This is a genomic window from uncultured Proteiniphilum sp. (genome assembly GCF_937873925.1).
Taxonomy (GTDB): domain Bacteria; phylum Bacteroidota; class Bacteroidia; order Bacteroidales; family Dysgonomonadaceae; genus Proteiniphilum.
In genome coordinates, this window is sequence record NZ_CALNAT010000175.1 from 1 (window position 1) to 41654 (window position 41654).

Below are 41654 nucleotides of genomic sequence, written 5' to 3' on the forward strand. Positions count from 1 at the left end.
AACGAGGCAAGTGAACACAAGACAAAACCCATAAAAGAGGCTATCCAGTTCGATACGTTCGAAAAACTGGATATCCGTGTGGGAACAGTGCTGGAATGCGAAAAAGTACCCAAAACCGATAAATTGCTCCGCTTCCTTCTCGACGACGGCCTGAAGAAACGGACTATCCTCTCCGGTATTGCCGCTTATTACCCGGATCCCGAAGAACTGATCGGCAGGCAGGTATGCTTTATTGCCAATCTCGAACCGAGAAAAATGAGGGGTTTGCTCTCCGAAGGAATGATCCTCTCGGCCGAAAATGCCGACGGGTGTCTCACTCTGGTCTCTCCTTCGAAAGAAGTGCTGCCGGGAAGCCAGGTCGTTTAATCAAGCAACGAAGACTTGCCCTTAAAGAAGGGAAGAAAGCAAATGAATAGGTAAAAGAAAAATTTGGTTATTTTTAACATAGTTAAAGGTAACCTTTTTTCTTTTTTTCCATCTTGAGAATAGAGACATGGTTCTCATCACGTAATAAGGGACAAATAAGTTCCGGCTATTATGTAAAATGATGAATTTAATAAATCCTAAAAACTACTTTTATGAAGAAACAAGCTATTCTCGCTATCGCGTTGCTAGTCAGCTTTACTGCTTTTTCCCAAAAGACACATCAGGTGATGGGATGGAAAATATCAAAAGATATTCCACAAAACGAAGTGAAATTAAACCTGCTAAACACCATTTTCTATTCTTTTTCCGAGATTACTTATGAGCGTATCTTAAGTGCTGATTTCAGTGTGGGAGGATCGTTAGGTGTGGCATTAGAACCGGGTACATATCCTGTGGACTTTGCAGTGACTCCTTACGCCCGTTGGTTCTTCGGAGGAAATGCGAAGAATCTGCAAAAATATGGTGCCGGCTTTTTTATTGAAGCAAATGGGGCTATAGTATCGACAAATGAAAATAGCTATGATATGAAATCCGAGCTGCTGGCCGGACTGGGACTGGCCATAGGATGGAAATACCTCTCACTAAACAACTGGGTGGGAGAACTTTATTTGGGTGCCGGACGGTATTCTGACTCAGACTATGTTGGGTATCCCCGGCTTGGCATCTCCATCGGAAAGCGGTTTTAAAAAATAGTTTTAACATCCATCCAAGAGAGAGCCTAAAAGAGGTTCTCTCTTTTTTTATCCGCCGTATCCTATTTGATTCCTGCATATTCCAAAAGAATTGATCCAAAAACAAGGCTATCACGGAATAATCTGTTAATTTTGTGATTTAAACAGTAAACAACAGTCGATTTAATGATGTGCTGATGTACTGATGTGCTACTGTGGTATAGTGCTAAGGAACAAATATTTCATATGATTAAAATATTTATTTTCAAAGGTATCATATGGAACTCGCTTTTAATCATGCTCTTGTGTGAGAACAATTATCATACTCGTTTCATATGAAGAATTATTTCGATTTCAAAAAAATCCTACCCGATCTGATCGTGATCGTGGGATTCATCCTGGTCTCATTTGTCTATTTCGCTCCGGCGGTGATGGACGGGCGTATAATCGCCCAGAACGACTCACTGGCCGCTATCGGACAAGGGCAGGAACAGCGCGACTACATGGAGCGCCACGACGGGAAACGCACAAGGTGGAACCTCTCCATGTTCAGCGGAATGCCTTCCTACCAGATGAGCCCCACCTACGACTCATCCAAGCCGCAGGATGCGGTTAAAAAAGCCTATTCCCTTTTCCTGCCGAATTATGTCGGCCTGGTATTTATTATGCTGTTCGGGTTCTACATCCTGATGCGCGCCTTGAAGGCATCCCCCCTCCTTAGCGCCTTAGGAGCTGTTATCTGGGCTTTTTCCTCCTACTTCTTTATCCTTATCGCCGCGGGGCATATCTGGAAGTTCATCACCCTCGCCTATATCCCGCCTACCATAGCCGGTATGCTCTATATCTACCGGAAGAGATATCTTTTGGGCGGACTCCTCTTCATGATCTTTGTCGCCTTTCAGATATCGTCCAATCACCCGCAGATGACCTACTACTTTTTGTTCGTCATGCTTTTTATCGCGATTGCTTTTCTTGTGGAAGCCATTCGAAAAAAAGAGCTGCCCGGTTTCCTGAAATCGACCGCGGTATTGATTGTTGCCGGGATCATCGGTGTGGCGTCCAACGCGAGCAACCTCTACCACACTTATGAATACTCGAAAGAAACCATGCGGGGTAAATCGGAGTTGACCCACCACGGGGAAGAGAACAAAACCGGCGACGGGCTGGAACGCGATTATATCACCGCCTGGAGCTACGGCATCGGCGAGACATGGACATTGCTGGTGCCCAATGCCAAAGGGGGTACTTCTGCCGCCCGAATTGCCGAAAATGAAAGGGCGATGAGCAAAGCACGCCCGGAATATCAGCAACTTTATCAACAGATCGGGCAATACTGGGGGGAACAACCGTGGACATCGGGGCCGGTCTATGTAGGCGCCTTCGTACTGGCGCTCTTTGTCCTGGGGCTTTTTATCGTGAAGGGCCCGCTGAAATGGGCGTTGCTGGCCGGCACACTCTTTTCCATCCTGCTCTCGTGGGGGAAGAACTTTATGGGACTGACCGATCTCTTTATCGATTGGATGCCGATGTACAATAAATTCCGTGCTGTCTCCTCCATCCTGGTGGTAGCCGAATTCTGTATCCCCCTGCTGGCCGTACTGGCAGTGAAGGAACTGATCCAAAAACCGGACATACTGAAAAACAATATAAAATATCTCTATATCAGCCTGGGAGTGACCGGGGGAATAGCGCTGTTATTTGCCGTTGCACCCAAATTTTTCTTTTCTTCCTTTATCTCCGGCGCCGAAATGCAGGCATTACAATCACTACCGCCCGAACATATCCAGACAGTGGTCGCCAACCTGACCCAAATGCGGGTTTCCATGTTCACGGCGGATGCCTGGCGCAGCTTTTTTATCGTTGCCATCGGAGGTCTCCTGGTCTGGCTTTTCATTAACAAAAAGATAAAAGCGGAATGGACAGTGGCAGGAATCCTGTTGCTTTGTTTAGTGGATATGTGGGACGTAAACAAACGCTATCTGAACGATAACGACTTCGTACCCGAAAGCAATCAGCAACAGGTCTTCAGCCTATCACCCACCGATCAACACATCCTGCAGGATACCACCAAATACTATCGGGTGCTGAATATGGCTACCAATACTTTTGACGACGGTATTATGCCTTACCGGCATAAAGTGATCGGCGGATACCACGCGGCAAAACTGCGCCGTTACCAGGATCTGATAGACGTACATCTCAGATCCGAAATGATGGCCTTACAGCAAGATATCATTCAGTCACAAGGTGATATGGATTCGTTGAAGGCCGACCGGTTCAAGGTATTGAATATGCTCAATGCCAAATGGATCATCATGCCGGCACAGGACGGGACGACCATTCCGGTGGAAAACCCGTATGCCATGGGGAATGCATGGTTTGTAGACAATATCCGTTTTGTGGAAAATGCCGATGAAGAGATCGATGCACTGGGCGTTCTCGATCTCCGGAAAGAAGCGGTAGCCGATAAAAAATATGAGTCGATCCTCGCGGGATTCCAACCGACACCGGCCGATTCGGCCTCTACCATCCGACTGACCGGCTACGATTCTGATTTTGTAATCTATTCCGTAGATGCGAAAAAAGATGAGTTGGCCCTGTTCTCCGAAATTTATTATCCCAAAGGATGGCAAATCACTATCGACGGTCAACCGGCAAAGATGCTACGCGCCAACTACACCCTGCGTGCGCTCCCCATCCCGGCAGGACAACATACAGTGGAATTCCGTTTCGATCCGCAGAGTATCAGGGTAACGGACGGCATCGCCTATGCCGCACTACTGATCATGTTACTCACTCTCCTCTTTCTTGTTTATGATGCGGTAAGACATAGAAATAAAAACTAAAAATTGACTCCGCCGATTCTTCACGCTCGAACTTGTTCGCTCGTTTTGACGAGAATCCATATACCTTAACGTAAAAAATAAATTAATTGTATGAAAAAAAGTATCCTTTTATTGTGTATCGTAGTGGCAGCGCTCAGTGCATGTAACACAGGTAAACGCAGCAGCAATGCTCAAACAGATGGAACAGAAGTAGCCGACCCGGCCCACAACAGCCGCAATTCACTGGATTGGGCCGGAGTATACAAAGGAACATTGCCTTGTGCCGATTGTGAAGGTATAGAGGTGGAAATACGCCTGAACGACGACCTGTCGTATGAGAAGGTGATGATTTACATGGGGAAGGGCGACAACCGGTTTTCCGACAACGGCCGGTTCGAATGGGATGAAATCGGGAGCAGGATCAAACTGACCAGCGCCACATCTCCCAAAGCGGCGAACAATTGGTTTCTGGTAGGCGAAAACAGGCTGTTTGTCCTTGATACTGAAGGGAACCGGATTGAAAGCAATTTCCCGCCGGAAACCTATATCTTCGAGAAAATAGACCTGGACAACGTCATCACTGAAAAATACTGGAAACTGATAGAACTGAACGGAAAAGAGATCACTTTTGCTCCTGAAGGTCAAATCAGGGAAGCCCATTTTATCCTGAAAAACGAAGACAACAGGGTAATAGGAAATACGGGATGCAACAACATGAACGGAAGCTACTCCCTTTCAGAAGAAGAGAACAGCATCCATTTCACTCCTCCGGCAACCACCAGAATGGCCTGCATGGGCGTTGATTACGAGGCTGACTACCTCGACATGTTCCAGACATGCGACAACTATGCCGTTCAAAACGATACGCTCACGCTGCGTAAGGAAGAAGCGCCCCTGGCCAGGTTTGTGGCAGTCTATCTGCGATAAGGAGGAAATATCGGGGTACAGCTTCGTCAGTGGGTCTACTATGCCGGGAAAGGTGAAAGCAAATGAACAAATGGTCAGATTTATGGTTCAGCAATTATGCAGAAGATAAAGTTAAAGACTATTTTATTTGATATGGATGGCGTGGTAATTGATTCGGAAAAACTGCACCTCCGGGCTATGGGACTCACTTTGGAACAGCATGATATCGAATATACACAATCGTTTTTAAATGATTACGTGGGGAGATCGGATGAGTCTTTTTTTCGCTACGTACATGAAAACATAGATAGTAGCAACAGTATAGAAGACCTGATAAAAGAGAAAAATGCTTTTTTTGAAGATCTTTTGAAAGAGCTGCAGTATGTAGAGGGCTTTACTGATTTTATTCAAGAAGTAAAAACAATGAAGTTGCGAACCGCATTGGTTACCTCCTCCTCTCTTTTTACAGTTCGAAAAGTGAATAAACTGCTGAATCTGCTTCCTTTTTTCGATATTATTGTTACGGAAGAAGATACCCAAAAGCATAAACCCCATCCGGAGCCCTATCTTCTGGCACTGGAAAATTTAGGCGCCGGAAACAGATCGGTCCTTATTATCGAAGATTCCATCAATGGGATACTCTCCGGAAAAGCGGCAGGATGCAGGGTAGCAGGACTCACTACCTCCTTTGATGCTGAAACCTTACAAGATGCCGGAGCGGACTACGTAATTGACAGTTTTTCTGAACTACATATTGAGAAAGATTCTACTTGAAAAAATTTTAATAAGAAACCTCCAACCATTTTTAAGCTCATTAGCGAAAACTTTGCATTTATCTATTGCAAAGTTCCTTAAAGGTGCACCATTGACAGGTCTTAGTGTTCTTTGTTTGCGTAAACGGAATTACCGGATCGAAAATCTCCGCAAGGCAATCGTTGAATAAAGACAGGAATTCATCCATAAAAACAGAGAGGTCGGGGATGGGCCGTTTATTACAGGTGACAGCCGGTGAAGGATCGCCGAAAATGGAACGCAGGTAATAAATGGCCGGGGATAAACGGGCATCCGGATGTTCCTGAGCGTAAAACAGCGCGTATACAAATACCTGCAGGATCTGATACGGCCGGTTCGCTTTCGATCCGTCAAACAAATCGGGGATTTGTTTGAAGTCGGTTGTTCCTGTTCCGGTCTTATAGTCAATAATACGGCAACTATCCCCCACCCTGTCGATGCGGTCTATGATCCCCTTGAAGTTCACCGAGAGTTCGTCGTTCACACGGTACGGCGCCCGGAAACGGTATTCCGCCCCTACAAATTCAAAAGGAGTAAATTGCTTGTCCGTTTCCAGCGTTTGTTTTACATAACTCCGGAGAATCTCCCCGATCAGGTAATGCTGTCCCAGCAATGGACGAGGGTCATCTTTCTGTTTGAAATAATACTCGGCGAATGCCTGTTCGATCAGTTTCGTCAGCAAGGTATCATCCTTCGCAATCGATGTCAGCACGTCGGGCGTAACTGTTTTCCCTTTATAACGATTATAAATCGTCTCCATCAGTTTATGAAAGATCGATCCAAACAGATCCGACTCTACCGACTCCCGGACTTCATCTTCTTCATAGAGACCTTCCACCGCCGTAAAGTAAAAATGCAGGGGACAATCAATGTAGTTGTTGATCAGCGATGCCGACAGGAATGACTCCCCTCCTTGTCTGAATGCGTTTAATTTCCGCAATACTTCCGGCGTTTTGGTGACCGCTACAGGCGAAATTTCAGGTGCCGCCACATCGTAAGCCACCACATGTTCCGAAATATCGAAATAATCGGCATAGAGATATTTCAACTGGTAGAAATAGCGGCTCACTTCACCCGTCTGCATTTCTTCCGTACGTGTATCATACAGCATAAACACCCGCTTTGCCCGGCTGATCATCCGGTAAAAATGGTATGCATAAGTACTGTCCTGATGCTCATACACCGGCAGTCCGAAACCTTTCCGTAACGTAAACGGAATAAAAGAATTCACTGGATCCTTCAACGGAAAAACACCTTCATTCATCGAGAGGATGATCAGGTTCTCAAAATCGATCACACGCGTTTCCAGCACACCCATGACCTGCAAACCCGAGAGTGGCTCGCCGCTGAATGCCACGCTGATGGAATGCGCCAATTTTTTCAGCAACCGGAAACAGGTTTCGAGCGACATATTTTTTGCATATTGAAGCCTGTCCTGCAAACGGGTCACGGTTTTATGATACTGTACGATAAACTCCCGCTCCAGATCTACCGGCCGCGTGCTCTCTTGCCCACCTTCTCCGACACTACTATTCATTCCCTTTTCCAGGCCAGCCGCCCGGGTGTTGTCACCGGCCTCTTCCCTGTTATATTTTTCATCCGTCAGGCTGCCATAAATAAATGTAAGGATATTTTTGATGTAGCCGAAAATGTCGCGCCATGCGGATAATGGCCGAAATATCAATTGAAACAGGGGATGCGATGGAAATTCCGCTTCTGACACGACACTACGGTTATAGGTGAGAATATATGTTTTTAGCGCTTCAGCTTCCTCTTTGGCTGACGTATATACCAACGGGTGATTCAGTATCGATAATACATTCCGGTGATAAAACATCATTTCTCCGGCTGATTCCCGTATGTTGCGTTGTAAACCGGCGATATGCTCCATCAGCGCCGAGATCGACGAATAAGACAGCCCGTATCCCATGGTCACGTTTATCTTTCCGATCTCTTCAGGAATAGAATAAAGCACCGGCAGCAACAGCCGCTCATTCGGCAGCACTATAGCTGTATTGATCGCTTCCTCCGGATTGGGAATAGCCCCTGTCTCGATCAATCGCGAGAGAATCTGTGTAACATGTTTCGCCTGCCCTACCCCCGAAGGGATACCTATCACTTCTATGCTTGTTTTCTCCTTCTTACCCGTATCTGTTCTCTCCTCCCCTCCATCACCATCGCTACCCTGCAATATGAATTGAGAAGGGAACCTCTGCAGGTTCTCTTTTACCCATAACGACGCCCGATTTTGGCTGTCATAAATCAATGGCGATTCGTAATCCCAGTAAAAATCGGCGATACCCAGATTTTTCAGATGTTCGAGTAATACCGTTTCAGCCGGTGTGAGCGCATTCAACCCTACAAATATATAGCTTTGGATTTGCCTGTCATCATTTTTTTGCGGCTTACCATCCCCTCCCTGAGCATAATGGGCTACCGACCCCTCCCGCTCGCCCCATCCGTCGGGTTTATCTGTTCTGCCTGGGTTGCCTGGGACTACCGGACTACCCTGTTCTGCCGAGCTATCCAACTCTCCCGCCCGGGCGCGTTCCGCTACTTCACGGAACATCATCCCTTCGTATGCAAGTCCTTTTTCTTGGAGTTCCGTACGGAAAGAAGAATAGAGTTCATACAATATCTGCCAGGTCTCCTGAAACTTCTTCTTGGTTTCGCTCTCCCCCACCGGCATAAAATTAGTCCAGAAGCGACGGATGGCTTCTTTCTGTCTTTCGGTGAGATGGGTCAGATCATCATCTATCGACCTGAAATCATACACATTCCGGAATAGCTGTTTAGCATCCGCCAGGTACTTATCCACATCGTTGAAATCGTTCAGCAGCATCTCCCCCCAGTACAGGAAATCGTCGAACGACTCGTCGGACCCGCTGATCCTTCCAAAATGATCGTAGAGCATGACCAGCATTTCAATTTTATCAGCCGGCCGGTAGAATGACAAAGAAGCGAAAAGCTCCTGAATAGTCATTACGGAAGGAGAAAAAAGGGGCTTGCCGGCAATCTCTGCAAGGTATTTCTGGAAGAAGAAGCCGGCACGCCGGTTCGGAAATACGAACGTATGCCGGTATAGTTCGTTGCCGTATCGCGCATGAAAGACTTCTGCTACTTTATACAGGAATGGGGTCATATAAGATTATAAACTGGTTATAAGGGTCGCCGATATAATTCGGTAAATATATACAATATCGCTGTGTACAATATAGCTAATCGCCATTTTTTTATAGTTTATACGACGGACATTCGAACCATAACGCAAAAATGAAATATAAGTTTGTACCGGATAACTTCCAGAAAAACATTTAAGGCTGTGAATGGTTTTTGTTAGTTCAGCATAGTGTTTTATAGCGGTAAGAGGAGCATAGTATACAGCACGGACATGATGTAGATATTCATCAAAATCCTTTTTAGCTTCCTCTGAAAGCTTTATACGATACATCTCATTGTAATTTTATATCATTCTCTTCCGCCAATTTCCGTATATCAGTATCGTATAATTCACTCAATTTATCCAGTCCCCGTTCATACACCTCTTCCCAGTCATGCCCCTTATCAATAATTTCTTCAGGCAAGGGATATTCAAGTTTTACGGCCCTTTTTTTTGTAGTTCCCGCACAATCTTCCGTCCGGATGGCCGGGATATATCAATGGTGGCTATTACTTTGTTATTACCCATGTGATGAATCTCCTTTCTTGTACAAATTTACACAATTTATTTTGTACCGGAAAAGTTTTGTTTTTTTGTTTCCCACGAATATATTTCTTTTTTCTTTTCTTTTTTCATTATTTTGCATACGCATTCGATCAACTGTTCAATAAATTTAGTCGTTTGCTCGCAAGCTTGTCTTCTGCTCATTTAGTTTAATGCAACGTGGGTATTTTTTTAAATAATTATTCATAACTGACTCTATCAGCAGCCAGACACGATGCAAGACACATGCATTAATAATCTGATTAAATGAGTATTAATCAGAAATACACCAACTGTTATTCAACAATTGAAACCCAAAAGAGAATGATTCAGTTTTCAAATATAGCTTCTACTTACAACGAATACCTGGATACCCTCTATTCGTATGCTTTGCATTTGGGTTTCGATGAACAGACCGCGATGGATGCCATTCACGATGTTTTCTATAAATTGTGTATCAGTCATAAATCGTTGAGCGAAATTGAAAACCTTAAATTTTACCTTACCAGGTCGCTAAGAAACAGGCTGATTGATATAAAAAGGAGCAACAAGGAACATACGGCAATAGCCCCTTTTGAAGGTGAAGAACAGGAAAAACTCCCCTTTCAACTGAATGTATCCATTGAAGATGAGTTCATTGAGAAAGAGGATTTAGAAGAAATTCAGCAAAAAGTTGAGAACGTGTTAAGCCGGCTGACCGACCGCCAGCGCGAAATTGTCTACTTGCGTTATATCCGGGAATACAGCTATGAAGAAATTGCCGAAATCATGCAGATATCCGTAGAGTCGAGCCGCAACCTAATCAGTAAATCGCTCACCAAACTGAAAGAATCTTCGTTATCCCTCTCCTTATTCCTGTTAATTGTTAGATAAATCCTCATAAAGCATTAATAATTTATCCGGCTATTTGTGATCTCTCTCTAACAATTTATTCACTAATGTTAGACTATTTGAGCCGCTTACTCCTCGATTATTAATTCTCGCTATGGCATAGTCCAAATAAATTTGGCCTCTGTTCCTTTAATGTAACGAAATAGTTCATTAAAATAGACTATTTCTCGCAACGACAGAAATCAAATAAATTTGCTTCTGCTCGTCTTGCTTAACGAAATAGTTCATATATTTGTAACTGAAAGGAGAATAACTATATGGACAGTACTTCATACTTAAAAAAAAATCTGATTTCCCGCATAAAAAGTTCAAATAATGAAACTTTCTTAAAAGCTTTGCAGACAATTTTCGACAGTTCCGAGCAAGAATTATATGAGTTAAGCAAAGCTCAAAAACAAGCAATTGAAGCCGGACGAAAGGATATTGAGAATGGCAATTACAAATCTCACGAGCAAGTAATGGAAGAAATGACGGTATGGTTAAAAGAACAATAATATGGTCTGGACAAGCATCTTCTGAACTTAAAAGCACATTACTCTTCTATAATTTAAGAAACGGAAACATCAAATATAGTCTCAGGCTTTTAGACCAAATCAAACAAATAACAGATGCTCTTTCAGAAAATGAGTTTATGGGAAGACTCTCGGAAGACAAAAGCACTCGTATTATCGTAATGAAGGCTTATCTAATCTTCTACGAAACTGTTGAATCTGAAATCCATATACTATCATTTTGGGATAATCGACAGAATCCGAAGAATAGGATTAATAAAAAGAATACTGCAAAATAAATTTCAAATAAAAACCGGTTGAAATCTTCTCCCTGCAACCCTGATCATTTTCTTTAAGATTTACAATCTAAAATCATTCTGACAACCATCTTTTTTGTTAAATTTTAAACAAAATCAATTTTTCTTTCAAAAAGAGATGATGTTTTCAACCTATATTCGTCTTAATTATAGAGACAGCCTGTAAAAAGGATTAAAAAATATTTTTTCGACGTATCTATGCAATTAAAAACAAATGATAACAACTTTGTCCGGTTCCTGAAAGATGAAAAATTCATCGAGTGGAAATTACTTCCCACAGATGAATTGAACGTGTATTGGGAAGAGTACCTTCAACAACATCCTCATGAAAAGGAAGATATCCTGCAGGCAGAGAAACATTTGCAAAGAATCAACGTAACATCGTTCAAGCTGCCTCCGGAAAAGAGACGAGAAGCGATCCTCCGTCTGGAACAATCGCTCGCCGCCTATAACCGTAAGCGGATGATCCGTCGTTTTGTTTACGCCGCCGCATGTGCTGCTGTGCTGGTACTGTCAATATTATACATTCAAAAAGAGATAAAACAGTCCGGACAGGAACTGATTGCCTCTACAGATTACATTGTTGGAAGCGAGTTGGAATCGGAAGATATTTTGTTTATTACCGGCAACAGCACCGCTTCTTTTCAAAGTAATGTGGATATCCAGATAGATGGCAATAAAACTGCACAAATAAAAAGCGAAGGCAAGGAGGCTGAAGAGATTTCCATCGAACAACATACAATGAACAAACTGATTGTGCCTTATGGAAAACGATCAAGAATTACACTGGCCGACGGAACGCAAGTGTGGTTAAACTCCGGTTCCACTATGGAGTTTCCTTCCGCTTTCACAGAAAATGCCCGGGAAATACATCTCTCAGGTGAAATGTATATCGAAGTGGCTCCCGATAAAAACAGATCGTTCTATGTCTACACTTCCGGCTATAATGTAAAAGTATACGGAACAAAGTTCAATGTATCTTCTTACTCCGGTTCACCCTCATCTGTAGTGCTGGTGGAAGGAAGTGTCAGCCTTCGTTCTGCAGACAAACAGGAATTATTCTTATCTCCTAATGAGCAGGCAGTTTATTCGGACAATGGCACTTTTCATACCCAAAAAGTGGATGTGACGCCATTCATTAGCTGGAAAGACGGATATCTCACCTTTGAAGATACCCCTGTAACCCAAGCACTCAAACAGATAGAAAGATACTACAACCTTTCATTTAATTATGGAGATGATGTCTCCTTACAGGGACTTACATGTACTGGAAAAATCATTCTCTCGGACAATTTGGATAATGTGATGACAGCTCTTACGTTGATCTCAGCCACTAAATACAAGAAAGAAGACAAGCTAATATATATCTACAAAGAATAATAAACCATAAAAACTGATATGCCTATGGACAAATAAAGTGAAAAGCTAAAAGTAAATCTGCCGACTGGTAGAGAAAAAAGTCGAACGGTAGTGCGAATACCGTCCGACCGGTTAATTCTAATTACCTCGTTTATTAATAATTAAAATCATTACAAAGATATGGATAAATATCCTATTGAAGGGAAAGAAACCGTCAATAATTTTAAACATGCTCTACGAATCATGAGAATAACCTTGTTCATGCTATTTTTCAGCATCCTCTTCTCACAAGCCGCCACCGGTTATTCACAAGATGTGGAATTGACGCTCAATCTGAAATCCGCATCTATCAAAGAGATTTGCGAAGAGATTGAGAAGAAAAGCGATTTCCGGTTTATTTTTGCGGGAAATGCCAAAAAGATCATCAATAAAAAAATCGATCTTACAGCCGATTCCCAGGACATCAATGAAATTCTGGATAATATGCTATCCGATACGGATTTAAATTACAGAATATTAGATGAGCAAGTAGTTATTTATCGTGATAATACAAAAATCATTCCTAAAGAGGTTGTAAAAATTGATTCCGAATTGATTGGCCAACAACAGAAGAAAGAGATTACCGGAACAATTATCGATAAAGAAGGTGAAGCCGTTATTGGTGCCAATATTGTGGAAAAAGGTACTACAAACGGAACCGTTACCGATATCGACGGAAACTTTTCATTGTATGTGGAAGAGAATGCCATACTCCAAATTTCTTATATCGGGTATCTTTCACAGGAGATAATAGTCGATAATCGCACAAACTTTTCTATTACACTTCAAGAAGACACGAAGTCTTTGGAAGAGATTGTGGTAGTTGGGTATAGTACTCAAGAAAGAGCAAACCTTACAGGGGCTGTATCTACAGTTTCTTCAGAAGTATTGCAGTCAAAACCCGTCAATAACCCTTTATCAGCGTTACAGGGTGAGATACCGGGTATGGTCATTCAACGGTATTCCGGTCAGCCGGGGAATGAAGAATTCAGTATGAATGTGCGGGGAATTTCATCTACGAATGGCACCAATGCCCCTCTGGTCATCATTGATGGGATTGCAGGCGATATTAATCTTCTCGGACCGGACGATATAGAATCTATAAGTGTACTGAAAGATGCACAGGCTTCTATTTATGGAGCACGGGCTGCCGGTGGAGTCTTCCTTATTACAACCAAAAGAGGAAAAAGCGGAAAAGCCAAAATCAATTACAGTGGAAACTTTGCCATAACAAAAAGCGCGGGTATGATGAAAAGTCCGACAAATTATGAAATGGCAATAATGGATAATGAAGCCAACATTCATAATGGTGCAACACCGATGTATACTGAGGATTACCTGCAACGGATAATGAATAATGATCCTAATCCCATTCCACACCCTCTATATGGCGGATGGATGCTATTCTTTACAAACACAAACTGGATGGATGAATTGCTGGAAAATGGATTCCAGCAAAAGCATAATATAAATATCTCAGGAGGCGGAGAGAATTCGAATTATTATTTATCGGGAGGATTTATTGATCAAAGAGGAGTCGTGAAGTATGCCAAAGATAATAATAAAAGATACAACCTGAGGATGAACTATGACTATACCTTTTTTAACAGAGTCAGGCTGGAAGCAAAAGTATCTCTGGAAAATCAAAACCGGTCGGATATCGGGGGTGTAGGAGCCTGGTTTATAGGCGAAGGTATATTTGGCATGCCGAACCATCCCGTTTACAATGCGTCAGGCAATTACTTTGCCCAGGGAGGATGGGATAATGCGGTAGCTATGGCAAAAGAAGCTGCAACCGCAACCTACAAAACAAATAGAATAAATACAAATTTCAGGTTGGTAGGGGATATTTATGATGGGCTGAAACTGATCCTTCAGGCGGGTATAATCAATACTTCAATGAATACGAAAGATCCGGCTAAATCCACTCCTTTGTACACCTGGGATAATAATATTGCCTATTATTCCATAGCGAATCCGGCTGATGCAAATCTTACACAGTCTAATTCCGAAAATACATATCGCAATTATACCGGCTATTTACAGTATAATAAAGAGTTTCATAAAAAGCATAGAATAGACATTATGGCCGGTGTTGCCCATGAAGAAAATGATTATGAATACTTCAGTGCATGGCGCGATGGATTTAACGCTGACCTGTGGTCGTTGAATCTGGGAAGTACCGGTAATATGTGGAATACCGGAAATGGAGATCATTGGGCAATCAGTTCTGTATTTGGAAGAGCGGGTTATATATATGATGAAAGGTATTTATTTGAGACCAATTTAAGGTATGACGGTAGTTCGCGTTTCTCCGGCGCTGACAAACGATGGGGATTTTTTCCGGGTGTTTCCGCTGGATGGCGCATATCCAAGGAGAATTTTATGGAACCTGTTGAGTTCGTCAATGAATTGAAATTACGTGCTTCGTATGGTGAAACAGGAAACCAGGAAGGAATCGGTTTATATGACTTTATCCAGAAAATCTCTATAGGGAATGTTTATCCATTCGGGCCCGGTTCACAAACCCAGACCGCTAAGCTCGATGGCATGGTAGCTTATAACCGCACATGGGAAACCATTATAAACAGGAATATCGGTATTGATGTTTCACTTTTGACAAACCGGCTGGACTTTACATTTGACTACTTCTGGAAAAGAAATAAGGATATGCTGATACCGGTTACGTATCCGAGCATATTAGGTGCCCAGGCTCCATCAACCAATTCAGGAGAACTTGAAACAAGAGGGTTCGAGGCTTCTATCGCATGGAAAGACAAAGTTGGGATTATAGATTATCATGCGAAACTTATCATTAATGATGCACGGAATAAGGTGACCTATTACGGTGGTTTGGATACGTATGTGCTTGGCTATAATGAAATCAGGGAGGGTTATCCGATGGGTAGTTATTTTGCCTATGAATTTGACGGACTCATTCGTACACAGGAGGAACTTGAAGAGTATAGAAAACTGGAAGGAGTACCCAGCAACATTAGTATTGGAGACGCCAGGTTTAAAGATTTGAATAGCGACGGAAAAATATCTACCTATGGAGAGGGTGATGACGGTGATGTGAAATATGTAGGTAGTATTACTCCACGTTATAATTACGGGATAACACTGGGTGCGAAGGTGAAAGGTTTCGATTTTAATATATTTTTCCAAGGTGTGGGTAAACGAACGTTGTTCAGAACCGGTGAATATGCTATGCCGTGGAGTGACTGGTGGAGACAACCCCCTCAATTCTATTACCTGCAAACATGGAACGAAGACAGGCCGGATGCCTACTATCCCAGGTTATCCCATGGAGATATCCGGTATTGGAACTATCAGGAATCTACATTACAAAAAATAGATGCATCGTATTTACGTTTGAAGAATCTACAGATAGGTTATACTATTCCCGAATCCTTAACGAAGAGAATAGCTATATCCAGAGCCCGGATATACTTTAGCGGACAAGATTTATGGGAACATCATAATGTAAAAGGAGGATGGGATCCTGAATCGGCAGATTGGGGCGGGAACTATCCTTTCCAACGCTACTATTCATTCGGTATTGATTTAACTTTTTAAACAATGAATACAATGAGAAAATATATAAATATAATTATAGTATTATTGTCGGTCATCGCTTTTAATGCTTGCGAGAAAGATTTGGATCTATTTCCGAAGGACCAGATCTCAGATCCTTCTTTCTGGAAAACTTCAGAGGATTTTGAATTGGCTGCCAATGATTTTTATTTCGGCTTATTAGAGGTCGCCCAATATATTGACAGGAATTCAGACATTGCATTTGGTAGCGGCCCCGATAATGTAAGCAACGGCGCATATCTTATTCCTGCCAATGAAGATAACTGGGATAACGCTTATGCCTATATACGTTCTATAAATTACTTACTGATGAAAGCAGAAGAATCAGACCTCGGGACCGGGATAGATCGCTGGGTTGGTGAGGCCTTATTCTTCAGGGCATATAATTACTGGAATCTTGTCAGGAAATACGGGGGTGTACCTAAAATAACAACGGTACTTGATGTAACTTCACCTGAATTATACACATCCAGATCTTCCCAGGCCGAAATCATCGACTTTATTATCAGTGATCTTGACAATGCCGTATCCAGGCTTCCGGTCCAAAGTGAACTTACATCGGATGAATTAGGGCGCACGACAAGAGGTGCGGCATTAGCCCTGAAAGCCCGGGCAGCATTGTATCAGGGTACATGGGCTAAATTCCACGGTGAACCTGATGCTGCCGCTTATCTTGATAAAGCGATTGATGCTGCCGAGGAAATAATAGCATCCGGTGAATACGGTTTATACAAAAATAAAGGCGCCGATAGTTATAAATATCTTTTCATTCTGGAGGGAGACGACAGCAATGAGGTAATTCTTGCCCGCAGGTATTATATTCAAAGGATTGTCCATAACTGGACACGTGAACTTTGGTTCAATGCAATGGTTCCCACCAAGAATCTGGCCGATATGTATTTAAATACGGATGGATTACCTATATCAAAGTCAACTTTGTTCGGTGGATATAATGAATTGTCCAGTGAATTCCAAAATCGTGACCCACGTATGGCAATGACTTTTATTGTGCCCGGAAGTACTATCTTTTTTGAAGGAGGATTGTGGCAACCAACCTATCCCGGCTTTACCGGAACGAATGCAACCCAAACCGGCTATATGTTACGCAAATTCCTTGGAGAAGACCTGAATTCGACTCAGTTCAGAGGAGAATATGACTTTAAAGAGTTCAGATATGGAGAAGTATTGTTGATTTTAGCGGAAGCTTTGTATGAAAAGGAAGGATCTATTTCTGATACCGATCTGGAACGAACCATTAATGTATTGAGAGATCGTGTCAATATGCCTGACCTCACGAATTCCTTTGTAACAGCCAATGGATTGAATATGCAGGAAGAAATCCGCCGGGAACGTACGGTAGAACTTGCCTTCGAAGGATTCAGAAGAGAAGATTTAAGACGCTGGAAAACAGCCGAAACCGTATTACCTCAGTCATTGCGCGGGGTAAAATTTGTGGGAACGGAATATCAGACAAGATATCCTGCACTGGTACCGGGCGTAGACATAACTGTCGATTCTGAAGGCTTTATTGTAGCAGATTTGGCATCAGCAAGAAAATTTGAAAGTCCTAAACATTATCTTGATCCTATCCCTTCACAGCAAGTACAGTTATCAAAAGGCACATTGGAGCAAAATGAAGGATGGAGGTAATTAAAATAATAGAATAATGAGAATAACTATATTGTTTTCTATGATATTCTGCGCCCTGTCAATCTTGGCACAGAATTATGACCGCAGAGGTGAAATAAATGCAAAACTCCTCCCAATACCCGATCATCATTATCAGGATGAATATATGATGGAAGAAGTTGTTAATCCGTTGGCCTGGGTAGGACAGAGTGGATTAAATGCTGCGTTTGGCACTACGGATAAACTATATTTCAGGAGGGAGAAACCCGATATAGAAGGGGGAGCCAATTCTTATACCTACACAGCATGGAGAGGCGAACGTGTCAATATACAACTTCTGGTATGGTCTTTGGACGCATTGGAGCAAGTCCGTGTAAAGGTGAATGACCTGAAGAAAGAGGGAGGAGTGATTATTCCCACAGAAAACTTTGACGTGAATATGGTACGCTATGTAATAGCAAATTATCCTTATGCAAGCAAAGATGCAATTTGCGGTAACAGCCCATATACAGACGGATACATGATGCCTGACAGGTTTGAGCCCTTCGAACGGTTCAACCTGCCCGAAAGAAGTACACGTCCGGTTTGGTTAACTATAGATATTCCTGCCGGTGCTGAACCGGGTATTTATGCAGGTAATATCAGCGTACAATCGAGTAAGGAAAGTGTGGATCTGAATATTACCATCAAGGTACAAAATCAGGTTTTACCCAGACCGAATGAATGGAAACACCGTCTCGATTTGTGGCAAAATCCCTGGGTTGTAGCTTGGTATAACCATCTGGAACCATGGTCGGAAGAACATAAAGTATTATTAAAACAACACCTGAAACCTTACGCCGAAGCAGGAGGTACCTATATTACCACTTATGCCGTACATTCCCCGTGGTCAGACAATTCATTCATGATCGAAGGGGGAATGATCGAATGGATCAAGAAGGCAGACAATACATGGGAATTCGACTATAAGATATTCGATGAATATGTACAATTAGCCATGGAATGTGGAATAAACGAGGCAATCACTATATACACGGCCATTCCGTGGGGCAACCGGTTCCGCTATATGGACGAATTGACCGGGAATTATGTATATACATCGTGGGAACCCGGTACACCCGATTTTGTAAAGCACTGGCATATTTTCCTGACTGATTTAAAGAAACACTTGGAACAGAAAGGATGGTTTGACATTACCTTTATTGGCATTAACGAGAATCCCATGCCGCAAACGCTTGCAGCAATCAAAGCCACAAAAGACCATTCGAAAGCGTGGAAAATAACCTACGCAGGCGATTGGCATAAAGAACTGGATGAATTGTTAGACGATTATAGTTATTTATATTCCAAGGAACCTACACCGGAAGAACAGAAAGCAAGGAAAGAAAGAGGCGCATTGACAACTTACTATGTATGCTGTAATCCCCCGGTCCCAAATAATTTCCTGTTCTCACCCCCTGTGGAAGGCCGCTGGATAAGCTGGTATACAGTTGCACGCGGATACGATGGCTTTTTGCGCTGGGCATATGATGCATGGCCTGAAGATCCAAACAGGGACGCCCGTCATGGCTCATGGGCAGCGGGAGATTGCTTCTTGATTTATCCCGGCGGACATAGTTGTATCCGGTTTGAGAAATTGCGGGAAGGAATTGTTGATTTTGAAAAGATCAGGATCGTAAAAGAGAAAGCATCCGAATCCCCTGCAAACGCCAAAGTGAACCGGTTAATAAAACAATTGGAGGCACATATGGCCGTATTTATCAATGAAAAAGACTTTGATGAAACGAAGATTTCTGCAGATATCAAGAAGGGAAAAGAATTGCTGGATACCATTAGTGAAGAACTAAAATGATCAGTGGGCTATGAAGAATGTTTTATTGCTTTCTTTCGCTATTGTATGGAATATATTGTCCGTAAGATCGGATAACACCTTACCTGGCAAGGTTATATGCAGTGAATATACTGAATATATCCTTACGCATCTGCTTACACCTTCGGGACCTATTCCCACTGTTTACGATCCGAATGGAGTATATCCATATGTTAGCTATAGTGAAACTTCTAACAGACCGGTACCTGAAAAGTACCGGTTTATCTCCCTGGAGAATGAACATGTTAAAGTAATTGTTTGTCCCGATCTGGGTGGAAAAGTCACATCTATCGTACATAAAGGATCGGGGAAAGAAGTATTGTATGTTCCGGATGTTATCCGTCATACCCGTATTCTACCCAGATTCTATTTTGTGGCAGGAGGTATTGAGGTTAGTTTTCCTATCTCCCATACTCCTTCACAGAATGAAACGGTTTTATATAAAATAGATGAAACTCCTGACAGGATATATGTAACGTGCGGTGAACGGGAACTGAGGTTCGGAATGCAATGGTCTGTTGAATACTCATTGGGAACAAACGATAATTACTTGACGCAACGTGTTGTATTTCACAATCCCGGAACACAGGCATACCCATGGATGTCATGGTCGAATGCGGCCATACCATCATGCCCCGATACACAATATGATTTTCCGAATGGAGAAGTCCTTGTCCATTCATCTGTCCTTGATACAATCGACTGGAAAAAATCGGGACCTAAAAGGGAAGCCGATATTAAAGAAATGACCGGGTATTTCTGGAGAACAAAAGATGTGAATGCTTTCGGCGTATATACGCCATCATGCGGTACAGGGCTTTACCACATTGCCGATGAAAAAATAGCAGGAGGTATAAAACTCTGGAGTTATGGAGTAGATAAAGACACCATCTGGTCCGTACTGAGTACCGCCAAAAAACAGCCTTATATTGAGATACAAGGAGGACCAATCGGTGATCAGTCCATAAAACTCGAAATGAAACCGAATGATACCCGTTGGCATGTTGAATACTGGATTCCTACGGATAAAAGATTAAATCTGTATGAGTTGAAAGTTCCGGTGGATAAGCTGCGTCCGGTACATACCATACCATTATTCAGATGGAGCAGGAACAGTGAAGTCGACGAATGGGAAGATCTGGCAAAAGCCTATTCGCTCAATAAAGAATTACCCGAACCTCCTGCCATTATCCGGAATTTATGGGCTCCTTCAGGCATGGAAGATTTGGATGAACCTTTTCAATGGGCAATAAACAACTCTTCAAAAGACAAATCCGACTTATGGAGATTTTACTATGGAACCTGGCTGGCCGGTAGGGAAAAACTGGATGATGCTATTGAAATTTTGAAGCAATCAGATGTTGATATAGCAAAAATTGTATGTGCCCGGCTGTTGCATATGAAGGGAGATACCAATGCCGCCATTGAAAAAATAAGAAGCATACAAGAAAAATGGGTGCAGTTGCACCCTCAGGTTATAATTGAGAGGGATAAACTATTGCGAAACAGTAGCAATAAAGCCCTTGCCGAACGTGAAAAATGGTTATCGATAGTCGATGCATCGGATGACGAATGGATTATAGAGAGAAGGGTTCAGTTGCTTATAGATAAAGGTAATTTACAGGAAGCAAAGGATTTATTACTTTCAACACATTTCCAATTGGTGCATCAAACATATACCCGTACAGGATTATGGGAACAAATTTGCAAAGGTCTGGGAGAATCCTCCTATCCGGTACCCGTCCAGTTAGGTGAAGACAATCTGGCAAGATTTGGAGCATATCGTGAATACGAATAAAAAGTAGAAACTTTACAACCTCAGTTATTTATAAAAAAGAATGAAAGAAAAACAGTAATATCTCCGGAAAATACCATTCTAAATATGCAAAAACAGCTATATTTACGGAATAAAAAATAGCATAGCATATTTACATCATGAAGATCAGTCAACTCTTAATTGTGATATTTATGGTTTTATCTCTTTCATTACCTGTAGTACAGGGACAAGAGATATTAACCCCGGTGGCATTTAATGAAGTGACGTTGGAAGATAATTTCTGGCTGCCACGCTTGCATACGCAAAAAGAGGTATTGGTGCCTTTCGCTCTCGAAAAGACCCAGCCGGCAGTTGAGAACTTGCGGCGGACAGCCAGTTATCTGAAAGGTATCCCCGATGAACTCCCTTTTACTCACCGGTATGTCTCTTCCGATTTGTATAAGGTGATGGAAGGGGCTGCTTATCTATTGAAACTGGAGCGCGATCCCGAATTAGAAAAGGAAATGGACCGGATTATCGATATCATCTCCGAAGCCCAACAAGATGACGGCTATAATTACGAATCCCATATCACGGGAGTGGCTAAACACGATGTGAACGGAATGGGGGAGCGGCCTTATTCTCACGTGGTCCATAGCCATGAATTGTATAATATGGGGCATATGTATGAAGGGGCCATCGCCTACTATCAGGCTACCGGCAAAGATAAATGGTTACGGGTGGCAGAAGCCAATGCCCGCCATATCAACAAAGCTTTCTTTGAAGGAGATCCTAATTACAATGACGGTAAACCTGTCAACCAGGCTCCAGGGCATCAGGAGATAGAATTGGCACTGGTCAAACTCTTCCGGGTAACCGGCGACAGCCTCTACCTGGACATGGCGAAGAAGTTTATCGATATCCGGGGTGTCACCTACCGCCCCGAAGGAGAAGGTACCATGTCGCCCGAATATGCCCAGCAACATCTGCCGGTAAGGGAACAGACCAAAGCGGTAGGCCATGCCGTACGTGCCACTTACCTTTATTCCGGAATGGCGGATGTAAGTGTTTACACGCGGGATCCGAGCCTGCAACCGGCATTGGATAGTATCTGGCATAATATTGTGGATACCCGCATGCATATCACCGGCGGTTTGGGCGCAGTACATGGTATTGAGGGATTCGGCCCGGAATATGAGCTACCGAATAAAGAAGCTTTTGATGAAACGTGTGCAGCCGTGGGAAATGTATTGTTCAACCACCGGATGTTCCTGATGGAAAAGGACGGCAGGTACATGGATGTAGCCGAGGTGGCCCTACTGAATAACGTCTTGGCGGGCGTCAACCTCGAGGGCAATCGTTTCTTCTATCTCAATCCTCTGGAAGCAGACGGCATCAAACCCTTCAATCACGGGAAACCGGGACGTTCGCCATGGTTCGGGACGGCCTGCTGTCCTTCCAACCTGGCGCGACTGATCCCGCAGGTCCCAGGATTAATGTATGCTACCACTCAAAATGAGATCTATTGTTCTTTTTATGCAGGGAGCACCACCACCCTAACACTGGAAAAAGGGAACGTTCACCTGAAACAGATAACGGAATACCCGTTCAGCGAAACAATCCGATGGGAAGTTACGCCCGAGAAGAACAGACAGTCTTTCACCATGCATTTGAGAATACCAACATGGACAGGTAATCAATTTGTCCCCGGAGAGTTATATTCTTATATAAATAGCCAACCTTCCGGTTGGACTGTCAAGATCAACGGAAAAGAAACAAAGGCAAACATAGTAAAAGGTTTTGCTATCATTGACCGTGTATGGAAGAAAGGGGATACCATAGAGTTAACACTTCCCATGCCATTGCGTTACTCCAAAGCGATCAGTCAGGTAGTGGCCGACAGGGGACGTATTTGTCTTACCCGTGGTCCCCTGGTATATGCTGCCGAAGGAGTAGACAATGAAGACCGGTTGCCCAATATATTTATTACCGACATGCCAGCCCTCGTTCATATTTCGGCTTACACCGATGGGCTGATGAACGGTATTCCCAAAATGGAAATTCCTGCATGGGAAAAGACGCCGGCAGGAAATAAAGAGATCAGCCTGGTGCTTTTGCCTTATTATGCATGGAATAACCGGAACGATGGGAGCATGATGGTCTGGTTTCCGGAATCCGATGCTATTCAACCCTACGTAGACCTACATCTGGCAACTCACGGGAAATATAAGTCATTGGAAGCTTCTCATACCTACCAGGGCGATAATCTGGTAGCGGTGGCCGATAGGGTAGTTCCTTCATCTTCTTCCGATGAGCAGGTAAAACGCTGGACCAGTTGGGGAGAGCAGGGAAAAGATCAACGGATCACGATCACACTGGATAAACCTACAAATATACAAAGCGTCTCCGTCTACTGGTTTGACGATAGCCGGGGAACCAAGGTTCCACAGGAGTGGTCTTTGGAATATGAACACGAAGGCCAATGGAAAACATTCCCTCTCTATCTGACGGATGCATATCAGATATTTAAAGACCAGTTCAACATGGTTCATCCCGGACGTCAGATCATTACCGAGAAAGTACGGTTATTGATGAAACCTCAACCGGGACATGCGGTAGGCATTCTTGAAATCAATATTGAAGAGATAAAGTAAATTTATGAAATATGTTCTCCATGAAAAAGATCGGATTAGCATTTTTTTATTTATTTGTTGTGACGGTAATGGCTCCGGCAACGAACCCGACGGAGAAAAATCTGAGCGGCAATTACCTGAATAACCGTGCTCCTTTGTTGACAAAGCCTTATATGGAATTGCCCATTGGAAATATCAAACCTTCCGGCTGGTTGAAAGAGCAGTTAAATCGTATGGTAACCGGAATGACCGGGCATATGGATTCTATTTATGACCAGGTAATGGGATCCCGTAACGGCTGGCTCGGCGGGGACGGAGATGTATGGGAACGTGGCCCGTACTGGATCGACGGTCTGCTTCCATTGGCTTATATACTGGAGAATAAAGAGTTGATCGATAAGGTACAACCATGGATCGAATGGACTTTGGCCTCACAGAAACCGGACGGTTACTTCGGGCCGGATACTGACCGTCCGCATGAAAACGGACTGCAAAGGAATAATTCGTATGACTGGTGGCCTAAGATGGTCATGCTAAAGGTAATGCAACAATATTATTCCGCAACCGGCGACCCACGGGTCCTTCCGTTTATGACCAATTACTTCAGGTATCAATTGCAGGAACTGCCTAAAACTCCACTTGGACACTGGACTTTCTGGGGGCAACAACGCGGCGGTGATAACCTGATGATCGTTTATTGGCTCTATAATATCACCGGCGATAAATTCCTTCTGGAACTGGGGGAACTTATTCACGAACAGACCCTGAACTGGACCGATATCTTTCTCCACCAGGATCACCTGAAAAGACAGCATAGCCTTCATTGCGTGAATCTGGCGCAGGGTTTCAAAGAGCCGGTGATCTATTACCAGCAGAATAAAGATCCCAAACAGGTACAGGCCGTGAAAAAGGCCGTGAAAGATATGCGCACCACTATCTCTTTTCCTACCGGATTGTGGGCGGGTGATGAACTGCTTCGCTTTGGTAACCCCAATCTGGGTTCGGAGTTATGTACTGCTGTCGAAATGATGTTTTCACTGGAAAAGATGCTGGAGATCACAGGTGACGTGCAGTGGGCCGATCATCTGGAACGGATCACTTTTAACGTCTTGCCGACCCAGATCACGGATGATTTCTCTGCCCGCCAGTATTATCATCAGGTTAACCAGATAGCCATCAGCCGTGAATGGCGTGATTTCGTGACCCCTCACGAAGATACGGATAACCTTCACGGCATCCTGTGCGGCTATCCGTGTTGTACGTCCAACATGCACCAGGGTTGGCCTAAATTCCTGCAGAATCTATGGTATGCCACAGCCGATAACGGTATTGCAGCCCTGGTATATGCTCCTTCCGAAGTAAAAGCGAAGGTGGCGAATGGTACGGAAGTCCATATTACTGAGGAGACCACCTATCCGTTTGAGGAAGCCATTCATTTCAGTATCTCCTTTATGGATAAAAAAGTAAAAAAAGCCTTTTTCCCATTTCATCTGCGCGTGCCGGGATGGTGTAGGCAGCCGGTTGTCCGTCTCAACGGAGAAGTGATTCCGGTCGATGCTTATCAGGGAGAGATCATGCGTATTAACCGGCAATGGCAAGAGGGGGATAAACTGACCCTCGAACTTCCGATGCACCTCGAAGCAACGTACTGGTTCGACGGCGCTGCTGTGATCGAACGCGGCCCGCTGATCTACGCATTGAAAATGAAAGAAAACTGGGAAAAGAAAACAATGGAACACGAAAAAGTCCCTCAATATGGAGAATGGTATTACGAAGTAACTTCCGATAGCCCCTGGAACTTTGCATTAAGCAGGAGCCAGCTCCGTCCGGAGGTTATTAATGAACACTTTAAAGTAGAGAAATTGCCCAATGTAGCCCCATACCCCTGGACCTTAGAAAACGCCCCGGTCACTGTCAAAGGGAAAGGCCGCCCGATCCCTACCTGGAAAGAATACCGGGGTTCAGCCGGCTCCGTCCCCTACTTCACCCAACAAGGTCCCGATACGACTGAAGAGGAGGAAATCGAATTGATCCCGTTTGGCTGTACGACACTCAGGATTACAGAGTTTCCGGTCAGGAATTAATTGAATAAATAACTGGATATTCCCAGGAAATTGAAAACATTTCTTTATATAGAGAAGGCAGCGACAACCTCCTCTTTTTTTATAGAAATATAAAACCGGCTTATTATCGGTGACTTCCGACAGGGGTTAGATACATCCCGCCAAACATCAAATAACAAAATTTAAACTTATTTAGGCAACATTTCTTTTAATCTTACATCTATTATAATATAAAAGAAGATATTATTTAAATGGATTTACGACAATGAAAAAGACAATAATCCGACTCCTGTATATACTACTATGCATGGTAACTATCACATCGTCATGCAGTCGTGAGGACGATGATTTGCAACTTACAGGATTGAACGGGAAACCCAGCAGCATTGGATACGATAATGATAATAAACCTAACCGAAATGTATATTTTTATTATCAAGGCGATAAACTTTCCGAAATAAAGGAACTGAAAGGTTCGGTCACAAGATTGAATTATGAGAATAACGAGTTGGTGTCCGTCGACTTCTCTCCCGAAGATAAAGAAGTGATGGACGGGCATGGATCCGTGCTGTTCAAAAAAGAAGGTCGAGATAAGATCATTATTGAATCCTGGGCAGAGCCGAGTTTAGAATTGTTCCGTATGGAAATGAAACTGGATGAGAATAATCTCCCTTTGAAAATTACAGAATCGGGATTTTATTCGTATAACGGAGCCGAAGGTGAATTCTCGAAGACCGTGGATGGATTTTATTATGCGGTATTCACGTATGAACCGTCAACGAATAATCTGCTGCGACAAACTATTTACACAAAAGACACCGATGCAAAAGTCGTAAGCTATGAGTACGAGTATGACAGCAATATGGGAGCTATTTCTGAAATAGATCTGCCACTGTGGTACTATGTTTATCAGGCGTATAGGAATAAGAATTACAGGAATGCTTACAACAGGCTTTTCTTTAACTATACCAATAACCTGATAAAAGAAACAGTCCATGCTGAAGGAACGGCCGACGGGGATATCTTTCATTACACTTATCAGTATAATCACGGAAAAATCCCGGTTTTTATGGAACACGACATTGCGGGAATTCCTTCCATTTTCATCACTTATTAAGCTCAGAATTCCTGTCTATCAATTTGATGATGGCCGGTGATTGAAGATGATCAGCGGGAGATTGAAACAGAGAAGAAACACGGACAACCAACCGGTTTATCCGTGTTCTTCTATACTATCTTTATACAACCTTTCGGAAAAAGATCGCGGTCCGTTAAGCCAGGGTGATCTCCTGATCCAGATACACATCCTGAATAGCGTGGATGAGTTCTACACCTTCCTCCATCGGCTTCTGGAAAGCTTTACGACCGGCTATCAGCCCTATCCCTCCGGCCCGTTTGTTTACCACGGCGGTATAAACCGCCTCGGCCAGGTCGCTTTGTCCATGAGACTCTCCTCCTGAGTTGATCAGTCCTATCCGTCCCATGTAGCCGTTGATCACCTGATACCGGCAAAGATCGATCGGGTGGTCGGAACTAAGTTGATCGTACATACCGGGATTCGTCTTCCCGAATTTAATGGCCGTAAAGCCTCCGTTATTGGTCGGCAGTTTCTGCTTGATGATATCCGCCTTGATCGTTACGCCGATATGGTCGGCCTGCCCGGTCAGGTCGGCTGCGCTGTGATAATCCGTACCGTCTTTCTTGAAAGCGTTATTGCGGAGATAACACCATAAAATAGTGGCCATCCCCAACTCGTGTGCATACTCAAATGCTTCCGCCACTTCCACAATCTGACGGCGGCTCTCTTCCGACCCGAAATAAATAGTAGCGCCTACTGCGGCGGCGCCCAAATTCCAGGCCTCCCTGACGGTTCCGAAAAGAATTTGATTATAGGAGTTCGGGTAAGTCAGTAGTTCGTTATGATTTATTTTAACCACAAAAGGGATCTTATGGGCATATTTTCTGGCTACGGAAGCCAGCACCCCGAAAGTAGATGCCACGGCATTACAGTCGGCTTCGACCGCCAGTTTCACAATATTTTCCGGGTCGAAGTAAAGAGGATTGGGGGCAAAAGAGGCCCCGGCCGTGTGTTCGATTCCCTGATCGACAGGCAATATGGACAAGTAGCCGGTATTGGCCAGACGTCCGTGCCCGAATAGGCGTTGCAGATTATTCAAAGTCGGAATATTCCTGTCCGAATCAATCCATAGTTTCTGAATAACATCAGGCCCGGTGACATGAATCATTGACCTTTCAACGGTTTTGCTCACGTGATTCAGGAGATAGTCGCTTTGATCTCCCAATAGTTGTCTTATAGTAGAATGTGCCATAATTTGAATGAATTAATGTTCAATAAATTTAGCCATTTCCTCACAATGACAGAATGCAAACAAGTTTGCCTTCTAATCATATTGCTTAATGAAAATGTTGATAAACCAGTATATAAATCAAACAAACGGCACCGGGATTGGTTCAATAAATTTGTACACGAATTTTCTAATGATTTTGCAAAATAAGCGGAGACACTGATATTTTCACCGCCTTTTAAACGAATCAGGGTTTGAAACCTGGAGTTTACCGTTTCAGGACAGGTGGGGCAAGAGGTGTCCTGACGGTTGTTCTTGCGGCTTTACTTCGCATCGGCTGGATAGCAGGGTCGATCCTGTCCCTGCTGTAGTAAGTGTCATAATCAAATGTTTTATTATTAATCGCCATGACCCGCCGTACAATGGCTTCACGAGAAGGTGCATTGAAATAGGGAGTGTTGTCATTCATACAACTGTTTTCTTCCGGCCGCCATACTCCTTTGCCATATAAGCCGCCGCCCTCATACAATCCAACCATTTCATAAGCGTCTTTCTCAAAGTAGTGATGCCAGTGTACGCTTTCCCGGTCATTGGTTACAGACAAATTGGCCCCGAAACTCCATATGTTGCCCTGCCTGAATTGGTCAAGCTCCAGTCTGCTGGTAGCGGGATAACTCTGGTTCGGATAATAAATATATTCGTCCAACAGCCTGCCAAAACCGTGGCCTCCGGCCTCATGATACACGATCTCTTCAAACGTATCGCTTCCCGTAGGGCATAAGGCAATGGATTTACCATCCGAATACAAAATCGTCGTTCCGGCATATACATCCAGATTGATGATTACGATAATGGTCGTATTCGCTAATTCTGGTTCTGTAAGGGCCGGGATTCTCAAAGCATAATCAAAAACCGCTTCATCATCGCAATCTATACCGGTGCTTGAACCGCCTTCTAACACACTGCTGAATACGGTGTTTCTGGTCTGCCTTTTCTGAGATGAGTTGATAAAATCGCCTTGTACGGTAGCCCCTCTTTCATCGGAATAGGCAACCACTTTGTATACTGTAAAATAATCCCGGTAAGTAGGGAAAGGTTCAATACTGAAAAAAGCACTGATGGCTTTTTCCGCTGCTATGTCGAATGGGCCGTTTTCCAGATAATCCTCCTCGATAAAACCATCGCCTACAACGACAAGGTTCACTTCCCGGGTAGCATCCGGGGCGGAATAGGTTTGATAAGTGATTATCTCTCCGTCCGGATACGACTGTGATTCCCCGGAGGTAAAATTGAAGATACTGCTTTCGCTTTCTCCGCCAAACGGATCTTTGGCAATTACTTTCCAGTAATAAGTGATCTGCTCGTTGATGTATCTGGAAGAAACAGAAACTCCGGTTTCCATTGTCCCGGTAATGGTATCATTCCAGGTCAATCCGTCTTGTGACAGGCATACAAAATAACTGACCTCATCACCGTCGGCATCTGCAGAAACCTCCCAGGAAAAGGATACCGGGAGACTTACTCCCTGAGAGCCATTTGCCGGAGTTAATAACGCCGGGGATAAGGGAGATTCATTGCTGATATCCTGGGTGATAATCAGATTTACCTCCTTATTAAAAGTGCTGAAAGCGATCCTGCCTTCTCTAACTGCACGCTCTGTATAAGGGGTCGGGATCAGGGTAATCACACTATCGCCCTCGCCTGACAGAACATCAGCTATACACCACGCAGTTTCATCGCGGAAAGAGAGCGCCCAGCGGGAGTTTGCCGTTACGATCAGTTCCTGGGCTGTTCCCGAAGTATCGAAATTGATTTCATAACTGCTCAGCGAAAAAGAGAGTGTACTTTGTGTAATGGATATTGTTTCAACCAGTGCACCGGATGATACGGAAAGGGTGGTCGTCCTGTCATTATCCGAGTAATTACCGTTTATTTTGACTGTCACGGCAGCTTCTCCGTTGCCAGTGCTCTGATCCACATTTACCCATGAATCCGCAACGGTAATATTCCAGCTTGTGTTTGACCGGATCGTAAAAGTGGTCTCTTTCCCGTCGACAGGAATATTGAGTTCACTGACGGACAACGACAGGAAATCGTCCTCATTACAGGAAAAGACAACAAAACCAACGACAAAAAGCATCGCGGCTTTTAACTTACAAATGGATAAACGAGTTTTGCCTGTCAACATGATTTTCCAATTTTATTCTGGTCATTGAACGCGAAATAAAGCCATAAATTGTTATATAAAAAATAAAATCTACGAATGACTTATTTTTATCGCCAAAAACACTTGCCAGTCAGGTGGGAGAACGAAGTTCATTTACTGATACTGTATATAGACGGGGTGAGGAGTCAACTTCATGATCTCGGGCGGAGTAAGCATCCGGTGCGGCGGATGTTTTACATCGTTTTTGTAAAAAAGTTTAAAGCCTGTAAACTGCACGGGTTCCTTGTAGACGTACTGCCTGTACGTATCGTATTTCAACTGTGGCCCTCCCCAGCCGTCCATATCGATGACGATCTGCACCTCCGGCCGGAGAACGATATCCTGATAGTCCGTCACCATTCGCCGGGTGAACCGGTGTACGACAAGTATCTTCGGCGGAAGATCGTATTCCCGTACCAGTTTTGCAAGGTATTCCGTGCAGAAATTGATGTCTCCGGCATCATACGTGCCGATCTTTTTTCCGGGCGGAGTGTCGTCTTTCATCGAAAACTCCGGATCGATACCCAGATGCACATGCGGCATTTTCAAATATCTCTCCATTAGCGGCACTTCTTCTTCCACTGTGCTCAATGCTACCTGAATATCGAGGAATAGAAGGGCACTGCCCATTTCGGCGATCGCCAATGCAGAATCGATCTGTACCTCGGGCATCCGGTAACGGTATTTCCCGTCGCTCCAGGGCGAACCCTGCGCTACGACGGCTATGTAGTGGATGGCCGGTTGCACAGGCGTATCCGGGTCGGCATCTTCCCATGCTTTCACTTCTTCGTCCAACCTTCGCCAGACTTCTTGCGGCGGATATTCTCCCAGAATACCCATATTTCTGGAGAGCAGATTCCCGTAATACGCCACCACACGTTTGTAAGGCAAAATAGCTCCCTTGAGCGGTAACGGCTGGTCCTGTACCGGCCACAGTGCGGTCGTATCACTATTGGCATTGTACAGGAGCCTTTGCCGGTATTCCGTTTCGTCAACAGTTTCCGGTTCCTCTTCCGATCGTGTGTCGGCCGGTTGTTCATCGTTCTCTTCAAACGGAATGCGGTCGGACCCGGACAGGGTCTTTGAATCGGATCTTTCTCCGCTGCATGCGATCAGCAGAAAACTACTTATAATGGATGAAATCAGGGTGCGGGTGAATGGAGTTATCAAAATATCAAACGTTTGGGTATATTGCCACAAACTTATATAAAAAAGTCGAGGTTTTATACATAAGTCAATAAAAAACTATCTCTATTATCACACCCCTAGACCATCATGGCAACACAATGGTGCGACATAATGATTGACCAGTTGCAAGCTATTGATAACAGGCGTTTAATGAAAAACAGGAGAATTACCCAACGACCTATCACAGAAGGTAATGAAAAACATCCGGCTCCTGCTGAACATCTGACGGTATCATCTGTGAACAGATAATACAAAGATCAGGGATAAAGAAACATATTTGACCGAATAATATTATCTTTGTCATGGGAGGTATTTTTGAGGATGAAAACTTATGGAAAACTATAAGACTGCAAATTACTGATTTACGGTCAATAAAATAAGATATATATTTTTAACAAGTGATTACAGAGGCAAAACCTGTTTTAATTATGTTAAACGGAAAAACAACTAAGTTTACTTGAATGTTTTTGATAAGCGAACACAGAGGAAAACTTGTTTTTACTATGTTGAGCGTAGAAAACAACTAAGTTTACTTGAATATGCCATAGCGAAAAGATAACTAATGTAATGAATGCATCCCGTGAACACAGAGTCATACAGAAGAGAATTTGAAGAAATATTCATTCAGTATTTTCCGAAAGTCAGAACGTTTGCTGCCATTCTTCTTAAATCGGAACAGGAAGCCGAAGATGTGGCACAGGATATCTTTGTCAAATTATGGGAACAACCCGATTTATGGGAAAGAAATCTTGTGAGGAACTATCTGTATACGATGGTTAAAAACCATGTTTTCAATCGTATTAAACGGAAAAATATTGAAACTGAATATATAAACTCCCAGATGAATGTGTATCCATTGGAGGAGATAGCCGAATTTAAAGATCCCCTGAACGAGATATACCTGGAAGAACTACAGCTTTTGTTGAAGTTATCGCTGGAACAACTGCCCGACAAGCGGAGGCAGGTATTCGAAATGAGCCGTTTCGGACATTTAAGTAATCACGAAATCGCAGAAAGAATGAACTTATCGGTTCGAACAGTAGAGCAACATATCTATTTAGTCTTAAAAGACCTCAAAAAACTTTTCCTTATTGCAATTTTTTTGATAAAATTTTAAGTAGTGCCCCCTTCTCGATTGTATCTAATATATAACCGGCAACTCAAATACGGCCGGATTTATTGACAAAAACGTTTTTTAGACGGATACACGAGATGGAAAACTATTTTAACAAGATTATTGAATTATTTGTAAAATCCGATGTTTCCACTTCCTCCCAAAATGAGTTTTACCGGTGGCTTACCGGGGAAAGATTTTCCGGGGAAAAAGAGAAGGCATTGCGCGGCTTGTGGAATCACATGGAGGAAGGTAACCCGGCTGAAGTTTTACCTGAAACACAGCGATCGTTGAATGATGTCCATAAAAAAATAAGACAACGTTATCGCAGAGTCAGCACCAAACTCCTCCGTTTCTGGCAGATATCAGCGGCCTGTTTGCTGATCGCAATGCTTTCCACACTGTATTTCACTACCCGCAAAACACCGGTCAGCAGCGATCTCATTGAACAATATGTGCCAATCGCCGAAATGACCCGCCTGACCTTACCCGACGGGACTGAAGTACACATGAACTCTACGGCCACCTTGCTGTACCCGGCAGAGTTTACCGGAGAAAGCAGGAGTGTATATCTGATCGGGGAAGCAAATTTCAAAGTGGCAAAAAATGAAAAACAACCCTTCATCGTAAAATCCCCCGATTTCCAGGTAACGGCTGTGGGGACGGAATTCAATGTGAGGGTGTATCCCGGCGATCCCATCTTTTCGGCCACCTTGCTTTCTGGAAGCGTGGAAGTCAGATTCAATAATCTGGAAACATCCCTGCTCTTAAAACCGAATGAACAATTTACTTACAACAAACAGACAAAAGAAGAAACGGTCAGCCAAGCCGATATATACGATGTAACAGCATGGCAAAGGGGTGAACTTGTATTTAAATCGGTAACCCTTGAAGAAATCATCACCGCCCTGGAGCGGAAATATCCATACTCTTTCGTTTATTCGGGAAATGCTTTGAAGTATGATAAATACACATTCCGTTTCAAGGGAGACACATCATTCGGGGAAGTAATGGACATCATTGCAGAGGTATCGGGCAACATAAAATACAGGATAGAAAAAGATAAATGTTATATATCACCAAAATGATCATCAATTATATAAATTTAATTTATTTACAATATGGATACATCATAGAAAAAAATCCGGAATAAAGTGGCACCTTTATTCCGGAAAGATAAAGCGTTAGAGGCATACTCTTGAGAATACGTCCAATTTTTAATCTAACACTAAGAAATAAATTTTAAAGTTATGAATTATTATTACATGAAGAAGGCAAAAATGCGATTTTTTATCTTTTTCTTCTGTTTTTTTGCTTTGCAGGCAGCCATGCATGCTCAAAGCAATACTCCAATAACCATAAAGAAAGACAATATATCGGTTATAGAGGCATTACAGGAAATAGAAAGACAGTCGAAAATGTTCGTAGCCTACAACGAGTCACAGCTGAAAAATCAGAGAACACTGGATCTACAGATAGAAAATAAACAAGTTCAGGATGTACTGGTCCAGGTGCTGAGTGGGACAGGATTCACATACCAACTGAAGGACAATTACATAGTGATTGTTCCTGAACAACAAAGCGACCGGAGGCAGGTAATAGGAACCATCACCGATGACAACGGGGAGCCGATAATAGGCGCCAATGTGGCGGAAAAAGGAACTACCAACGGGACTGTTACGGATATAGACGGTAATTTCACCCTGAACGTTGAAAACAACGCCGTACTGCATATTTCATACATAGGTTACCTGTCACAGGATATTAATACCGCCGGAAGAACCACTTTCAATATTGTTTTACAGGAAGATTTAAAAACATTGGAGGAAGTCGTGGTAATCGGTTACGGCACGGTAAGAAGAGGCGACATTACGACCGCCGTGTCCTCGGTCTCATTGAAAGACCTCGATGAACGGCCGATCACCTCTGCCGCCCAGGCCATACAAGGCAAGGCGGCGGGTGTGAATGTATATCGTCCCAGCGGTACACCCGGAGAAGAGATGGTAGTGCGTGTACGCGGCACAACCTCCTTTAACGGCAGCAATGACCCGTTGTACGTGGTGGACGGTGTCCCTGTCGACAACCTCAATTTCCTGTCTCCTATGGATATTGCCGATATGCAGATTCTGAAAGACGCCTCGTCGGCGGCTATTTACGGTTCGCGTGCAGCGAATGGCGTAGTGCTGGTCACCACCAAACAGGCGACGGCGGGAGCAAAAGTTGCCGCAAACATACAGTATGGAATGAGCCGGGTAAGCAACTCCATTCAATCGTTAAATGCCGCTCAATACAAGGAATTGATCGACGAGATCCGTCCCGGAACCATCCCCGAGGGAACAACCGACCGGACAGACTGGTTCAAAGAAGTATATGGCACGGGAATCACACAGAATTACCAGCTACAGGTATCCGACGGAAACGACAAGTTACGCTATTTCGTATCGGGAGGTTACCTCGATGAAAGGGGCGTGCTGAGTTCGGCATTTTTCCGCCGGTTCAACCTTCGCAGCAATGTGGAAAGCCAGGTACGCAAATGGCTTCGTTTCGGATTAAACCTTTCCTATTCCGATAATACGAGCAACAGCGTTACTACCGGACAAGGATCCAATCGTGGAGGCGTGGTGCTGGCCGTGGTAAACCTCCCTACTGCCGCTACTATCCGGGATGAGGAGACCGGATTGTATAACCGTCTTTTCTTCGGGCAGAATATTACCAATCCGATTGAAGAGATCGAAAACGGCAAAAACAATAAGAACAACGAGAACCGGTTAATCGCTTCGGCGAATACTACCGTCACCTTTATGCCCGAACTGATCCTGAAAACATCCTTTACGCTGGATCGCCGCAACGGCAAGGAAACAGGTTTCACCCCTCCCTCGCACGGAGCCGACAGGGACGATTGGGGAAACGCATGGGATAACCGCGTGATGAATACATTGCTGGTATTCGATAATGTGCTGACGTACAGAAAAACATTCGCTGAAAAACATAATTTTGAAGGCATGGTGGGGACATCATGGACCGATTCCAAATGGTCGCGAAGTTATATCAATGGGTCCCATTTCAAGGATGGGCATATTCAGACACTGAATGTGGCCAACAAAATTGCCTGGGACAATACGGGATCGGAGGCGTCGGAATGGGCTATCATGTCGGGATTCGGGCGGCTCTCCTATAATTACGACAGCAAATATCTGTTTACTTTCAACGTCCGCGGGGACGGTTCGTCGAAACTGCATCCCGATCACCGGTGGGGATATTTCCCGTCGTTTTCGGGTGCCTGGCGCTTATCTTCGGAAAACTTTATGCGGGATCTTACCTGGCTCGACGATCTGAAGATCAGGGGCGGCTGGGGACAGACGGGGAACCAATCCGGAATTGACGATTACGCCTACCTCCAGCGGTACAATATTACCCGGCAGGCCTGGTTCGAAAGCGGGCAGGCAAACGCCCTTCCACTGGTTATCCCGGATAACCTCCGTACGGCGGACCTTACCTGGGAAACCACCTCGCAAACCAACATCGGCTTGGATGCAACGCTGTTGAAGAACCGGCTGACCATCACGATGGATTACTACTACAAGCATACGACCGACATGTTGATGTTTGTTACCGTTCCGACGGGAGCGGCAGAGGCCACCGAGATCATAAGGAATGAAGGAGAAATGACAAACCACGGCTTTGAGTTTGCCGTGAACTCGCGTAATATGACCGGCGCATTTACCTGGGATACCGATTTCAACATTTCGTTCAACAGGAACAAACTGAAAAGCCTCGAATTGCAGAAAATTTATAAAGATGCACAGACCACGGACGCTTTTCACGGGACACTCATCGTACGGAATGAGCCGGGACGTCCTCTGGGAGGCTTCTGGGGATATATCAGCGACGGGGTGGATCCCGAAACCGGCGAGTTAATGTACCGCGATTTGAATGAAGACGGCAGGAGCAGCCCGTCGGATCAAACCTATATCGGAGATCCCAACCCGTTATTCACGTATGGATTGACCAACTCTTTTTCGTATAAAGGTTTCAGCCTGAATATATTTCTGCAGGGATCCGTGGGGAATGATATCTTTAACGCGTCCAAAGGTGATACGCAGGGGATGCATGATTTAAAAAACCAATCGGCGGAAGTATTGAGGCGCTGGCGTACACCGGGACAGATCACCGATGTGCCTAAAGCCGGCTTCAACCTGCAACCGTCCAGTTATTTCGTGGAAGACGGAAGTTATCTCCGGGTAAAAGACATCACACTGTCATACAGTTTTAAAGGAAGCATTCTGGACAGGGCCGGTATTTCACGCCTGCAACCTTACGTGACGGCCAGCAACCTGCTGACGTTCACTAATTACAGCGGCATGGATCCCGAAGTGAACCAATGGGGCAACAACGGCGCCGTACAGGGTATCGACTGGGGAACATACCCTCACAGCAGGACTTTTGTTTTTGGAGTGAATCTTGAATTTTAAATCATAAAAAAATGAAGACAAAATATATCCTATCAATCCTCATCGCTTGTTTACTGGCCTCCTGTTCGCTGGATTATGAGCCCGTAGGCCTCTATTCGGATGTAACCGAAGGTGTGAACGACGATAGTGTTCAGATCGTGTTTAAAGACAAAGCTGCATTGCTGTCCCACAGGCAAACGCTGCTGAACCTGTTCAAAAACGGGCAGGAGCACTGGTACCTTGATATGCTGCTCCTTGCCGAGTCACATTCCGATAATGCGTATGCCGGTTCGCCGAATGCGGAGACAACGCCGTTCGAGGTAAATTCCATCGAAGGATCGAATACCAACCTGAGGCGTGACTGGAACGGCCATATGGGAAATATAGCCCAGGCGAACAGGTTGATCGTGAATATCGATGAAGTACCCGATCCGGCGTTGACCGAAGCGGAGAGACGTCAGTATAAAGCGGAAGCCAAAATACTGAGAGCCATGATTTACTTCGATATGGTACGGATATGGGGAAATGTCCCGCTAATAACCACCATGGCGGGAGACATCACCTCTGAAACCATTGCCGAAGTATATCCCGCCTATTTTCCGCCTCAAACGGATGCCCTCACGATCTATAAACAGATTGAGGAAGACCTGTTGGAAGGATTGCAGTATGCTCCCGACAACGATCCGGCGGATAAGACACAGTTTTCAAAATCCGTTGCCCGTGCTTTGTTAGCAAAGGTCTACGCTGAAAAGCCGTTGCGCGATTACGACAAGGTCATCCGATATGCCGACGAACTGGCAGCGGAGGGCTTTGACCTGGTTGAAAATTTCAGCGATTTGTTCGATGTGGTGCTCATAGACCCGAACGCTCCCCCCTCACAGACAAACAGGGCGATAGAGGCAAAAGCCCGCAACACGAAAGAGACCATTTACGAAGCGCAATTCTTTCCAGGGAATGCCAGTTGGGTGACCTGGATGTTCGGCCGGCCGCTGGAAGACTGGAATAATTCATTTACATGGGCAAAATGGATCACACCCTCGCGCGACCTGATCAGGGCCTTCAGTCAACCCGAGGATAAACGTTACGAACAGACGGTTGTGTTCTATGAATGCGATTGGTCTATCTATTACCCGGCCGATAATTATGCCTTTATGTACAAAACCCGTAGTGCCTACAACAGCATCATCAAAATGCGATACGCCGATATTCTCCTGCTCAAAGCGGAGGCGCTGATCGGGAAAGGCGATTACAGCGGGGCGGCCCAGATCATCAATCAAACACGTCGGCGGGCCGGACTGTCAAATCTGTCGGCATCGGCTTCGGCAAGCAAAGAAGCCATTTTGCAGGCATACCTTAGAGAACGCCGCCTTGAATTTGCTTTGGAAGGACAGCGCTGGTTCGACCTTGTACGCCTCGACAAAGTGGAAGAAGTGATGAACGCGGTGTTTGCAAAAGATGAAGGCCGTCCCGCACAGGTTTATCCTTATACAAGCCTGTCATATATTTTGCCTATTCCGCAGGATGTGATCGATCAGAACCCGAATCTTGTGCAGAATCCGGGATATTAGTTTTTCATATAAACATAAAAAAGAACAGATATGAATTCATTATATAAACTGCTTTTCTTAACCGGGATCATTGGTTTGTTGTTCGTCTCGTGCGAAAATGATTATGGTCTGCGCAAAGAATCAACCCCGGTATTCGAGTCCGCAAGCATTAACCCGGTATCCTTCACATTCGGCGATTCGGTGACGTTGACGGCAAGAATTACTGACCCGGCTACCACGCTCACCATGCTGACCTACGAGATTGTTTCGGAAGACAGGATCATCACCTCAGGAGAAATCCCCATAGGCGGCGATGCACAAGAAGTATCGCATGCTATCTTTGTCCCGCTACTGAAGAACCAGGCCGATAATTCAGCGGTACAGGTCAACCTGATTGCCCGGAATGTTTTGAAAGGGACTGCATCGACCCGGATCACAGACCTGACCGGAAACCGTCCTGTTTATAATCAGCTTTATCTGGTTACGGACAACGGTACTGTCGTAATTCTGGAACCTCAGGCAACAGATAAAAATAAATACCAGGCCGGGGAACTGACTATCGATACCTCATTCCGGTTCAGGATTGCGGAAAAACTCAATGCCGACAACACCATTGATTACACGGGAGATGTATACGGCAATGTGAATGGAAGAATTGCGATGATCAACGAGACCGGTGAATCGGCTTTTGTGTATGCACCGGAAGCTGATTACATAAAAGAGATCATCTTCGATCATTATGGCCTCAGCATAGCAACAACCGGAAGTAATCTCAGCGACGAAGACCTGATATTGACCGTTTTCACAAGACAGGATATCAATGGTGAATCTTTCCTTGTGCTTCAGCGCTCGTTACAGAACGGAAAAACCTACTCGTTATTTAACGAACTGGCCGATCCACAGAATATTTATAATCCCGATTTTTTCGAGCGTACAGCCGACGACAAGGTTGCTTTCCTGGGAAAAACAGGGGAATACACCATCTACTACAATCCCGTTCGTAAGAACATTTTTGTAGGAGTCGACAACCCTTCGTATCCCGATTATCTGTTGGCTTGCGGTTGGGGACTGGGCTATCCGACAAATATCACTTCCGAACAAATTGCTTCGGTTTACCCAGATCATCACAGAACCCATACCGACTGGGGCTTCGATCATGTAATGAAGTACGTATTGCTGCGCCAGACCGACGAGGGGGTATATCAGGGAACGTTCTATACACCGGGCGACCATGATCACTATGCAAGTTTCAAACCGTTTGAAAATACCGGTTGGGGCAATGAAAAACAAGCGGGCAGCTTCACATTTACCGGGGAACAGATCATTTCCGGCAATAATAACTGGGATATTCCGAACGGAGAAGATGATCCCGTGATAGAATCCGCCAACTATAGGTTCACCATCAACCTGAATGACAACACAGTGCATATTGAAAAGGTAGCACTAATAAGACAAACAACCTTCAATGGAGTGAAACGTAATTAAATGTGATGAATGAATAATGCGAAGAATGAAATTTCACTTTTAATTTTTCACTTTTCACTTTATAAAATATAATCGTATGAAGTTAATATTCAATTTGAAAATGACAACACTACTGATACTGGCATTATGCTGTCTTTCCTTTTGCAGCGATGCGGGGAAAGAGGATAACAAGGGTGATAGCCCCGAACCGGAAGTGCCGGTAACCGGCGATGTGACCATGTATATCACCACCAATACCCGTTCGCAGGATTTCAAAAAACAGGCGGTCGATTTCAGTGCCAAGGATAATATGTCACCGACAACCCTCAAGCTGGAACCCGCCACACGTTACCAGACCATGGACGGTTTCGGGGCAGCCGTAACGGGATCCACCTGTTACAATCTGATGCAGATGACACAGGAGAACCGTACCAAGTTCCTGAAGGAAACGTTTTCTGAAACCGAGGGTATGGGGCAAAGCTATATCAGGATATCTATCGGCTGTTCCGATTTCTCGTTGAGCGAATACACCTGTTGTGATACGCCCGGTTTAGAGAATTTTGCCCTTACGGCGGAAGAGACGGACTATGTAATTCCTATCCTGAAAGAGATCCTGGCTATCAACCCCGATGTGAAGATCATGGGCTCACCGTGGACTCCGCCACGATGGATGAAGGTGAATAACCTCACCGACCTGCAACCGTTCAATTCATGGACCAGCGGGCAGCTCAATCCGGCACGTTATGCCGACTATGCCGATTATTTCGTGAAATGGATCCGTGCTTTCGAGGCACAGGGGATAAAGATTTATTCCGTGACACCGCAGAATGAGCCGCTCAACAGGGGAAATTCCGCTTCGCTGTACATGACGTGGCAGGAACAGCGCGATTTCGTAAAAAATGCGTTAGGGACGAAAATGGAAGCGGCAGGCCTGAATACCAGGATCTATGTCTACGATCATAATTACAATTACGACAGCGATAAGGCGGAGAATGCCGACCAGGGACAATATCCGCTGAAGATCTATGAAGACGCGGCAGCAGCAGGGTTTGTCGCCGGCGCTGCCTATCATAATTATGGCGGTAATAAGGAGGAACTGAACTTTATCCGTCAGTCGCGTCCCGATAAAGAGCTGGTATTTACCGAAACATCCATCGGCACATGGAACGACGGCCGTAATCTCGAAACCCGTCTGATCGACGATATGAGGGAAGTGGCGCTCGGTACGGTAAACAATTGGTGCAAAGGCGTCATCGTCTGGAACCTGATGCTCGACACCGACCGGGGGCCTAATCGTGACGGCGGTTGCCAAACATGTTACGGGGCTGTCGATATCGATCGTTCCAACTACACTTCCATCACCCGTAACTCCCATTATTATATTGTGGGACATCTCTCGTCGGTGGTGAA

Annotated in this window: 29 protein-coding genes; 23 read left to right on the top strand and 6 right to left on the bottom strand. The window is 44.3% G+C overall.

Annotated elements, in window-relative coordinates:
- From metG to Q0502_RS11935, 5 genes are all read left to right on the top strand, one after another.
- Positions 1-366: methionine--tRNA ligase subunit beta (gene metG / locus Q0502_RS11915; RefSeq protein WP_298650993.1), on the top strand; the 366-nt coding region annotated here is incomplete at its 5' end.
- Between the two features lie 212 nt (positions 367-578).
- Positions 579-1112 carry a hypothetical protein gene (locus tag Q0502_RS11920; protein WP_298650995.1) on the top strand — a complete coding sequence of 178 codons (534 nt, stop codon included), beginning with the start codon at positions 579-581 and terminating at the stop codon, positions 1110-1112.
- 320 nt (positions 1113-1432) lie between these two features.
- Positions 1433-3943 carry a YfhO family protein gene (locus Q0502_RS11925; RefSeq protein WP_298650997.1) on the top strand — a complete coding sequence of 837 codons (2511 nt, stop codon included), beginning with the start codon at positions 1433-1435 and terminating at the stop codon, positions 3941-3943.
- Positions 3944-4033: 90 nt separating this feature from the next.
- Positions 4034-4849: a copper resistance protein NlpE N-terminal domain-containing protein gene (locus tag Q0502_RS11930; RefSeq protein WP_298650999.1), complete on the top strand. Its 816-nt coding sequence runs from the start codon at positions 4034-4036 to the stop codon at positions 4847-4849.
- A gap of 96 nt (positions 4850-4945) precedes the next feature.
- A complete protein-coding gene (locus Q0502_RS11935; RefSeq protein ID WP_298651001.1) occupies positions 4946-5602 on the top strand; it encodes an HAD family phosphatase in 657 nt (218 codons plus the stop codon).
- A 58-nt stretch (positions 5603-5660) separates the two neighbouring features.
- Here the strand turns inward: Q0502_RS11935 and Q0502_RS11940 are convergent, their stop codons facing one another.
- From Q0502_RS11940 to Q0502_RS11945, 3 genes are read right to left on the bottom strand one after another with little or no spacing between them, the layout of a single operon-like run.
- A complete protein-coding gene (locus Q0502_RS11940) occupies positions 5661-8762 on the bottom strand; it encodes a PD-(D/E)XK nuclease family protein (protein ID WP_298651003.1) in 3102 nt (1033 codons plus the stop codon).
- Positions 8763-8768: 6 nt separating this feature from the next.
- Entirely contained in the window at positions 8769-9071 is a 303-nt protein-coding gene (locus tag Q0502_RS19040) for a type II toxin-antitoxin system RelE/ParE family toxin (RefSeq protein ID WP_366521789.1), read from the bottom strand.
- A 1-nt stretch (position 9072) separates the two neighbouring features.
- Positions 9073-9204 carry a hypothetical protein gene (locus Q0502_RS11945; protein ID WP_298651004.1) on the bottom strand — a complete coding sequence of 44 codons (132 nt, stop codon included), beginning with the start codon at positions 9202-9204 and terminating at the stop codon, positions 9073-9075.
- 443 nt (positions 9205-9647) lie between these two features.
- On the opposite strand from Q0502_RS11945, the gene Q0502_RS11950 reads away from it, so the two are divergent.
- The 11 genes from Q0502_RS11950 (at position 9648) to Q0502_RS12000 (ending at position 27085) form a co-directional block, all read left to right on the top strand.
- A complete protein-coding gene (locus tag Q0502_RS11950; RefSeq protein WP_298651006.1) occupies positions 9648-10196 on the top strand; it encodes a sigma-70 family RNA polymerase sigma factor in 549 nt (182 codons plus the stop codon).
- A 275-nt stretch (positions 10197-10471) separates the two neighbouring features.
- Positions 10472-10708 (top strand): hypothetical protein, encoded by a 237-nt coding sequence (locus tag Q0502_RS11955; protein WP_298651007.1) that lies wholly within the window; start codon positions 10472-10474, stop codon positions 10706-10708.
- Positions 10690-11004, top strand: a complete 315-nt coding sequence (locus tag Q0502_RS11960; RefSeq protein WP_298651009.1) for a type II toxin-antitoxin system RelE/ParE family toxin — start codon at positions 10690-10692, stop codon at positions 11002-11004. Before Q0502_RS11955 ends, Q0502_RS11960 begins: the two co-directional genes overlap by 19 nt.
- A 216-nt stretch (positions 11005-11220) precedes the next feature.
- Entirely contained in the window at positions 11221-12402 is a 1182-nt protein-coding gene (locus Q0502_RS11965; protein WP_298651011.1) for a FecR domain-containing protein, read from the top strand.
- A gap of 159 nt (positions 12403-12561) precedes the next feature.
- The gene (locus tag Q0502_RS11970; protein WP_298651012.1) at positions 12562-15999 is read left to right on the top strand and encodes a SusC/RagA family TonB-linked outer membrane protein; all 3438 of its coding nucleotides are present in this window, start codon (positions 12562-12564) and stop codon (positions 15997-15999) included.
- Between the two features lie 12 nt (positions 16000-16011).
- The gene (locus tag Q0502_RS11975; protein WP_298651014.1) at positions 16012-17667 is read left to right on the top strand and encodes a RagB/SusD family nutrient uptake outer membrane protein; all 1656 of its coding nucleotides are present in this window, start codon (positions 16012-16014) and stop codon (positions 17665-17667) included.
- A 16-nt stretch (positions 17668-17683) separates the two neighbouring features.
- Positions 17684-19498 (top strand): glycoside hydrolase domain-containing protein, encoded by a 1815-nt coding sequence (locus Q0502_RS11980; RefSeq protein ID WP_298651016.1) that lies wholly within the window; start codon positions 17684-17686, stop codon positions 19496-19498.
- A 10-nt stretch (positions 19499-19508) separates the two neighbouring features.
- On the top strand, positions 19509-21314 hold the full coding sequence (locus Q0502_RS11985; RefSeq protein WP_298651018.1) for a DUF5107 domain-containing protein: 1806 nt from the start codon (positions 19509-19511) through the stop codon (positions 21312-21314).
- 137 nt (positions 21315-21451) lie between these two features.
- Positions 21452-23926 (top strand): beta-L-arabinofuranosidase domain-containing protein, encoded by a 2475-nt coding sequence (locus Q0502_RS11990; protein WP_298651020.1) that lies wholly within the window; start codon positions 21452-21454, stop codon positions 23924-23926.
- A gap of 68 nt (positions 23927-23994) precedes the next feature.
- Positions 23995-25989 carry a beta-L-arabinofuranosidase domain-containing protein gene (locus Q0502_RS11995; protein WP_298651041.1) on the top strand — a complete coding sequence of 665 codons (1995 nt, stop codon included), beginning with the start codon at positions 23995-23997 and terminating at the stop codon, positions 25987-25989.
- 244 nt (positions 25990-26233) lie between these two features.
- On the top strand, positions 26234-27085 hold the full coding sequence (locus Q0502_RS12000) for a hypothetical protein (RefSeq protein WP_298651022.1): 852 nt from the start codon (positions 26234-26236) through the stop codon (positions 27083-27085).
- A 154-nt stretch (positions 27086-27239) separates the two neighbouring features.
- Here Q0502_RS12000 and Q0502_RS12005 read toward each other — a convergent pair whose 3' ends face one another.
- The 3 genes from Q0502_RS12005 to Q0502_RS12015 all read right to left on the bottom strand — a co-directional run bounded on the left by Q0502_RS12005 (position 27240) and on the right by Q0502_RS12015 (position 31650).
- Positions 27240-28298 carry a class I fructose-bisphosphate aldolase gene (locus tag Q0502_RS12005; protein WP_298651023.1) on the bottom strand — a complete coding sequence of 353 codons (1059 nt, stop codon included), beginning with the start codon at positions 28296-28298 and terminating at the stop codon, positions 27240-27242.
- Positions 28299-28542: 244 nt separating this feature from the next.
- Entirely contained in the window at positions 28543-30462 is a 1920-nt protein-coding gene (locus tag Q0502_RS12010; RefSeq protein WP_298651025.1) for a M64 family metallopeptidase, read from the bottom strand.
- A 132-nt stretch (positions 30463-30594) separates the two neighbouring features.
- Positions 30595-31650: a hypothetical protein gene (locus Q0502_RS12015; protein ID WP_298651027.1), complete on the bottom strand. Its 1056-nt coding sequence runs from the start codon at positions 31648-31650 to the stop codon at positions 30595-30597.
- 105 nt (positions 31651-31755) lie between these two features.
- On the opposite strand from Q0502_RS12015, the gene Q0502_RS12020 reads away from it, so the two are divergent.
- The 7 genes from Q0502_RS12020 to Q0502_RS12050 form a co-directional block, all read left to right on the top strand.
- Positions 31756-31917: a hypothetical protein gene (locus Q0502_RS12020; protein WP_298651029.1), complete on the top strand. Its 162-nt coding sequence runs from the start codon at positions 31756-31758 to the stop codon at positions 31915-31917.
- A gap of 322 nt (positions 31918-32239) precedes the next feature.
- Positions 32240-32785 (top strand): RNA polymerase sigma-70 factor, encoded by a 546-nt coding sequence (locus tag Q0502_RS12025; RefSeq protein ID WP_298651030.1) that lies wholly within the window; start codon positions 32240-32242, stop codon positions 32783-32785.
- A gap of 95 nt (positions 32786-32880) precedes the next feature.
- On the top strand, positions 32881-33870 hold the full coding sequence (locus tag Q0502_RS12030; RefSeq protein WP_298651032.1) for a FecR family protein: 990 nt from the start codon (positions 32881-32883) through the stop codon (positions 33868-33870).
- Positions 33871-34047: 177 nt separating this feature from the next.
- Positions 34048-37254, top strand: a complete 3207-nt coding sequence (locus Q0502_RS12035; RefSeq protein WP_298651034.1) for a TonB-dependent receptor — start codon at positions 34048-34050, stop codon at positions 37252-37254.
- A gap of 11 nt (positions 37255-37265) precedes the next feature.
- A complete protein-coding gene (locus Q0502_RS12040; protein WP_298651036.1) occupies positions 37266-38801 on the top strand; it encodes a RagB/SusD family nutrient uptake outer membrane protein in 1536 nt (511 codons plus the stop codon).
- Positions 38802-38831: 30 nt separating this feature from the next.
- Positions 38832-40265, top strand: coding sequence for a hypothetical protein (locus Q0502_RS12045; protein WP_298651038.1), 1434 nt, complete (start codon positions 38832-38834; stop codon positions 40263-40265).
- Between the two features lie 76 nt (positions 40266-40341).
- Positions 40342-41654 (top strand): glucosylceramidase (locus tag Q0502_RS12050; protein WP_298651039.1); only part of this gene is annotated, 1313 nt, incomplete at its 3' end.

Excerpts from the sequence above, each read along its gene's own strand:
- Q0502_RS11920 (WP_298650995.1), top strand. The coding sequence starts at position 579 with ATGAAGAAACAAGCTATTCTCGCTATCGCGTTGCTAGTCAGCTTTACT.
- Q0502_RS11925 (WP_298650997.1), top strand. The coding sequence starts at position 1,433 with ATGAAGAATTATTTCGATTTCAAAAAAATCCTACCCGATCTGATCGTG.
- Q0502_RS11930 (WP_298650999.1), top strand. The coding sequence starts at position 4,034 with ATGAAAAAAAGTATCCTTTTATTGTGTATCGTAGTGGCAGCGCTCAGT.
- Q0502_RS11935 (WP_298651001.1), top strand. The coding sequence starts at position 4,946 with ATGCAGAAGATAAAGTTAAAGACTATTTTATTTGATATGGATGGCGTG.
- Q0502_RS11940 (WP_298651003.1), bottom strand. The coding sequence starts at position 8,762 with ATGACCCCATTCCTGTATAAAGTAGCAGAAGTCTTTCATGCGCGATAC.
- Q0502_RS19040 (WP_366521789.1), bottom strand. The coding sequence starts at position 9,071 with ATGTATCGTATAAAGCTTTCAGAGGAAGCTAAAAAGGATTTTGATGAA.
- Q0502_RS11950 (WP_298651006.1), top strand. The coding sequence starts at position 9,648 with ATGATTCAGTTTTCAAATATAGCTTCTACTTACAACGAATACCTGGAT.
- Q0502_RS11955 (WP_298651007.1), top strand. The coding sequence starts at position 10,472 with ATGGACAGTACTTCATACTTAAAAAAAAATCTGATTTCCCGCATAAAA.
- Q0502_RS11960 (WP_298651009.1), top strand. The coding sequence starts at position 10,690 with ATGGTTAAAAGAACAATAATATGGTCTGGACAAGCATCTTCTGAACTT.
- Q0502_RS11965 (WP_298651011.1), top strand. The coding sequence starts at position 11,221 with ATGCAATTAAAAACAAATGATAACAACTTTGTCCGGTTCCTGAAAGAT.
- Q0502_RS11970 (WP_298651012.1), top strand. The coding sequence starts at position 12,562 with ATGGATAAATATCCTATTGAAGGGAAAGAAACCGTCAATAATTTTAAA.
- Q0502_RS11975 (WP_298651014.1), top strand. The coding sequence starts at position 16,012 with ATGAGAAAATATATAAATATAATTATAGTATTATTGTCGGTCATCGCT.
- Q0502_RS11980 (WP_298651016.1), top strand. The coding sequence starts at position 17,684 with ATGAGAATAACTATATTGTTTTCTATGATATTCTGCGCCCTGTCAATC.
- Q0502_RS11985 (WP_298651018.1), top strand. The coding sequence starts at position 19,509 with ATGAAGAATGTTTTATTGCTTTCTTTCGCTATTGTATGGAATATATTG.
- Q0502_RS11990 (WP_298651020.1), top strand. The coding sequence starts at position 21,452 with ATGAAGATCAGTCAACTCTTAATTGTGATATTTATGGTTTTATCTCTT.
- Q0502_RS11995 (WP_298651041.1), top strand. The coding sequence starts at position 23,995 with ATGGCTCCGGCAACGAACCCGACGGAGAAAAATCTGAGCGGCAATTAC.
- Q0502_RS12000 (WP_298651022.1), top strand. The coding sequence starts at position 26,234 with ATGAAAAAGACAATAATCCGACTCCTGTATATACTACTATGCATGGTA.
- Q0502_RS12005 (WP_298651023.1), bottom strand. The coding sequence starts at position 28,298 with ATGGCACATTCTACTATAAGACAACTATTGGGAGATCAAAGCGACTAT.
- Q0502_RS12010 (WP_298651025.1), bottom strand. The coding sequence starts at position 30,462 with ATGTTGACAGGCAAAACTCGTTTATCCATTTGTAAGTTAAAAGCCGCG.
- Q0502_RS12020 (WP_298651029.1), top strand. The coding sequence starts at position 31,756 with ATGGCAACACAATGGTGCGACATAATGATTGACCAGTTGCAAGCTATT.
- Q0502_RS12025 (WP_298651030.1), top strand. The coding sequence starts at position 32,240 with ATGCATCCCGTGAACACAGAGTCATACAGAAGAGAATTTGAAGAAATA.
- Q0502_RS12030 (WP_298651032.1), top strand. The coding sequence starts at position 32,881 with ATGGAAAACTATTTTAACAAGATTATTGAATTATTTGTAAAATCCGAT.
- Q0502_RS12035 (WP_298651034.1), top strand. The coding sequence starts at position 34,048 with ATGAAGAAGGCAAAAATGCGATTTTTTATCTTTTTCTTCTGTTTTTTT.
- Q0502_RS12040 (WP_298651036.1), top strand. The coding sequence starts at position 37,266 with ATGAAGACAAAATATATCCTATCAATCCTCATCGCTTGTTTACTGGCC.
- Q0502_RS12045 (WP_298651038.1), top strand. The coding sequence starts at position 38,832 with ATGAATTCATTATATAAACTGCTTTTCTTAACCGGGATCATTGGTTTG.